The sequence below is a fragment of the Burkholderia sp. WTPI3 genome (genome assembly GCF_021483755.1).
In the GTDB taxonomy this organism is placed as follows: domain Bacteria; phylum Pseudomonadota; class Gammaproteobacteria; order Burkholderiales; family Burkholderiaceae; genus Burkholderia.
Window position 1 is genome coordinate 54497 of record NZ_JAGIXF010000018.1, and the last position, 53670, is coordinate 108166.

A 53670-nucleotide genomic window follows, 5' to 3' on the forward strand; every position below is an offset into this window, starting at 1 on the left:
CGAATGCTGGTTCCACCGGGCATCGTGCCTGTTCGCGATCAGCGCCGTCGAGGTCGCTGCGCCGGAGGGCGGCGTCAGCAAGGGCCCCGAGTATCACGTCAGCATCAGCCGTCAGACGCTTGCCGGCCCGGCGCGCTGCACGAGCGCTGATGCTGTCTTCGTTCTGGCCGCGTTCGATCTGCTCGATGCCGAAGAGGACAACCACGTGCCGAACGGCCTCGTGCGCAATTTCTGGCGGCCGGTGGCGGAACCGCTGATCGGACTCGAATGCGCATGCAAGGTTGACGAGCCAGCCATCGTCGAGGACAAGGGCGATTTCGTGTGGAGAGGCGTCACGCGATGAAGCTTTCGGAATTCCTCGAAAACGTCGGCCATCCGGTCGCCTATTACCCGGCGCTCGCCGGCCCGCTGGGAGGCGTGAACGCCGCGGTGCTCTTCTGCCAGCTGTACTACTGGTCGAAACGCTCGCCGGACGAGCGTGGTGTCCACAAGACCGTCGAGGAGCTGCGCGCCGAGACCGGCATGTCTCGCGCAGAGCAGGAGACCGCGCGCAAGGCCCTGAAGGCACGCGGCGTCCTGTCGGAGCTGCACATCCGCCTCGAGCACAAGATGTTCTACAAGCTCGATCTGGACGTCCTGGAACGCCTGATGGAGGCGCGTGCGAACAGCCCGGAACAGGGCGACGAGTCCGAACGCGAGAAAGTCTCTTTCCCGAAAGCGAGAAAGTCGCTTTCGGGAAAGCGGGAATCTGACGTTCGGGAACGCGAGAATCCAGCGTTCGCGAAAGCGGGAAACAGTGATTCGGGAACGCGGGAATCCAGCGTTCCCGAAGCGGCGATTCCCGCTTTCGTTAACGAAGGAAAGACTACTACAGAGACTACAGCAGAGAAGAACCCCCTTACCCCCTTGTCGCCGGCTGCGCCGACGACGAGTGTCGGCTTGAAAGGCGAAAGCAAGCTCACCCCGTTCGAGCGATGGTGGGACGCATGGCCGCGAACGCCACGACGCGTTGCGAAGGCTGAATGCGAGAAGCGCTGGCGGCGCGCGGGCCTCGACGAGCACGTCGAGGTGATCGTCGCCCATACGCTTGCCATGAAGCTGACGCAGCCGTGGCGCGACGGCTACGAGCCGGCGCCGCTCACGTACCTGAACCAGCGGCGCTGGCAGGACCCGCTTCCGCCGACCGAAGCCGAGGCCGCTGCGGAAGCTGCGGATGCCGAATGGTGGTCGTCGGCGGAAGCCGTCGAGCAGCACGCGGCGCGGATCGGCTTTCGTGCCCGTCACGCCGACGAGCCGACGCCGGCGTACCGCGTGCTTGTCGCGAAAGCGAGCGGCCGCGGCCCATGGATCGATTTCGTTCTCAAGCACGCCGAGAAATCCGGCTCCCAACGGTTCTACGAATGGGTGCGCGCGCAGCTCGGCGAAGAGCTGCTACCCACGGACGACTACGCATCATGAACGAACAAACCCGCTATCGCTCGGAAGACGGCGGTCCCGTCGTTTGCGCCGATTGCAAGTTCGGTCACTACGCTCATCCGTTCGGCGAGCCCCGCGCGTGCCGTCATCCGCTTGCGGCGAAATCGCGCGATCGCATCGACGGATTCCTTCCTACGTGCGCGTTCATGCGCGGCATGCGGGCCCCGTGTGGGCCGGATGGAGACCTTTTCGAACTCGCGCCATTCCTGCTGGAGCAAAAGGAGCAGCGGGACGGCAAGGGAGTTTTGCGCCGCATCTGGCGCGCTATCACCGCGAGGGTGACCGCATGAAAGTCAGCGACCTGATTTGTGATCCGCTCGATTACTGGGTCGGCCGCGCCGAACTGGAAGAGTTCAAGGGACGACGTCTCGATGCTGAAGTGATTGCAGCAGTAAAGGCAAAACTCGGCACGGATCTGCCGTATTGGCCATCGCGCGACGGGCGTATTGGCGGCCGGATCATTGAACGCGAGCGGATCGCGACTTACGCCGAAGGCGACGAATGGGTCGCGCTGTGGCGGCCGGAAAGCTGGCCCGACGGCGCGCTTACGACGGACGGTCCGACGGCTGTCGGCCCGACAGCCCTCATCGCAGCGATGCGCTGCTATGTCAAGTCGAGATACGGCGACGAGGTGCCGGCATGAAGGGCACCATTCTCGCCGGCGCGCGCTGCAGATCTCTCCGGAGTCCGATCTCGAAGCTTACGCGCTTGGCCAGTGGTCCCGGCCGCAGGACGCAGCCGTGAGCTTCATCATTGTCCCAATCTCACTCGAAGAGGCGAACGCCTTCGTCGCCGAGCACCACCGGCACCACGCGCCCGTGGTCGGCCATAAGTTCAGCATCGCGGTCGCCGAGGACATGATGATGGGCAGAGACGACTGCACCGGCATCTGCGGCGTCGCAATCGTCGGCCGCCCGGTTGCGCGCGGCAACGATGACGGCTGGACGCTCGAGGTAACGCGCTGTTGCACGGACGGCACGCGCAACGCGTGTTCCGCGCTGTATGGCGCGGCGTGGCGCGCTGCTCGCGCGCTCGGTTACGCGCGGCTCATCACCTACACGCTTCCGGCAGAGGGCGGCGCGAGCCTCCGTGGTGCAGGCTGGCGTCTCGTCGGCATCCGCGGAGGCGGCAACTGGAATACGCCCGCTCGGCCACGCGTCGATACGGCTGCTCATCTCCAGGGGCAGAAGTCGCTGTGGGAGGCGACGTGAGCAAGGGAACCATCCGCCTGCCCGAGAGCGCGATCTCCGACGGCCGAATCGGCACCGCTCGCGTTCTTGGCGCATCGGTCAGCGGCGCGCGCATTGCGCCGGTCGCGATTGCATCGGCCGCGCCGTCGCCGGTCGAGCGCATGCAGCAGCTCGGCCGCCTGCCGACTGGGCGCATGAACAAGACGGAAGCCGCCTATGCCGCCGTGCTGGCGGCGCGCCTTCATGCCGGCGAGATCCTCTGGTTCCGATTCGAGGCGCACAAGCTGCGTCTCGCCGACAACACGTTCTACACGCCCGATTTCACGGTGATCACCGCCGCCGGCCAGACCGAATACCACGAGGTCAAGGGCCGATGGACGGACAAGGCCCGCGCGAAAACGAAGATCGCCGCCGACCAATACCCATATCGATTCATCGCGATTCAACGTGACGGCCGTCATGGCTGGCGCGTCGAAGATCTCACCGGCCGCCGCTGGTGACAACCTCAACCAGGAGCAGGAAATGACAAAGGTACGAGCGAAGTTCAAGGTGACGCTGCTGAGCCAGCGCGAGCACTGGGACAAGCAGAAAGGGCCGATCCACGACATCCAACTGCAGCCGGTGACGTCGGGTTCGAGCGATAACGAGCGCTTCTATGCCGCGACCCCGGCTGGCCAGATCTCGCTCAGTACCGTGAACGACGACGCGGCGCGCCAGTTCCGCCTCGGCGAGGAGGTCTATGTCGACTTCTCGCCCGTGGATATCGACGCGGTCGCAGGCGACTGACGGGGGGCGCGCGCATGCGACTCTACCTCGCTGGCCCGATGACTGGCTATCCGGAGCTCAACTTTCCGTCGTTCCACGCCGAGGCTAAGCGCTTGCGCGCGCTCGGCTTCGAAGTGGTCAACCCGGCCGAGATCAATGCTGACATGTCGATGGCGTGGCGTGAATGCATGAAGGCCGACATCCGCGAGCTGCTGACGTGTGACGGCATCGCGATGCTCGCCGGCTGGGAGCAGTCGAAGGGTGCCCGGCTGGAGCATCACATCGCGCTGGCACTGTCCCTGCCGATCTTCAGGTCGACCGAGCTCGTCGAATTCATGGAGCGTAGGCAGCAATGCGCTTGACGTTCATCGTCCCGGACGAGTTCAAGGTGTACGGCATCGAGCAGCGCGAACGGCCGCCGTGCGTCGTCGAGCTGGAAGTCACGGAGCTGACCAGGATGCGCTCCAGCGGCCCATGGATGCGCCACCGCGCCCGGCGGCGAATCCGTTCCACGTCATATATCGCCTACGCGCGCCTGCCTGGCTGGATCGAGGCGCCGCCAGGGTGGCCGCGTCGGGACGGCGGCGCGGTCGAGTTGAGCGTGCCGGGGAATTTCAACCGCAAGGTGGCGTTTCCGGCCTTCCCGGATGGCGTCGACCACCTGCGCCTCACGGCCGAGGGCTGGACATGCTGAAGCGCTCGAAGCCGCTCGCTCGAAAGACGCCGCTCGCGCGCGCTGGATTTACGAAGAAATCGAAATCGCCGTTCAGCACGCTCGCGCGCGCATCGACTCTGAAGCACCGCACGGCGATCAAGAGCCGGATCCGCAAACCGACGGTCGAGGAAGGCTCGAAATACCTCGCTGCGTGCAAGGGCCAGCCCTGCTACCTGAACGTGATGTGCCCGTGGACGGACTGGGCCGACCCGACCGTCGTCCCGGCTCACTCGAACCAATCGAGACACGGGAAGGGCATCGGTCTCAAGGCGAAACACGAATTCACGCTGCCTGCGTGCCTCGCATGCCACACGTGGCTCGACCAGAGCGGTGCGCCGTTGGAAAGGAAAGCGGCCGCGTTCGACGCCGGATTTGCTCGATGGAAGCCCGTCCGCGATCGCCGGATGGGGAAGTCGGAACCACAGGAGAACCACGATGAGTAAGCGTCCGCCTCGCGACTGCGATTGGTCCGCTGCGGAGAAGGCGCGTCTGCGCTACTGGTGGAAGAAGCCCGATCCCATCAAGACCTGGGTGGACAAATTCCCCGGACGCACGCAGGGCGCCATAGAAGCGAAGGCGCACGAGATGCGCCTTCCGAATCGTCACACGACAGCGCGGCCGCTGTTCGCGGAAAACACGACCGGTGCTCGTATTCGCGACGCGATCATCGCATCGCCATCGACGCGCGCGCAGCTCGAGGCACTGAAGATCGCTTCGCCGTCGACGATATGCCGATTCATCCGCATGCATCGCGCGTCGATGCATATCCACGGCTACGCCGAGCGCTCCGGCTCTGACGGCTATGCCGCCGAGATATGGGCATGGGGTGAGGGCGTGGATGCACCCCGTCCGAAGACCGTCTCGAAAGCCGAGGCGGCGATGCGGTACTACCGGAAGAAATCGAGAAGCGTTCGCTGGAAGCGCGAAGAGGCGGCGCGCCAGCGCGAGCGGTATCACGCGAAGAAGGGAAATCTGCTGCGCGGCGAGCGCCCGATGCGGGATGAAGCCGCGATCGCGCTGTTCGGTGAAACCGGCACCGCGAGCGCGAGCGAATGAGCGAACTGCGGAAATGGGAATACGGCGACCCGTTGAAGGTTCTCGAACGCCGCGAGGGCTATCGGTGCACCGGCTGCGTGCACAGCGTCGAACGGCGCGATCCCTTCGGCGGCGCGCGGATGGTGTGCCGGAAGGGCAGGAAATATGGACAACGCTGCATGAAATTTGAGGAAAAGCGAAATGACTGAAACGACCGAGAAACTGTTCCGCACGCCCGAGGCCGCGCTGATCTTCGCGTTCAACTACAGCATGCAGCAGCAGGATCGGCCCGCGATGAACCGCCTCGCGATGCCGGCGGGGCGGCGCGGGATCGGCTTGGCTGGCCTGGACGGCGCCGGCCAAGGCGGCATGATCCTGCGCGAGCTGGATCCGCTCACGAACTCGGAACTGGCGGCGTTGCTCGGTCGATACGCGCCCCGTTCACGACCGTGCGCATGCGGCAGCCCCTGCTGTTCGAAGCACAAGCCGAATCCCGAGTGGGAGGCTGCAATTCGCCATCTCGAGCAAGAGGCGTTGTCGCTGTTCTCCGGGCACATCGTGCAGTATCGGTTGCGGCGGCGGCTGGTCGAGAAATCGCTCGGCACCAAGATCGAATTGAAGGCGCTCGCGAGGGAATGTGGTGTCAGCGAAAACACGGCGGCGGCGCATTGGAAGATCATCCGTGAGTGGATGGAAGGTGTATCCGGCCGCCGGAACGGCAAAGCGAAGCGAGAGCGCGCCGAGTATGCGGATGTTGACGTCAGCGATCCGCATATCGAAACGGTCGATGGGCTGCTGTCGCGCGCACGGAAGCGGGCAGACAGTATCCTCTCCGCACTTCCGTTCATCGGCGCTTGACACTTGCGGTTTTCGACCGCAGAATAGCGCTCAATCTGACACTGTGAGTCAGTGCGCCTAAAGCCCCGCCGGCATGCCGAGCGGGGCTTTTTCGTTTTCGACGTGTCTCCTCCATGCGGTGATGTTGGCCGCTTGCCCGCTATCTGGCGGGCTTCTTTATTCATGCGGTGCGGCGGGGCGACTCGTCGGCCGTGGCGGACCAGTCCACGATGAGCAAACCGAAATCCAAGAGCCATGCGGGCTCAGGCGGCCCGCGTCTCGGCGAGATTGTCATCGTGCGCACGCCGTACTTCGTGCGGCCGATCGTAGGCATTTGCATCTGCATCTACGAGGACGAGCCCGTCGAGATCGCCGTTCAGGTATTCCCGGTCGGCCGAGATCCGTTGCAGATCCCGTCAATCCCGTATTTCGATGCGGAGCCGGACAGCGCAATCCGGTCTGCGGCATGGCCGGCGTTCTGACGATTCGCGTTACGTCGAACGCTCGCGACGTCTATCGGGGCCTCAATGATCTGGTGCGGAAGCAACTGCCGTTTGCGATCGCGCAGGGCATCAACCGCACTGCACAGCGTGTCGCTGAAGCGGAAGTAAAGAACCTCGAGGACACGCTGGACAATCCGTCACCGTTCACGCGGCGGTCGGTCGGTATCAAGCGCGCGCGCAAGAACGACCCGACGGCAGTCGTGTTCATGAAGGACATCGCGGCCAGCTATCTCCAGCCGTACGAGGTCGGTGGCGTGCACAAGCTAAACAGCCGCGCGCTGCTGAATCCGAAGAACATCCGCCTCAATCAGTACGGGCAACTGCCCCGCGGCACGCTCGCGATGCTGAAAGGCAGACCCGACATTTTCATCGGCGCCGTTAAGACGGCTTCCGGGGAAACGATCAACGGCGTGTGGCAGCGGCCGACCAATACTGCGAGGGTGTCTTTGCTGAACGCTCGCGGAAAGCGGTTGGGCAAGCTGAACAAGCTGGATGCGAGCAAGAACAACGGTCGAGGTCAGCTGAAGTTGCTGATCCGGTTCGGTGACGCGCTGCCGGTGAAGAAACGATTGAACTGGGGCGCGCGGGCGCGGCAGATCGTGGACCGCTGGATCGACCGTGACATGCAGGACGCGCTCGCCGCGGCGATGAAAACGTCCCGGTAGGGAGACGGGAGGAAGGTCACCCGGTCACCCCGGACCCCACCCCCCCCTGGGGGCGGGTCCTTCCTGGAGGGGGCGATAACGCGGGCATTGCGCGCGCGCGTTTTTCCCGTTCCTTTGACCAAAAAAAACACGTTACACGTTACACGCTATGGCGGCATCGAATGCGGCTCAAAGGCGCGCCGCGCCTAGCGATGCGGGTGTAACGCGACGCGGTGCGAAACCGCAAGGGAAGGGCAAAAGCGTTACACCGGTCGGTACGGACGGCGCGATCGGAAAGGCAGCGCTCGCTGAAGCGCTCGGGTGGACCCGGCCGAAGCTGGACCGTCGCATCGACAGCGACGAGTCGTTTCCGATCCTGAAGCGAGGGACGCGCGCCGGCGGATGGGAATTCGACCTAGCCGCGGTGAAGGCGTACCTGGCCGGCGAGACGGGTGGCGCGGTGCGCGCGACAACACGCGGAACGGCGCGCGCTTCGACCGCGCAATCCACCGGAAACCCGTATCCGGATGCTCGATACGTTGTGCTTCCGCCGGCGAGCGCGGTGCCGCCGGCCGGTGTGGAACCGGTTGTGCACAGCGGCGAGCAATCGGCTCGGCAGCGGCGCGATGCCGTTCAGGCCGAGATCCTAGAGGACAAGCTGCGACGCGATCGCGGCGAGCTCGTGCAGGCCGAGGTGATGCGTCAGGTGCTCACGAAGATGCTCGTGCACCTCGGTAAAGGTATGGATCGACTTTCGGATCAGGTGGTGGAGAAGCTTGGCTTGCCGGAAGAGAACGCGGAGATCATCCGTGAGCTGACCGACGACCTCCGCACGACGATGGTCGACGAGCTGAAAGTGCTGTTGGGTCCCGATGCTTGAGCACGCATACGCTGATGCATATCAGATCGCGCGCGAGTCGCTGGCGGCGTTTATCCCGCCGGCGCGCGAGACCGTCGCTCAGTATGCGGCGCTGAACAGACGCCTGACGAATCAGGGCGGCGGTTACGTCGGGCGATGGCACCACGAGAAGGCGCCGTACCTCGTCGCGCCGATGGAAACGCTGACGCGGCTGGATTACCTGACCACGGTTGTGGTCGGGCCTGGGCAGTCCGGGAAAACCGAGATCGCCCAGAACTGGATGTTGAAGTCGGTCGCCAACGACCCGGGCGACATGCTCTGGTACATGCAGACCGATCCGGGCCTCGAGGCCTTCGTCAAGAGCCGGATCAACACCCAGATTGATGGTCACGCCGAGATGAAGATGAAGCTCGGCACGCGACCGGTAGACGACTCGCTGCACTTCAAGCGGTTCGATGGGATGCGCGTCGAGTTTTTGTCGGCGGCGCACAACAACCTCATCAACAAGTCCGCACCGCGGATCGTCGCCGACGAGGTGGATGCATACCCTGAATCGCTCGGCGACATCAAAGCGCTGCTCGATGTGCGCCGCCAGACCTTCGGCCGGCAGTCTATGTTGCTCGCGATGAGCCACCCGGACCGTGCACGTGGCCTGATCCCGGAGCGGGATTGGACCGCAGGGATCATGGCGATGTACGGGGACAGTGACCGTCGCGTCTGGTATTGGCCGTGTCCACATTGCGGGGCCTGGTCGAGTCCGGTGCCGATCGCTGCGCGCTACATGGCGCTCCATTACCCCGAGGACGGCACGCTTGATGAGGTGGAGCGCGAGGCGCGGCTGATGTGTCCGGTGAACGGCTGCCTGATCGAAGATCGCCATCGGCGCGCGATGAACCTCGCGGCGTATCGGTCCCCGTTCGGCGGTTGGGTAGGAGACGGTCAGGAGATCTCGCAGGACGGTGTCGTGACCGGCGAGCTGGTCGCTCGTAAGAGTGCAGGCTTCTGGATCGTCGGGGCGATGTCGCCGTTCGTCCTGGGCGGCATTGGCGGTCTGGCGCGCGCGAAGGTGAAGGCCGAGCGCGAGTACGAGGTCAGCGGCGACGACCTGACGCTGCGTCAGGTGACCGTGAAGCAGTTCGGGTTTCCATATGCGCCGAAGCGCGGTGTAGGTTCGATCGACGCCAACGTACTCGCTGAGCGTGCGGAGCGCGAGCTGAAGCTGGGTGTCGTGCCGGACGGTGTGCGCTTCATGACCGCCTTCATTGATATCCAGATCGCACACTTCGACTGGTTGGTGCGCGGATGGGGCGTCGGCGGCGAAAGCTGGATCATCGATCGCGGGCGTATCGCGGGGGATCCCGCCACGTCGGCTGCCGATTGGGATCAATTGCTCGAGCTGATCGCGCGTACGTATCCGCTCGCAGACGGCAGCGGCCGGCATATGCCGATTCGTGCCGTCGGATTCGACAGCGGCGGCTCCCCTGGGGTCACGCAGCAGGCATACGCCGCTTGGACGCGCTGGCGCAAGTCGGAAAAGCGCGTGCGGCTTATCGGCAAGATCTCGGGCCGCGATGCGTGGACAGTGCTGCCGACGAAGGGAGCGAAGACGCTCGAGGCACCGAAGCTGATCGTCAATTACCCGGACACCGGTCGGCAGGCGAACAAGGTGGCGGCGCGTGGTGCAGTTCCTGTCGCACAGTTCAACCCGAATAGCTTCAAAGACGACCTGATGGGGCAGCTGCAGGGGGCCGAGCCGGGCAACTGGTACGTGCACTTCCCGTACGATCTTCGATCGCCAGAGGAACCGCACGTATGGTTCGAGCAGCTGACGTCGGAAACGCGCCAGAAAAACGGACGCTGGGAAAAGCTGGTCTCCGGACGTCGGAACGAAGCTCTCGACCAACTTGTCGGGACGCACGTTGTCGCGCACCTGCATGGTCTGTCGAAGATCGACTGGGAGAAGCCGCCGTCGTGGGCTGCGCCCTGGGACACGAACACCTCGATTCTCAGCGGCCCAGTTTCGCCGCAACCGGTCGATCCTGCGCCAGTCGGCGCATCGCCGAAACAGAAGTCCTCTGCCGTTCTCAAGTACCGATAGCCAATGGCCACTACCGATCCCACATCGCCGCTGTATGGGCTGACCGACACGCAGCTGCAATCGATGCTGGCCGCCGCCCAAAAAGCCTATGCGGATCTGCGCAGTGGCAACAAGGTCGTTTCGGTGTCGTACGCGCAGGGCGGAGGGTCGCGAAGCGCGACCTTTCAGCAAGCTGATATGGCGGCCCTTCGCATGTGGATTCTCGACCTGCAGAAGGCGCTCAATCCCGCGCTGCAAATCAACCGCCGCCGCTACATCCGGCCGATATTCTGATGACGAAAAAGCCCGTACTCGTCGACTCGCGCGGTCAGCCTTTGCGACGCGCGAGCGCTGAGTACCCGAACGGCATGCCCATGCAAAGCGGCGTAGGTCGGTGGTATTTCCCCTACGAGGCCGCGGACTGGCAGACGCAGGAAATGGGCGCTTGGCTGCCGTGGATACGGTCGCCGGACGCCGAGATTACGCAGTTTCGCGACCGGATGGTCGCGCGTGCGCGCGATCAGATTCGCAACGACGGGCGCTCGTCCGGCGGCGTCACTCGGATCCTCGACAACACGGTCGGCGCTGCGCTGCGCTTGATGGCGAAGCCCGACTATCGAGCCCTGCGCTACATCAGCGGCGCGGCGTTCGATGTGAAGTGGGCCGCCGAATTTCGCAGTGAGGTTGAGGCGCGCTGGCGCCTGTACGCAAACGACCTCGGTCGGTACAACGACGTCACACGCATGCTCACGGTGTCGCAGCAGATGCGGCTGGCGTTGCGCCACAAGCTGATCGATGGCGAAAGCCTGATCGTCACGTACTGGATGCCCGAGCGCGTCGGCCGCGGGGCGGCGCGCTACGCGACGGCATTTCTCGTCGTGGACCCCGATCGGCTGTCGAATCCGATGCAGATGGTCGACACGAAGCACCTTCGTGGTGGTGTGGAGATCGACGACAACGGGGTGCCGCTCGCGTATCACATCCGGCGGGCGCACCAGAACGACTGGTACAACGCGGTCGAGAGCATGGAATGGGAGCGCGTCGAGCGTGAAGATGAGGACGGCTGGCGCCGCGTCATCCACGACTTCGAACAAGATCGCGCCGGCCAGCACCGGGGCGTGAGCGCGTTCGCCCCTGTTCTCGCGCACGCCAAGATGCTGGCGCGCTACTACGGCATCGAATTGCAGGCTGCAGCCATCGCGGCCGCCATCGGTACGTATGTCACCAGTCCCTATGACCCGAACGAGGTACAGGAAGCGCTTGGCGAGGACCGCGAGCTGGGCTTTTACCAGGCGCTTCGCGCACGGTGGAACGATGAGCGCCCCGCGATGTTCAACGGCTCGCGCATTCCTGCGCTCGCGCCAGGCGAGGACATCAAGACGGTCGCCGCGGCGCATCCGCACAGCGGATTCGTCGATTTCGCACACGAGATGCTGGGCGCGATCTCGACGCAACTCGGGATCTCGATCGAGCAGATGACCGGCGACTGGACGCGCACGACGTATTCGAGCGCTCGCGGGGCATTGCTCGAAAGCTGGAAAACCCTCGTGCGCCGGCGACTCGAGTTCTCGGCGAACACGGCCACGCCGATGTACTCGGTCTGGCTGCGAGAAGAGATGGAGCGTGGCGAGCTTCCGCTGCCGAACGGCGCGCCGGACTTCCTCGAGGCTGAAACGGCTTACGCCGCTTGCTCATGGCTCGGGCCCGCACGCGGATGGGTCGATCCGGTGAAGGAACCGCAGGGCGCGATCCTGAAGATGGACGGCGCCCTCACAACGCTTGAGCAGGAAGCTGCAGAACAGGGTTTCGACTACGAAGAACTGATCGAGCAGCGCGAGCACGAAATCAAGGAATTCCAGCGACGCGGCATTCCGCTCCCTGCATGGGGCGGGGCGGAGGTCGCGACGCGTTCCGACGAACCGCCCCCGGAGCCACAGGCAGCATGAACTTTCCGCATCTGGCTACGCGCCTATTCAACGTCCCCATCGCGATCACGCCGCATAAGGCAGAGATCGTCATGGCTGCGCTCGCCGACCGCCTGGGCATTACGCAGTTGTTCCGCCCGGATGGCCACGTGATCGCGCTGGCCGGCGGCGGCGCGCAGGCGTTTCTCTCCGACATGGGCGCGGAGGACGGGCCCGTCGACATGCGTCCTTATGACGTCTGGGAAGGCGTTGCGCGCATTCCGATCCAGGGGACGCTAGTGCACAAGCTCGGGACGCTTCATCCCTGGTCTGGCATGACGGGATATGACGGCATTCGGTCCCTGCTGAGCCTAGCAATGGAGGACCCGGAAGTCCGCGCGATCGTCCTGGATATCGATTCTCCCGGCGGCGAGGTGGCCGGCTGCTTCGACCTGACTGATGCGATTTACGAGGCGCGCGAGGAGAAACCGATCTGGTCGATTTTGAGCGAGAGCGCCTATTCCGCCGCCTATGCAATCGCCAGCGCGAGCGATCGGATCATCGTGCCGCGCACGGGCGGGACCGGCAGTGTCGGCGTGATCTGCATGCACGTCGATTTCTCGAAGGCGCTCTCGCAGGCGGGTATCGACGTCACGCTGATCCATTACGGCGACCGCAAGGCTGACGGGAACGAGTATTCCCCGCTGTCGAAGGATGCCCGCGCGCGCATCCAGGCCGATGTCGACGCAATGGGCGAACTGTTCGTCGAGACCGTGGCGCGAAATCGCGGTCTTACCGCCGCCCGCGTGCGCAGCACGCAGGCCGGCACGTTCCTTGGCGCCGCTGGCGTCGAGGTTGGCTTCGCCGATGCCGTCATGGCACCGGACGATGCACTTGCCAGCCTGCTCGCTGAGCTCGGCTGATTCAACCAACCATCAGGAAATTGTCATGAGCAATGTGCTTCGCAGCATGATGGGGCGCGCCGGGCTGTCGTTCGGCCACCTCGCAAAGGTCTCCACGCGTTCGGCGCGGGCGGAGGAAAACGACAGTGACGATCAGGACGATCGTGACGACCGCGACGACAGCGGCAAGGGTAAGAAGGGGCGGCGTGCGGAATCGGACGACGGCGACGATGACGGTCAAAACCGCGACGACGGCGACAGCAAGCGCGGGTCGCGTGCCGAGGGTGACGACGGTGACGATCAGGACGATCGTGACGACCGCGACGACAGCGGCAACGGCAAGAAGGGCCGGCGCGCTGAATCGGACGACGGCGACGACCGGGACGACGATGACGACGAACGCGCCGAAAACGACGACGACGACGAGGAAGAAATGCGCGGCAAGAGCGCGGTGGCCAAGGCTCGCCGTCGCGAGCGTGCACGTTGCGCCGCGATCTTCGGCTGCAAGGCCGCGGGGAAGAATCCCGTTCTGGCGGCGAACCTCGCGTTCAACACGTCCATGACGCGCCGGCAAGCGATTCGCGTGTTGAACGAAACGCCGGCGCCGCAAGCATCGTACGGTGCGCGACGCAACCCGAATCTCGGCACCGGCGCGGAGCACTCGCCGACCCGCGAGCAGGCAGTAGCTGCGAGCTGGGATCGCGCGTTCGCGCGCGCCCGCGGCGCACGGTAAGTCTCGAGCTCAACCCTTCTTCAAGGAACAGGAATCATGGGACAGACTCCTCTCATCGAGAACCGCCATGCTGGCGGGTTTCTCGTCAGCGAAGCACGCGGCCACCGCTCGCGCGATGCGGTCGTCCTGGGCGGCGGCGTGAAGATCCTTGCCGGCCAGGTCCTCGGCTTCAAATCGGGCGGCGTCGCAGTCGCCGCGGCGGCGCCGGCGAACACCGGCAATGGTGCGATCACGATGGACGCGTCGACCCCGGTGCTCGCCGGTGCGCAACTCGGCGTGTACAAGGCGGTTTGCACGGCGGCCGCCGCGAACGGCGGGACGTTCCAGGTGACGGACCCGGCCCACAACAACATCGGCAATGCGACGGTCGGAACGGCGTTCAGCAACCAGATCAAGTTCACGATCGCGGACGGGACGACCGATTTCGTCGTCGGCGACGAGTTCGACATCACGGTCGAAGCGGTCAACGGTGTCTACGTGCCGCTGAATTTTGCCGCGAGTGACGGCACGCAGACTGCTGCCGCGATCTCCTTTGACGTCGTCGATGCCACGGTCTCCGACAAGGTCGGCACTGTCGTGATCCGTGACGCTGAAGTGAACTCGGGCGAACTGATCTGGCCTGCCGGCGCAACGGCGTCGCAGATCGCTGGCGCGAGCGCGCAGCTCGTCGCGGTGGGCATCATCCCGCGCTGAGCCTCTTCCGCCGCAAATTTTCCCTTTCCGTATTGTCCTCTTGGCCGCGCAAGCGGCCATTATTTTTTTCTGGAGCCGATAATGGCCAGCTTGGACGTATTCCATCAGGACGCTTTCACCACCATCCAGCTCACGGCAGCGGTCGACAAGTACCCGTATCAGCCGCAGGGCCTCGGTGAGCTGAACATTTTCGACGATGAGCCGATCCGCACGACCGCGCTCGCCGTCGAGCAGCGCCAAGGGCAGCTCGTCATCATTCCGACCACGCCGCGTGGCGCCGAAGGCGTGCAGCGCGTGACGGAACAACGCCAGGCCCGGTACTTCGACGTGCCGCGGCTGATGCATTCGGACACGATTTACGCGAACGAAATCCAGAACATCCGCGCGTTCGGCACCGAGTCCGAACTGATGCAGGTCCAGGTCGAAGTGGCGCGCCGTATGTACGGTCCGACCGGTATTCTGCGAAACATCGAGTACACGTGGGAGTACCACCGACTCGCTGCCGTCCAAGGCATGCTGCTCGATAAGGATGGATCGGTGATCTACAACTGGTTCGACGAGTTCGGTATCACTCCGCCGGCCGAAATCCCGTTCCACCTGAATGCGCAGACGCAAAACACGCTGCGGCCGATCATCAACGGCATCCGGCGCTCCATGGCGCGGAAAGCGCAAGGCGCGTTCACGCCGAACACGCGCGTCTATGCGCTGTGCGGCGACGAGTTCTACGACGAGTTCACGAACCACGTCGACGTGATCCGCACGTTCGTCAACTGGTCGGCGGCCGCGGACCTGCGCGACGACAGCCAGGGTGCCGCGTTCGATGCGTTCCCGTTCGCTGGCGTGACGTGGCTCAACTATCGCGGTTCGGACGACAACTCGACGATCAAGATCCCGGACGACAAGGTGAAGTTCTTTCCGGTCGGTGCGCCGGGAATCTTCCAGCGCGCGCTTGCGCCGGGTGAATCGTTCGAATGGGTGAACACGCCGGGCAAGCCGACGTATGTGATTCCGATCTTCGATCGTGACCGGAACAGCTGGTGGAAGATGGAGGCGTACAGCTATCCGCTGCACATCTGCACGCGTCCGGAAGTGCTCTTCACCGGCCGCGCTGGCGACTGACCGTGATCGACTTCGACGGAACGCTCAACGCCGCGATCAGCGCGACATTGGGCGACGAGCGCGCTGTCACCTTTCGTCCGAAGGGCGGCGGCGCGTTCCCAGGACTGCTCGGGGTATTTACCCTCATCACCGACCATATCTTCGACGAGAACGGAGACGCGCAGGCCAACATCAACGTTGCGACGTTGGGCATGCAGGCGTCGCAGTTCGCTGCGAAGGGCATCGGTTCCCCAGTCCAGAGCGACGTTTTCGTGATCGACGGGATTTCCTATGTCGTGAAGGACGTCGCGATCGATGGTCTCGGGTGGCTGTACATGGATCTCGGGCTGAAATGACCACTTCGAGCGACCTTCGCGAATTGGCGGTGGACGGGTTGAAGGCGCCGAATGCGACCAGCGCCGGCGCAAACGTCTATTCGCCGCGCACATGGGCGACGTGGGACGGCACGTATCCGATGCTGCTTGTGCAGACCCCCGACGAGAGCGGCGCAGGGTGGGGGCCGCACGGGGCTCCCGCGTTTACCGTGACGACGACGGTTCGGATTACCGCACGCGCGCAGGCAGCTGCACTGGCGGATGACGCGGCGGCAGCAGCGGTCGAGGAGCAGCTGGAAGTGATGCGCGAGCAGATCAAAGCGGCAGTTATCAACTACCCGCCGATCATGAGCCTCCTGTCGCAGTTTCCGTCGTTTCGATCGTCTATCCACGTGCCGCGCGACGGCCAATCGCCGATCGGCGAGATGGTGCTCGAGATCGAGATGGAGCATGTGCAAGGGCCTGAGGACTTTTTCCAGCCGCCTGCGGTTCCGTTCGAAGAGCTCGATTTGACCATCAAGATGCCGGACGGTACGACCGAGCCCGGGATGATCATCGAAATGCCGCAAACCTGAGCGCGCGAGCGCATACGGAGAACCTCATGTACGTCAAACCCGCACCCGGCATCGTATTACGCGATCCGATCACGAAGCGACTGCTGTCCGCCGAGTCGGTGGACGGAATCGTCACCGAACTGGTGCCCGCGCAGGGCTTGAAGGTCGACGACAACGATATGTACTGGGTCCGTCGCGTTCGCGATGGGGATGCGGTACTTGTCCCGCAGACCGCCCCGAGCGCAGCGACGACGCAGACGGCTGCCTCGTCGTCCCAGAAGTCCGGCAGCTGAACCAATCTCCTCCCAGATGAAACCCCGCCTCGGCGGGGTTTTTCGTTTCTGGGCCCCGATTCGAACCGGAGCCAGTGAATGACTATCTCGTTCCCGAACATCCCGCAAAACCTGCGGGTTCCGCTCTTCTACGCGGATATCGATCCGAGCAAAGCGAACACCGGACAGCAAACGCAACGCGCCCTGATCATCGGCCAAATTCTGGCCAGCGGCACCGGCACGCCCGGCACGCCCCAGATCTCCCAAGGTGTCTCGGATGCGAAAGATGTGGGTGGCCAGGGCTCGATGCTCGCGCTGATGACGGCCGCCTATCGCAAGCGCGACTCGTTCGGTGAGGTGTGGTACCTGCCGCTCGCCGACGACGTGGCGTCCGTCGCAGCTACCGGCAGCATCAACTTCACATCCGCACCGACCGCGACCGGCGTGATCTCGCTGTACATCGGCGGTCAACTGGTGTCGGTTGTGGTGACCTCGACCATGACCGCCGTCCAGGTTGCCGCTGCTGTCGTCGCGCAAATCGGCACGCTTCCGGATCTGCCGGTTACCGCGGCGGTCGATGCGACGACGACGTCGAAAGTCAACCTCACCGCCAAGAACAAGGGTGCGGCCGGCAACGACATCGATATCCGCCTGAACTACGGTGGTGTGCTGAACGGCGAGGCTACGCCGGCCGGGCTGGCCGTCACGATCACGGCGATGGCCGGCGGCGCAACGAACCCGTCGTCGCTCGCAACCGCGCTCGCCAACCTGGGCGATCAGGAGTTCGACTTCATCGCATTTCCGTACACGGATGCGACGTCGCTCAATACGATGCAGTCGTTCCTCAGCACCCAGACCGGACGGTGGAGCTGGGCACAGCAGATTTACGGCCATGCATACGGGGCGTATCGCGGAACGCTCGGCGCGCTCACCACCTTCGGCGTGACGCGTAACGACGAGCACATGTCGCTGCTGGGCTTCAACGATTCTCCGACGCCGAACTGGGTCATCGCGGCCGACCTGACCGCGGCGGTCGCGGTATCCGCTCGCGCCGACCCGGCGCTCCCGCTTCAGACGGTAACGCTCGCGACGATGCAGGCGCCGCCGCTGAAATCGCGGTTCCAACTGACCGACCGCAACACGCTCCTGTACGACGGCATCTCGACGTTCACCGTCGCGGACGACGGGACGGTCGCGATCGAAAACTTGATCACGACTTACCAGAAGAACTCGTTCGGCGATCCGGACGACAGCTATCTGGAAGTCGAGGCCATGAACACGTTGACGGCCGTGCTGCGCCGCTTGAGGTCGATCGTGACGTCGAAGTACGCGCGAAAAAAACTCGCGGCGGACGGCACGCGGGTCCTGCCGGGTACGAACGTCGTAACGCCGTCGATGATCCGCGCGGACCTGATTGCCGAGTACCAATCGATGGAGGATCAGGACGGCTGGGTGCAGGGCAGTAGCGTGTTTGCTCAAGGCCTCATCGTGCAGCAGAACAAGAACAACCCGAACCGGGTGGATGTGCTGTATCCGGCAATCCTGATCGACCAGCTGCGCATCTTCGCGCTGCTGATGCAGTTCAGCAACATCGTGCCGCAGACCTGATTTGTCAGATGACTCACAGCCGCTGAACCCAGCGGCATTTTTTTGATTGGAGAAACGAATGCCTGCTCCGATTGGCCTTCTCGCCGGAACGGCGTCGCTGACGATCAACGGCACGACGTACATGCTCCGGGGCGACTTCAAATACAAGGTCGCCAGCAAAAAGCGCTCCTCCATCTCCGGCATGGATGCCGTGCACGGATACAAGGAAGAGGTTTCGCCGCCGTATATCGCTTTCAACTTGAGCGATTGGGGCGGTATGACCGTGGCCGATATCGCGAACATGACGGACGTGAGCTGCGTTGCGCAGCTGGCGAACGGCAAGACGATCATCGGCCGCGATATGTGGACCGTCGAAGAGCAGGAAGTGGATTCGACGGAAGCGAAATTCGACGTGCGCCTCGAGGGTCCGATGGGCAGCGTCACCGAAAGCCTCCCGAGCTGAACATGGACGACATCAAGATTCTCCGCCTCCGCAAGCCGATCACGCTGAAGGGCGACTCGGTCACCTACGACGCCCTCACGTTGCGCGAACCGACCGTCGACGAGCTCGATCGCAGCGCGAATACGGAGGGCTCGGCGTATGCCGTCAATGCGGCCCTCATCGCGATGGTCGCGGCCGTTCCTCTGCCGGTGGCCCGGCAGCTGCCGAAGACGGAATACGAGGAGGCGGTCGCGTTCCTGTCGGGTTTTACCTGGCAGCCCCCGCAGTCTGGCAGCAGCGCGGGGAACGGCTCGCCGACCTCACCTGGTTCTGGCGCTGGGGACCCCGCGACGCGGGCGGCCTGAAGCTGCGGGAATTCCAGTACTGGTGTGACCAAGCAACGCGCCTCAAAGAGGCCATAGGATCGTAATGGCGAACGTCTTTCGGTTGACGATCACTGCCGTCGACAACGCGACGGCAGTTGCGAAGAAGGTCAATTCGACCATCGCACAGATCACGAAGCCGATCGCCGATGTGCGCGCGTCTGTCGCCGCATTCTCGAAAGAGACGGGGATGGACCGACTCGGCCGCTCGATCCAGAAAGTCGGGATCGCGGCGACTGAGTCGGCGAGGCGCGTTGCATCGATTGCCCCTCCGATCGCAGCGCTCACCAGTATCGGCACGATCGCGGGTGTGGTCGCTCTGGCAACGAGCTGGGGGCGCAACGCGGTGCAGATCGCCAATACCGCATCCGTGATCGGGATCAGCACGACGCAATTGCAGCGGTATCAGGGTGCGGCGCGCATCGCAGGGCTCTCGAGCGATGCGATGACGAATGGCCTGAAGTCGGTCGGCAATGCCTTCGAGGACGCATCCGCCGGCCGTGACAACTTCGTGGCAGGTGTGCTCGCTGACAAGGGGATCGGCATCCATCGGCTCCGCGATGGATCGATCGATACAGCGCGGGCGCTTCGCGACGTCGCGGACGCGGCGGCGAAGATCCAGAACTCGCAAGCCCGCGGAAAATTTTTGGAGATTTTCGGTCTTGGCGATCTCAATCCGATGCTGTCGAAAGGCGGCGCGGCTCTTGATTCGTTCCTGGCGCGTTATGACCAGCTTAACGCGATCATGTCGCCGGAACAGATCGCGCAGGGGCAGCGGTACAACGAAGAAATGATCGCTCTCGACGCCAGCGTCGACCGGCTGAAGAATTCTGTCGGCGCTGCGCTCGCGCCAGCCTTGACACAGGTGGCAGATGCGATGATTCCGATCGCGAACGAGTACGGACCGAAGATCGCGCATTGGATTGAATCGATCGATTGGGGAAAGGTGGCGAACGATACGGAGCAGTTCGTCGACAAGCTCGGGGGCGTTAAAGCGGTCGCAGCAGCAGTTGCCGGAATCACGTTCGCTGCTCCTATCGCAGGCATCGTCAGCATCATTGCGAACCTCACGAGACTCACCACTTTCGTGATTCCGGCAGCGGTATCGGCATTGTCTAGCTTGGGCGCTGCTCCGGTCGCTGCGGCTGGTGCTGGCGCCGTCGCAGGATGGGGCATAGGGAAAGTTCTGCGACCGTTCTATGACGAATACGTCCGAAAGATAACCGGAGGTGACCGGTGGTCGCTCAACGACTACCTGACGGGCACGCATCGTCTGCAGTTGAGCGCGACCGGAGGATACACGCAGGAAGAGCTTGACAGCGTCAAGGATGGCGGCGGAGCGAAGTTGACCCCGAACAGACCGCGAACCACTGCGCCCGCAGTGCCAAGCAGCACGAGTGTGCCCGACGTGTCGACGAGTGTGGCGGACGCATCGGCGACTGGTCGGGGCGGCCGTATGCCGCTGGGCATCCGTACCAACAATCCGCTGAACCTTCTAACGAACGGGCGGCAGCGCGTATATGCGACGCCGGAAGAGGGGCTTGCCGCAGCAGCTTCGAACCTTGTCCGGAACTACAAAGGTCTGTCGATCGCCCAGATTCAGGATAAGTGGACGGGCGGCGCGCGCACCGGTAATACGCCGCAGCAGATCGCGAACTACCGCGCCATCATGACGGCGGCATCTGGCCTCAAGGCAAACGACGTACCGGACCTGTCCAACCCGAGCATGGTCGCGCGACTGATGGTCGGCATGATCCGAGCCGAGAACGGCATGCAACCGTACTCGCCACAGCAGATTGCCGATTCCGCGCTGAAGGGCATGGCCGGCCGGGTCACCGCGCCGGTATCTGCACCCGATTCGATGTTCGCGGCCACGCCGGCGGCGCAACAAACCGATACACCAGCCGTTCAGCCGGCAATCGGTGGAAAAGTGATCGTCGACGTGAACTTCAACGGTGCACCGAAGGGCACGTCCACGCGCGTACGCACGCAAGGGAATGTGGAAGCGTCCGCAAAAATCGGCCACTCGGGGCTGCTTGGAGCGCCAGTATGAGCCTCAGCAACCTGGTCAGTCTCGCCGGAAGCATTGGCGGCGTCGCGCGAGCAGCGAGCGATCTTGCGTCAATTCTCACCGGGCCGCTCGCGGGTTCGTGGTGGGGGGCACTGCGTCAGGCGTCGTACGGCGGTGTTCCGTTTGCAGTGGTTGCCACGAATACTCGCTTCGGCACGCGCAACGTTGTCCATGAATACCCATTCAGGGATGACGCGTGGGTAGAGGAAATCGGCAAGCTTCCGCGGCGGTTCGAAATCATCGGGTTCCTGGTCGAAGACAGCCATGTTTATGGCGGCGGTCCCGTGATCATGCAGCGTGACCGACTCGTGGAAGCGTGCGAGAACGGTGCTCAAACGCTCGTTCATCCGACGTTCGGCCGAATTGATAACGTGGCTTGCCTCGGATCCGAGATCAGCGAGAGCGTCGAGCATGGCCGCGTCATCATGGTGCGGTTCGTGTTTCAAATTCAAGGTGCGCGGATCTATCCGAACACCTTGACGGATACAACGTCGCTGCTCGATTCGGTCGCCGACTCGCTCGGCGTCGAATCGATCCTCGACTTCGCGAAGGATGTCGCTACGGCCGTCAAGACCGGCGCTGCCGCAGTCCAGGCGACGGTCAACACCGTCGTCGGCTGGTATCAGATCGCGCAGAACGACATCAACGATGTCCGGCGATTCTTCAACTCGGTGAGCACCCTTGCGGGGAATTTTGGCCGCTTCTTCGGCGGTGGAAATTCTGGCTTTACCGCCACGAATCGGTCCGCACCGATCGGAACAACGGCAGTGCAACTGCTGCAGAGCGACGCCAACGCACGTCAGGCGGTCCAGGCTGCGGCGAGCGCCCTTTCTGCTGCTGCGGCCCATCCGTCGGACTCGACATCATTCGGGGCTGCCGCACGGGCGTACGTCACGGCGCTACGCGCTACCGCTGCGGATCCTGCCGACGGCATTCGGATGCTGATGAACTTGGCGTCTTATATGCCGAGCCCAGTGTTTGGTACGTCGACGATCAGCCAGGCTATGCAGACGATGCAGTCGAGCACGGCGGCGCTACTCCGTCGCAGCGCACAGGCCGGGCTCGCACGCGCGGTAGCGTCGTGGCAGCCGACGTCGTTTGACGACGCCCAGACGATGATGAAAACCGTCACGCAGCAGTTCGATGCAGAAATCGAGATCGCGGCTGACGCCGGCGACGACAGTTCCTATGCTGCCTTGCGCCAGGTGAGAAATGCGATCGTGGAAGATCTTCAGGCCCGTGGCGGCGGCCTCGCTACGCTGTCGACATTCGAATTCAATGGCAACCTTCCTGCGCTGGTGATCGCGCATCGGATCTACGGCGACGCCTCGCGCGCGGATCAACTCGTGCAGCAAGTGCAACCCGTCAATCCGCTGTTCATGCCCGCGAGTTTCGACGCGCTCTCGAGCTGATTGATGGACGACGATCTGTACTTGAGCGTCGGGGACCAACTGGTCTCCGGGTGGACCGATATTCGGTTGACGCGCGGAATCGAGCGGTGTCCGTCAGATTTCGAGATTGGATTGACGGAGTCGTTTCCGGGCGAACTTGATACCGTAGTGGTTCAAGAGGGTGATCGCTGTCAGATCATGCTTGGCTCGGACCTGGTGCTCACCGGCTACGTGGACGAGTACATACCGTCGATCTCGCCGGAAGGGCACGAGATTCGCGTCACGGGGCGAGGCATGTGCCAGGACCTGGTCGACTGCTCAGCAGCTTGGCCGACGAGCCAGATCAGCGGCACATCGGCGGTCGATATCGCCAAGAAGCTTGCGGATCACTACGGCATCGCAGTGGAATGCGACGTCACGGATCTGATCACGATTCCGCAGTTCAACATTTTCATCGGCGAAACCTCATTTGAGGTGATCGAGCGCGTCAGTCGATACAGTCAGCTGCTCGTCTACGACCAACCCGACGGCAGCCTAAGGCTCGCGCGCGCCGAGGGACAGGTGCAGGCGGCCGGGGGTCTCGCAGAAGGCTTCAACGTCAAAGCAGCATCGATCCGATACTCGGCGCACGAGCGGTTCTCCGCCTACACCGTATTTGCTCAGTCGGTCGCCACGTTCGGCGATACCGGCATTGGTCCGTCAGCGATCGCACAGGCGGTCGACGTTGGGGTGAAACGGGTTCGAGAACGGTACGTTGTCGCCGAGGCAGTCCAGGGTTTTCAGGACCTTGCAAAGTTGCGTGCGAACTGGGAAATGAACCGGCGGATCGGCCGGTCGCGGGCTGTAACGATTTTGACCGACAGCTGGCGAGATGCAGACGGTGTCCTGTGGACGCCGAACACGCTTGTGGAAATCTCGCTGCCGCATTTGAAGCTGCCAAATGAGACATGGCTCATCGGCGAAGTGACGTACCGCCGCAACATTGAAGGTGGTACTACGGCTGAGCTCGCGATCATGGATCCGCGGGCATACAAGCCGGAGCCGATCGCGTTGCAGCCCATGTTTGTCGATGGCGCCACGATCGGTGGGAGGTGATCTTATGGACCGTGGTCTTCTAGATCGCGTTGCACGTCGCATATTGACGATGATCGGTGCGGCTCGTGTGACGACGTTCAACGACAGCGGACCTGTTCAAAAGCTGCAGGTGAGGGTCAACGACCTGGAGACGATCGATAACCTGATGCATCTGTTTCAGTTCGGGTTTTCCTCGGGGCCGCCGCTTGGAACCGACGTGGCGATCGTCTTCATCGGCGGCGATCGAAGCAACGGTGTTGTAGTCGGCAGCAACCATCAAGCCTCTCGGCCGAAGAATCTCGCCGCGGGCGAATCGATGATCTATTCGCAAGACGGAAAGCAGATCTATCTCACTGCGTCCGGGGGCATCGTTGTGAATGCACAGGGCCAGGACGTCGTCGTAAATGGAGCGACGAACGTCACGATCAATGCCTCGGACGAAGTGGTCATGAACACGCCGATTTTGAAGGTGAAGGGCGACATCCTCGACAACTACGAGACAAACGAGCGGACGATGGCCGGCATGCGCGAGGTGTCAAACCTCCATACGCACAAAGTGGTGGACGTTCAGCCCGGCGGCGCCACCATCGAGTCGAACGTCCCGGATCAGCAGCAATGAGCGATTTCAAAATCGTTTGGGACGTCATGAACAGCCGTGGCGACTGGAACATCCTGCCTGGCGATGTTCAGACCGGCGACGATCTTGAGACCGCGCTCCTGTTCAGTCTGTTCTCGGACGCAGAAGCGGCCGCCGACGACGCGATTCCGGATGGCACGACGGATCGACGAGGCTGGTGGGGCGACGATGGAGAGAACGATGGCCTCGGGCCGACGGGTTCGAAACTATGGCTCCTATCCCGAAGAACCTCACCGACTGACACAACGCTACAGGACGCGTACGACTACGTGACGTCGGCTATTCAGTGGTTGATTTCGACGGGCGTCGTAGCGCGCTTTGACGTGGTCGTGCGATGGCTCGACGCGAAGTCGCTGGGCACGACGATCATCGCGTGGCCGCCTGGCGCTGGCGAGCCTCAAACCTACAACTGGGCATGGCCCGGGATGAACTAATGCCGTACTCCAGACCGACGCTAACCGATCTGAAAAAGCAGATTTGGACGGACATCACGACCAGCCTCGGGCTGGTCGTTTCGCTTCTGCAGCGCGCAGTTGTGCGGATCCTCGGGAGCGCGCTGGCCGGCCTCGTCTATGGGCTCTACGGATACCTCGATTGGATTGCCCGCCAAGCCGTGCCATGGACGGCCGTCGACGAACACTTGGCGGCGTGGGGAGCATTGAAGGGCGTCTATCTGAAGGCTGCACAGCCGACGACGATGCAGGTGCAATTTCAGGGTGCTCCCAATACGCCGATCCCCGCCGACATCGGGGTTTCTCGGCAAGCGGATGGATTTGCCTACACGGTGACCGTCGGAGCGACCAGCAATTCGAGCGGGATTGCAGTCGTCACAGTTGCAGCAGTGACCGCGGGGAGCGCCGGGAATTGTGACAATGGGACCGCAATGGTGCTGTCGTCGGCCGTGGCCGGTATCCAATCGAACGGTACGGTTATCGAAACGCTCCAGCAGGGTACCGACGTCGAGTCTCAGTCGGAATTTCAGGGCCGCGTTATGCAGGCCTTTCAGAATCCGGCTCAGGGCGGCGATCAACAAGACTACGTCGAATGGGCTGAAGCGATTGCAGGCGTGACGCGTGCATGGTGCATGCCGAACGGCTTCGGCGCTGGAACGGTCGTCCTCTATTTCATGATGGACGACGCTGAATCGCAGCATGGCGGCTTTCCCCAGGGGACCGACGGCGTGTCCCAATACGACGAGGGGCCCGATGGGTTACCCCGAGGTGTCGTTGCGACGGGAGACCAGCTCACGGTTGCAGACGCGATCGTGACGCAGCAGCCCGTCACTGCGCTGGTGTACGCATGCTCTCCTATCAAGAACGCGCTCGGGTTCACGATATCGGGCATTGCCGACGCCACTGCTCAGGCCTCCGTTATCGATGAGCTTTCTGGGGTGCTGTTCCGCAATGGAAAGCCGAGAGGCACGATCGAATGGTCAGACCTCACAGGCGCAATCAACGCGGTGCCTGGCACGAGCGGATACCTGATCACGGGCGTATCCAGCACCGTGAATGGCGTGACTGTCGCGCTTCCCACCAACGCAAATATCACGATGAGCGCTGGCCAGCTTCCAGTCCTCGGCGCAGTCACCTTCGTTTGACGTATGCGAGCTCCCAACTACACGGCCGCGGACTTCCTGCGGGCGCTCCAGTCGTTGCTCCCGCGCGGCCGAGTCTGGCCACGTGATCCTGACGCGAACCAAACGAAGGTTCTTTCCGGTTTCACGCCGTGTTTTGAGCAGCTAGCCGGGCGTGCTGCGAATCTACTGACCGACGCGTTTCCGGGAACGACATACGAACTGCTGCCTGAATGGGAAGCAACGCTCGGTCTGCCGGATCCCTGTGCCGGTGAAGCGCCCACGACCGAACAGCGCGTCGCTCAAGTGGTTGAGCGGTTGGTCGCGACGGGCGGTCAGTCGATTCCCTATTTCAAGGCTGTCGCGAAGGCGCTCGGTTACGAAATCACAACCACGCAATACGTACCGGCTCAGTTCGGCATGCGGTTCGGTGCGCCGTTCGGAGGAAATGACTGGGCGTTCGCATGGCAGGTGAATGCCCCGACTTTTTCCGTGAGTCATTTGACCTTCGGCGGTTCATTCGGCACGCCGTTCGCGAACTGGGGAAACAACGTCTTGCAATGCGAGCTTCAGCGCATCGCGCCAGCTCACACGATTCTCAATTTCTCTTATTCGGACTGAGCGAACATGGATCGACTCATTGCTGCAAATTCGGTACCGATGGCGCAGGCGGACACCGCACCGCTCACGGGTACTCCGCAGGGTGCAACGGATGGGAATCCGGCTGCCAACATCCCGGCAACGCGTTGGCCATCCTATCAGTACAACGCCATCCAGGAAGAGCTGATCGGGGTTCTCACGGCAGCGGGAATCAGCCCGGATCGGACCAACAATTCGCAGATCGCCTCCGCGATCAAGCGACTCGTGCAGAAGACCGTCGTTCTCAACGACACGGGCGTTGCCAATAGCTATACGGCCACCAACACGCCACCTCTGACGGTGTCGACATGGGTGGACGGGACGGTGCAACAGATCAAGATCGCAAACGCCAATACTGGCGCATCGACCTATGCGCCGGACGGCCTGACTGCGCTACCGATCTATGGTCTCGGACTCCAACCGCTGCAAGGGGGCGAGCTGGCGGCCGGTGGCACGGCAGTGTTGATGCGCGCGACGATCGCTGGCGTGAACAGTGGCAATCCGATATGCGTGCTGATGGAATGCGCCGGCGGCGCGCAACAGGTCGCTCCCGGTGCGAAGAGCCAGCATGCTGTTCAGGTGGCACAGCTCTTCGGCGGTTTGAAGGGTATCGGCCGTTGGGCTGGCGCTGGCACGTACCAGTGGACTGTGCCGGCAAATGTGACAACGGTGTATGCCTCCGGAACGGCGCCGGGGGGCGGCGGTGGTGCGGGCGGTTCCGGTACGGTCGCCAGCTCCCCCGCGATTGCCGGCGGCGGCGGCGGTGGTGGCGCTGGTCAATCGATTGTTCGCCAGCCATATACGGTTGTCCCGGGCTCGACTGTAACGATCACAATCGGCACGCCGGGTAGCGGTGGGACAGCCGTTACGACGGGCAACGGCAGCCCGGGAGGGACAGCTGGGAACCTCGTGATCAGCGGCTCCGGGTTTAACGGTGGAACGCCTGTCACGCTGACTGGTGGTAGCGGCGGCGGCGGGGGAAGCGCGGTTCAAACTTCCAGCGGCGGCGCGGCGACTGGTGGCGGCGCCGGTAGTGGTTATCCGGCTGGCAGTTACGGCAATGACACGTCTGCGGGCTACGCGTCCGGCAGCGGCGGCACCGGTGCGTCTGGTCCGTTCGGAGGCGGTGGTGGTGCCGCACGCACTTCGACTGCCGGCAGTCTCGCCGGGGGTAACGCATACGGTTATGGCGCCGGAGGCGGTGGTGGTTCGGGTGTTTACAGCTCCAACGCCGGCAACGGCGGTGGCGGCGGAAGTGGCGCTCCCGGCTTTATGACCTTCGAATGGTGATCCCTCATGAAACAGGCTCTCTACGATACGGCAAGCGGTGCAGTGCTCCAGTGGCAGGACACGAGTGAATTCAGTTACGCAGATCCGACAACCGGACAAGCGTTACTCGAACTTCCGGACTCGTTCGATTTCCCCGATCTTCCGCAGTGGGTTGTCTCGGGAAAGCTGTCGCCTACCAATCCCGACCCGCAAGCCAGTGCACGGCAACTCGCGGCAGCCCAAGATTCGCAGACTGCGACGCTGCGGAGCGCTTGCGCAGCAGCGATCATGTCCGGATTTTCGTCGAATGCGCTCGGGGAGGTTCACGGTTATCCGAGCGCGCTGACCGATCAGATCAATCAAAACGCAATCGCGCAGTGCGCGGCTGGAGGCTTGCTCTGGTGCGCAACAGGCGCAACGTGGGCCCTTGTGCCGCACACGCAAGCGCAAGCGCAAGCGGTTATCGCGAGTTTCGTGACGTGGCTCAACGACTGTCAGCAACAGCTCGCATCGCTGATCGAACGGGTCAATGCCGCCGCTTCAGTCGACGCTGTCGGCGAGATCACCTGGACAGATCCGAGCCGGTAGAAGCGGGGGACCTTTTCGACAAGAATTGCTTGAACGATCGCAACGGCTGAGTAACACGCCAGCTAGTCGAATCTAGCAGAGCATGTTTTTCATTCTCCAGCTGCTTCGTACGAGCTAAGCAGTCTGAAAGAGCTTCTTTGAGTTTGTCGAGTTCGGTCTGTAACGAATCACGTTGCGATTTCAGAGAATCGAGTTCAGCTCGCTGTCGAGTTTCCTCAGCCTCGACTGCGATGCGCGCTTCCTCGGCTTGTTTTTGCGTCACCTCGGCTTCTTTCCGAATGGACCGTTCGAGTGTGGCGAGTCGTGTCAGCAAATCGTCGCGGTCAAATCCAGCGACGAGGTTCGGGAATCGGAACATGACGATGTGCTCGTAGCCGACACCATATGCTTCGCTTTCCGAAGTCAGATCGACGTAACGCGCTCCATCGATTGCAAATACGTACGGAAAGATTTTGAGCAGGCGATCGCGAAATTCGGGGTAAGTGACTCGCCGGAACATGTTCAGACAAAAGTGATTCATTTCCAGAATCACCCGTGGCTTGAATCGCTGCAATGTGTCTAGCGCGCCTTCAAATACATCTAGTTCAAATCCCTCGACGTCGATTTTTATGAAGTCGACTCGATCCAGTCCAAGCGACGGGAATGCATCGTCCAGTCTACGAACCGGCACGTCGACCTGGAAGTAGCCTGCATTGCCGATATGAAACTGGTTGGCTATGAAGGCTCCCGAAGAGTCGCCTTCGGCACCCTGCATCGGCAGAGTGCCGGGCACTTTACCGAGCGCGAAGTTATGAATTGCTACGTTGGGAACGGCACCGGCGTTTTTGGACAAATATGCGAAGGTGCGCGGCACCGGTTCGAAGGCAGCAACTCGTCCGTTCCCGACGATCTCTGAGAGCGCCAGGGCAGTGCAGCCGATATTCGCGCCGATATCGAGTGCCCGATTCCCCTGATCGCACATGGCCTCAAGCATCGACACAAGATGTGGCTCAAACCGATCGGTTAGCTTCGAAAAGTAATGGTCACTTTCGTTGCCTTCGATAGTCCACTGTCTATCGCCGATGCGAATGCTGCGCTCCATAGGTCTCTCCATTTAGAAATTAATTTGTGGAATGCTGCTGAAGCCAGTAGGGAAGTATAACCGCAACGCCAATAGCCGCCGCCTTCGGGCGGCTTTTTCGTTTACGGGGGACAAATGACCGACAACGCATCGGCGCGAGCGCGCGTCGAAGAGCGACTTCGCGCGGGGGATCGTCGCTTCTCGAAATTGGAACGCCGCATTGACGAGAGCGATCAGCAGGTGAAGGCCCACCTGCAGCAGCAGGATGAGCACCTCCAGCGTCAGGACGAAAAGATCGATTCGATCGTGGAAGCCGTATCGACGATCCAGATGAATACGCAATCGATGGTCGACACATGGGAGGGCGGCGCGCGAGTCGTGCGCGCCCTGTGTCGCCTGGCCGATGCGTGGAGATTCCTTGTCCGGCACGTCGCTATTCCGACCGTCGCGTTTGGCACGGTCGGGGTGATCGTTTTCCGCTACATGCGACACGAGCCCATTCCCGATTGGGCAAACGCGGTCGTAAAGCTGCTTCTCGGATGACCATGACCCCCCAAATCCTCTCTGCGGCACTGCAGATCCCGCTCGCACGGGCATCGTCGTGGGCGGATCCTCTGTCGGCGGCCATGGCGCTGTACGGGATCGATTCTCCAGCTCGGCAGGCTGCCTTTCTCGCCCAGTGCGGGCACGAATCGGGCCGCTTTCAGTGGCTACGCGAGATCTGGGGGCCGACGCAAACACAGCTCTCGTACGAGCCGCCGACCGCCAAGGCGAAAGCGCTGGGCAACACGCAACCCGGCGATGGCTTCCGGTACCGCGCCGGTGGCCTGATCGGCATCACCGGTCGTTACAACTTCCGCGTGATGGGGCAGAAGATCGGCGTCGATCTCGAAGGCAACCCGGATCTGATCACGCAGCCGAGCATTGCGGCACTAGCGTCGGCTCAATTCTGGACTGACAACGCCCTGAACGCCTTCGCTGACGCCGGCGATTTCCTGTCGATCAGCCGCGCGATCAACCTCGGCAATCCTCGATCGGCCGCAACGCCGAACGGGATGCTCGACCGCCAAGCGCTCTGGAAGACATGCAAGGCGGCGCTCGGCGTCCCCGCATAACGACCGGCGCAATCGCGCCGTTTCTCGCCGCATTGCGGCTCATCTTGGAGATTCCCTCATGACTCGTGCAACTTGGATGAAGTTCGCCGCCGGCGTCTTGCTGTTCGGTGCTTGGCTCGGCCTCGTGCTCGCGCAGATCGCCCCGCCTGCGCCCTTGATCGATGCCATTGGCTACGCTCTGGTTGGCCTCGGCATCTATCACGCCGCAGCGGCAGACGGGCAGTTGGGGCTGAAGTTCGTTTCGGGGCTGATGCTGTTCGGAGCGTGGCTCGCACTGGTTGTCGTGCACCTGGCGCCGGCCGCGGGATTGATCGATGCCATCGGGTACACCCTCGCGGGCCTCGGCATTTACCAGGCCAAGGGGATCGTGCCTCTGCCGGTGCGCACGTTCACTCCCATCAGTTCGGCGGTCAATGTTGCGCTCGGCTCGGATCCGAGTGGCGGCCGCGCCGGCGCATCGGCTGATGCGCGGGTACCGGACGATGCGAGCTCCGACGCCAGCTCCGCAGCGAGTGCGGTCGGACAAACACCTGCCGATCCGATCGCTGGATACCAGCCGGTCAAAGGCGATTTGCCGCCACCTCCGGCGCCCGTCGCTCAGGCACCTGCGCAGGGCGCGCTGTGATGCGCGCCCTAGTGCTCGGTGCGATATGCCTCGCGCTGGCCGGTTGCGATTCGCTCCGCTACGCCGGCATCGCGCGCTACGAAGTGTCGCCGCTTACCGATTCGTCCGGCATTCCCACCGGCTGTTGCGTGCTGCGCGTCTGGAACGGCAAGCAGATGGCCACCGTCGAGGCGACGTTCACGCACGAATCGGACAACAGCTATTCCATCTCGCTCCGCGAAACCGATGTTGAAGCGTTCGCAGGGCAAGCCACCGCCGCATCTGCGGCGTCCGATGTCGTCGGCGCGGCAACTTCCGCCGCGGTGACGGCGCTCAAGACCCTCAAGTAAGGAACTTCCATGAAGCGTTTTTCGATGCTGCTTGCGGCAGGCATTGCCGCGTCCATCGCGCTGCTCGGCGCGTGCTCGTCGCTTTCCGTGCAGACGCCGGCGCAGGTTGCGGCGAAGGTCTGCCCGCTGCTTCAGTCCGAAATCGGGACGCTCTCGCAGGCCGGCATATTCACCGGCGGCGCTGGGGTCACACTGAATGAAAAGATCGCGCCGGACGTCGATGCCGCGTGCGCTGCCGGCGCCACGGTCACGCAGGTGAACGTTCAATCGATCTCGTCGGCTGTCGCGCCGTTGCTTCTCTCGATCGTCAAGACGTCCAACCTGTCGCAAGCCGATCAGGTCAAGGCGGTGCTGGCGATCGGCACGATCAAAGGCATGATCGACGTGGCCTTCCCGCCGGCCGTCACGACGGTGCCGGCCGCCTCGTCGCCGCTCGCGGGGAGCGCGATTCAGTGAAGCCGATCCGCGTCGCACTGAGCGGCAGCGGCTTTCGCCTCGGCGCGCATCTCGGCGCGCTGCAGGCGATCGTCGATGCCGGTTACACGATCGTGGAGCTCGCTGGCACATCCGGAGGTTCGATCGTCGCGAGCCTGTACGCGAGCGGTATGCAGCTGGACGTTATGCGACAGATGCTGATGGAACTGGACTGGTCGCGCATGATGCGCTTTTCGCCGTGGGCGCTGCTCCGCCATCAGGCGCTATGCAGTGGCGACGCGCTGCTGGATTACCTCGGGACCATGACGAAGGGCAAGACGTTCGCAGAAATCGATGTAGACCTGAAGGTCATCGCGGCTGATCTGCTGACGGAGCAGGAGTTTCAGTTCTCGAAGGCTGCAACCCCCGATGTCCCGGTCGCGCTCGCGGCGCGCGCGAGCGCTTCGATACCGATCGTATTTGCACCTGTGGCCGTCGCCGGCGGTTTGATGGTGGATGGCGGGACCTGCGACAACATGCCCGTGAGCGATCTGACTGTCGACGCGGTGCCGCGGGTCGGCATCTATCTCGCGTCAGACGACGATCCGCTGCCGCCTGCATCCTATGGGCTCGCGACGCTTGCACCGCGCATCATCGACCTCATGCTCGCGGCATCGCTTCGCTCGAGGCTCGAGCTCGACGTGGTCAACGGTGCCACTATCGTCCGCGTGCCGACTGGATATGCCAGTTCGTTCGATCGGCACATGGCGCTCTCGACGCGGCAACGGCTATACGACGACGGCTACGACGTGACCACGGCAGCACTTCAATCCCTTCAGTCGTCCGCAGCCTTCAGCCAGGCCACCTCGCGAGGCGTCACGGCCTAGCCGCGACGACTGCGCCGCACCGGACCGGAGCCGAAAAGCGGTCGGTCGTGATCCTGCACCTTAATGACCGGGAGAAATGGCTCATGACGTCGAACGTCGAGGCTGCGCGCGCGATGCAGCGTCAGATCGATAAGTCGGGTCATGCAGACGGCGCGCCGACGGCAAATTTTTGGAGAAGGGGGATTTTTAAATTTGGAGACGGTTTGCGGCGGTTTTGCGAACCGGCCGCAAACCGTTATGCGGCGGGGGTGTTCGTGGTCGGAGCGATAGGATTCGAACCTACGACCCTCTGATCCCAAATCAGATGCGCTACCAGGCTGCGCTACGCTCCGACGAGCCAAAGATCATATCGTCTAATCGGTGACGGAGTCAATCACGTTATGCATATGATGCGATGTGCGTGACCCCGAACCGGCCGCGATTGGCGACAATTTGCATGGCGATCGCGGGGCACGTACGTGTGGCCGGATCGTCGCCAACGCATGGAGGAAATCATGATGAACCTGATCCTGTGGCGTCACGCCGAAGCCGAAGACTACGCGGCAAGCGACGTCGCGCGCCAGTTGACCGCCCGCGGGCGCAAGGAAGCGCAGGCCATGGCCAAATGGCTGCGCAGCCGGCTCGAATCGAGCAGCATGATCCTCGCGAGCCCGGCGGCACGCACGGTGCAGACGGTCGAGGCGCTGACCGACCAGTACCGCACGATCGATTCGCTCGCGCCGGGCGGCAGCGTCGACGACGTGCTCACGGCGGCCGGCTGGCCGGACGGCATCGCGCCGACGGTCGTGATCGTCGGCCATCAGCCGACGCTCGGCAGCGTCGCCGCGCAGCTGATCGCGGGTAGCGACGACAGCTGGAGCGTCAAAAAGGGCGGCATCGTATGGCTCGCGAGCCGCACGCGCGACGGCAGCCGTCAGGCTGTACTGCGCGCGGTGTTGACTCCGGACCTCGTGTAAAGGGGTTGAAGGCATTCGTCATACGGTTTCGCAAGCTTTCTGCTAAAGTCAGTTCGGCGACACGTCATTGAAAGGACACGGTCGTGCCACAGAACGGTAACGGCTGATTACTACATTGCTGGCATGTCGTCCTCTTCCTTACGACCAGGAAAGCCTAATGCGAGAACTGCCGACGCCTACGCTCCCTTTTGCCTCGCTTCCCCTCGACACGACGCGGCGCCACCTGCCGCGCGCTGCTGAAACCGTCACATCCGAATACCGTCTGCGCGCCGCCTGGGCGCGCACCGAAGATGAATTGCGCGAAGCCCAGCGTCTGCGTTACAGCGTGTTCGCCGAAGAGATGGGCGCGCAGGTCAGCGGACCGTCCGGTCTCGACGTGGATCCGTTCGATGCCTATTGCGACCACCTGCTGGTGCGCGATCTCGATACGCTGAAGGTCGTCGGCACGTACCGCGTGCTGCCGCCGCACCAGGCCGCGCGTGTCGGCCGTCTGTACGCGGAAGGCGAATTCGATCTGTCGCGCCTCACGCACCTGCGCGGCAAGATGGTCGAGGTCGGTCGCTCGTGCGTGCACAGCGACTACCGCAGCGGCGCCGTGATCATGGCGCTGTGGGGCGGTCTCGGCGCCTACATGATGCAGAACGGCTACGAGACGATGCTCGGCTGCGCGAGCGTGTCGATGGCCGATGGCGGCCACTATGCGGCGAACCTGTATCAGTCGTTGTCGGCCGGTTCGCTGACGGCGCCGGAATACCGCGCGTTCCCGCATACGGCGTTGCCGGTCGACGAACTGCAGACGGGCACGGTCGTCGCGCCGCCGCCGCTGATCAAGGGCTATCTGCGCCTCGGCGCGAAGATTTGTGGCGCTCCGGCCTGGGATCCCGACTTCAATTGCGCCGATTTCCTCACGCTGTTCCGTCTGTCGGACATCAACGCACGCTACGCCCGGCACTTCCTGGGCTGAGCATCCTCCGGATCGCGGGGCGCCCGCCATGGGCGCGCGCAAGCGAACGCCGCCGCCCGGCCGTCTGCCACGCGACGGCGTTCGGCCATTCGGACGATGCCACGGTATCGAACCCCGTTAATTCGGGCGGTACGCCGCTCTCCAGCGCGCCCGGGCGGGTGCGTCAGCAGGCGGGCCGCACGTGCGGCGGCCCGTACGACGGCGCGGCTTGCTAGTGCTTGCGCCGCCAGTCGAGCAGATGGTGTTCCGCCATCCAGTGATGGATCATCCCTTCGCCCCCATGGCTGCGCTTGTATTCGCGCGACTCGAAGTAGGACAGGGCGACGAGCACCATCAGGCCGATGAACAGGCCGATCAGGCCAGCGATTTCTTCAGACGTCATGGCAGCCTCCTTTCAACGGCACAGCGCCATGCGTACATGGTAGAACATGTGCGGGACGACCTCTAACCCGGAATTCCGCTAGACTCGGCCCGGTTCTGGCGCGCGATGGGCGCGCCGTTTTCCGGAGCGTTTTCGATGACCCGTTTCATGCTCGCCGTGCTGGCCGCATCCATTCTTGCCGGCTGCAGCAGCGATCCCCGTGACGCCCGTCGCGGCCATCCGCCGCAAGACCCGGCCGACTATCACGGCGTGCCGACCGACATGACGCCGCCGTCGATGCTTGGCGAGCCGGGTTCGGCGCCCCCCGCGAAATAACGGTCGGCGGCGCGGCGCGTCACGCGCCGGCAGCAGGTGCGTCGGCGCCGATCCGGCGCATCAGCGCGGGCAGGTAGCGTGCGAGCGTCGCGCCGCGCGCGACCATGAAGAGCAGCAGTGCGAACCACAGCCCGTGATTGCCGAACGGGCCGACGGCGGCCAGCGTGGCGGCAATGAAGATCGCGAACGACGCGATCATCGCGCGCATCAGCGATTGCGTCTGCGTCGCGCCGATGAACACGCCGTCGAGCAGGAATCCCCACACGGATACGATCGGCGAGATCGCTGCCCACGGCAGGTATTGCAGCGCGACCGCGCGGATCCCGGCCTGATCGGTCAGCTGCGCGACGATCCAGCCGCCGGCCGCCCAATAGACCAGTGCGAACAGCAGCGCGCCGAGCACGGACCACAGCAGCGTGACACGCACGGCCTGCCGGAATGCGGTGCGATCGCGCGCACCCGCAGCCGCGCCGACGAGCGCTTCGGCCGCGTGCGCGAAGCCGTCGAGCCCGTACGCCATGAAGGTCTGGAAATTCAACAGCAGTGCGTTGGCGGCGAGCGTCGCATCGCCCTGTTTCGCGCCGAGGTGGGCGAACCAGCCGAACGCGCCGAGCAGGCACAGCGTGCGCAGGAAGATATCGCGATTGAGCACGATCAGTCGCGTGAGCGCCGCGCGGTCGACCAGTTCACGCGCGGCGAGCGGCGCCAGCCCGCGCGGCCGCAGCCGCCACAACATCCAGGCACCGAGCGCGAAGCCGCAGGCGTCCGCGGTGGCGGTCGCCGCGCCGATTCCGCTGATACCCCAGTCGAAGCCGTACACGTACAGCAGCACCGCGCCGATGTTTACCGCGTTGATGAAGACCTGTGCGACGAGCGCGAGCCGCACGCGCTGCACGCCGAGCAGATAACCGAGCACGACGTAGTTCGCGAGCGCGAACGGGGCGCTCCAGATGCGGGCGTGACCGTACGCGAGGGCCGTCGCGCGAACCGCGTCGCTGCCGCCCAGTGCGGTCAACGCGAACGACAGCAGCGGCACTTGCAGCGCGAGCACGGCCGCGCCGAGCGCGAACGCGACGATCAGCGCGCGCAGCACGTTCAGGCGGATGCCGGCGGCGTCGCCGGCGCCGTGCGCCTGCGCGACGAGGCCCGTCGTGCCCATGCGCAGGAAGCCGAAGCCCCAGAACACGAAGTTGAAGAACAGCCCGCCGAGCGCGACGCCGCCGAGATATTGCGCACCGTCGAGATGGCCGGCGACTGCCGTGTCGACCGCGCCGAGAATCGGCTGGGTCAGGTTCGCCAGGACGATCGGGAAGGCGAGCGCGAGGACGCGACGGTGCGAGACGGCAACAGACCCGGCAACCGGCCCGGTGCCGGCCCCGTGCGGTAATGCGGATTCGGACATGGCGGACGCGTCAGGCGCGTTCCTGCACGCATACCCATGGCGACACGACGACCGCCCACAACTCCGGATTGCGCGCCGCGTAGTCGGCGGCGGTTTCCGCCGGCATGCGTGCGACGAGGCCGGCGGACAGCCAGCGCGTGACCTGTTCCGAAGCGTCGTCGGCAATCGCTTCCGCGACGCTGACGAGATCGAGGTCGCCCGCGACCGACAGCAGCTTGCCCTGTGCGAAGAAGCGTTCGAGATCGCACCAGTCGATCTTGGCGGTTTCGCCGAGGAGTTTGGCGTAGAGCGGGCTGTGCGACGCACCCGCGGCGGAATCGTGTTGGTGGGAGGACATCGGTTGTTCGTTGGAAAGACTGCGTGGCGCCACTATAAACCATCCGGGCGGCCGGCCGGATGCCCGGCCGCCCGCGGGCCGCTCATGCGTCGCGCAGCGCGCGGCGCACGATCTTGCCGGTCGCGGTCATCGGCAGGCCGTCGACGAACGCGATGGCGCGCGGGTACTCGTGCGCGGCCAGGCGCGTACGCACGTGTGCCTGCAGCGCCTGGACCAGCGCGTCGTCGCCGACATGGCCGGGGTTCAGCACGACGAACGCCTTGACGATCTCGGTGCGCGTCGCATCGGGCACGCCGACCACGGCCGCCATTCGAACCGCCGGATGCGTGAGCAGGCAGTCCTCGATCGGCCCCGGGCCGATCCGGTAACCGGCGCTCGTGATCACGTCGTCGTCGCGGCCGACGAAGCGTATGAACCCGTCGGCGTCGATCGTGCCGGTGTCGCCCGTGAGCAGGTAGTCGCCCGCGAACTTGTCGCGCGTCGCGTCCGGATTGCGCCAGTACTCGAGGAACATCACCGGATCGGGGCGGCGTACCGCGATGCGCCCCTCGACGCCCGGCGGCAGCGGCGTGCCGTGTTCGTCGACGATCGCGACCATGTGGCCGGGCACGGCCTTGCCGATCGCACCGGGCTGCGCGTCGAACAGCGCTGCGCATGACGACAGGACCATGTTGCATTCGGTTTGCCCGTAGAACTCGTTGATCGTGACGCCCAGCGCCTCGCGTCCCCACGCCGTCAGCTCGGTGCCGAGCGATTCCCCGCCGCTCGCGACGGATTTCAGCGATAGCGCGTAGCGCTCGCGCGGCGCCGGCACCGCGCGCATCAGCTTCAGTGCGGTGGGCGGCAGGAATGCGTGGGTCACGCCGTGCCGCGCCATCAGAGCGAACGCGGCCTCGCCGTCGAATTTCTCGAAGCGGCGCGCAAGTACGGGCACGCCGTGATGCCATGACGGCAGCAGCACGTCGAGCAGGCCGCCGATCCATGCCCAGTCGGCGGGCGTCCAGAACAGGCGCGCGTCGCGCGGAAAACATTGCTGCGACATCTCGACGCCGGGCAGGTGGCCGAGCAGTACACGATGCGCGTGCAGCGCGCCTTTCGGCTTGCCGGTTGTTCCGGACGTGTAGATGATCACCGCCGGATCGTCGGCGGCGGTGTCCGCCGGCACGAAATCGGGCGATTCGGCTGCGAGTGCTGCGTCGTAGCGCAGCACGCCCGGCGCGTCGGGCGCATCGTCGCCGATGCAGTAGCATGTGTGCAGTGCCGGCAGTTGTGCGCGCAGCGGCGCGATCTTCGCGTAGCCGGCCGCGTCGGTGACGAGCGCGGCGGCTTCGCTGTTCGCCAGCCGGTATTCGAGTGCATCGACGCCGAACAGCGTGAACAGCGGCACCGCGATCGCGCCGAGCTTGTAGGCGGCGAGGTGGGCGACGGCCGTCTCGAGACCCTGCGCGAGGAAGATGCCGATCCGGTCGCCGCGTCGCAGGCCCGCGCGCGCGAAGCTGTTCGCGAGCCGGTTAGAAGCATTCCTCAGGTCGTCGAACGTGATGCGCGACACGTTGCCTTGCGCCGTTTCGTGGATCAGCGCGAGCCGTCCGCTGCCGTCGGCCCACTTGTCGCAGACTTCCACGCCGATGTTGTAGCGGGCCGGAACGTCCCACGCGAAGCGGGACAGCAGGTCTTCGTAGCGGTCGGCGGCGGGCAGCATCACATGTCTCCTCTGCATCGATCGTCGGATTGCGTCGATGAGTTACATCGGCATTTCACGCGATCGAAGCCACAATGGCGTCTGATAGATAGGGAATGTTCGGACTCGTGCGACGGGGGCTGTTCAGTGCACGATTCCACAATGACGCATAAGATCACGACAAAACAGTAATGTGACCATGGATTTGCTTCTGATAGCTGCGGGGTTCAGCCTGTTCGGAATCGGTGCGCTGGTGGTGTTCGCCAGCCGCGTCGATCCGCTGTCCGGCCGTTTCACCGGCCGTTTGCGCCGGCGCTGACACGACCTTTCCGATCTGTTGCGACGACACGCGATGCGAGCCGGCACCGCATGTCGTCTGTCGCGTGCTCAGCGAGACGGCAGGTAGCGTGCCGGATCGATCGAGCGGCCGCCGTAGCGCAGCTCGAAGTGCAGCGCGACGCGATCGCTGTCGCTGTTGCCCATCTCCGCGATCGTCTGCCCCTGCGTGACCGACTGTCCTTCCTTCACGAGCAGCGCGCGGTTGTGCGCGTAAGCCGTCAGGTAGTCCGAGTTGTGCTTGAGGATGATCAGGTTGCCGTAGCCGCGCAAGCCGTTGCCCGCGTAGACGACCACGCCGGGTGCCGCGGCCATCACCGGCGTGCCCGCCGAGTTCGCGATATCGATGCCCTTGGAGTTCGCGCCGTCGAAGCTGCGCACCACGTTGCCGGCGGCCGGCCAGATCAGCGCGATGCTCGTGGCCGGCTTGACCGCCGATTCGACCGGCGCGGAAGGCGCGGGGCGGCTGCGGCCCGCGCTGCCCGTGCCGGTGGTCGACGCGGTCGTCGTGCCGGGTGGCGGTGCGACGCGCAGCACCTGACCGACCTCGATCGCGTCCGGGTTCGTGATCTGGTTCCAGCGCACGATGTTCTGCATCGACGTGCGGTTCTCGCGCGCGATCTTGTACAGCGTGTCGCCGCGTTCGACGCGATAGAACCCCGGGCCGACGGGGGCGGAGCCGCACGCGACGAGCAGTGCGGCGCAGGCGGCCGCGCAGAGCCGCTTCGTTGTTGTTCCGAACATTGAACCTCGCAAAAACCCTGCCGCGCGCGACGCGGCAGGCAACACAAAACGTCCGATTTTAACGGGTTCGACCCGCGCACCGCAGTTTCGGGCCGGGGCGGTGGCGTCGCGCACCACCGGTCAGGCGCGCGATGTCAGTCGGCGAGCGGCAGCACGCGAATGCGCAACGCGGCCGTTTCGGACGCGCCCGGGGCGAGCATGCGCAGCCCGAGGCCGTTGTGAATCGCGTCCGGCAGGCCGAGCCACGGCTCGACGCAGTAGAAGTCCGATTCCGGCTTTTCCGTCCAGCTCGTGACCGCGTACCACGGGATCGAGCCCGGCACGTCGAGCGCGATCTCGATCGTGCGGCGGCGGCCCGGCATCACGATGCGTACCGGCGTGGACGACGCGCCGTCGAGGCAATGGAAGCGATCGAGGATGTCCGGATCGCCGAGGCTGTACGAGGCTGCGCCGGGCTCGGGGGCGCTGATCGAGCCGTCTGCTTGCTGCAGGCAGCGGCGCGTCGGCGGCAGCTCGAGCGTGGTTTCGTCGCGTTCGCCGTGCGGCAGCGCGAAATAGAAGTGGTGGCCGGCGTAGTACGGCAGCGGCGTGTCGCCGCGATTGGTCGTCGTGAGCGCGACGTCGAGCGTGTGTGCGTCGGCGAGCCGGTAGGTCGCTTCGAAGCGGAAATCGAACGGATAGCTTGCATGCAGCGCGTCGTTCGCATCGAGTGTCATCGATAGCGCGGCGCCGTCGGCCGACGGTTGTGCTGCGAACGGCAGGTCGCGCGCGAAGCCGTGCATCGGCAGGTCGCGGACCACGCCGGCGGCATCGCGCCAGCGGCCGAGTTCGCCGTCGACGCGGTGACGGCCGAGGAACGGGAACAGCAGCGGGTTGCCGCCGCGCACCCGTGCGAGGTTGCGCCAGTCGGCGGTTTCCGGCCAGAAGATGACCGGTTCGCCGTCGACGTGCCACGACAGCAGGCGGCCGCCGAATTGCGGGGCGACCCGAACGAGCGACGGGCCGGCGTGAAGTTCATGAATGTCGTGCTGCTGGAAGATCGGCATGGCGAATCGGAATGAACGGGTGGGCGGGGTGCGCAACGGCGCGCTCCATTATCGGCCGCGAGGCGGTCGGGGAAAACCCTTCTCGGGAAATCGCGAGTTTTTCAGATTGCCGACGGTCTGGATAATGCCTGTAAACCGGTGATGTTGCCGGGTCATGACACTTCTGGAGGCGCCATGGATCTGGCAATGGCAATGGGAATCGCACTGTTCGGCATGTTCACCGGCAGCACGGTACTATTTTTCTACCAGCTCGGCCGCTGACGGCAAGTTGTTCCGGATTCGCAAGGCCCGCCATGCAAATGGCGGGCCTTTTGCTTTCCATGTGCTTACAAATTGCAAGCGTTTGTGTGCATTGCCGCAATATCCAGCCAAATGCCTTGGCGCGGTAATCCTGGCTCGGCATAATCGGGGCGCATTTTTTCGGACGCGCACTGCGTCGTCCGCTTTTCTTCCCGATTGATCACTACTAAGAGGACCGACGCGTGAGTCTCTGGTTTCTGGTATTCCTGAGCGTCCTGCAGGGCGTCACCGAACTGTTCCCCGTCAGCAGCCTCGGCCACACGCTGCTCGTGCCGGCGCTGTTCGGCATGCACATCGACAAGCACGCGCCGCAGTTGCTGCCGTTCCTGGTTGCGCTGCACCTGGGCACCGCGCTCGCGCTGCTGTGGTATTTCCGTGCGCGCTGGATCGCGCTGATCAGCGGTTTCTTCGCGCAACTCGGTGGCCGCAAGAACGACGACGGGCACCTGATGTGGGCGCTGATCGTCGGCACGATTCCGACCGGGATTGTCGGTCTGCTGCTGGAGAAGCGCCTCGAGCGTGTGTTCCACGACCTGCGCATCGTCGCGATCGCGCTGATCGTGAACGGCGTGCTGCTGTGGATCGGCGACCGCATCCAGCGCAGCCGCGCGCATCAGCCGCCCGAGAAGATGACGTTCAAGCAGGCGTTCTTCGTGGGTCTCGCGCAGGTGGGCGCGCTGATTCCGGGGTTCTCGCGCAGCGGGCTGACGATGATCGCCGGCAATGCGGCGGGGCTGACGGCCGAGAAAGCCGCGGAGTTTTCGTTCCTGCTCGGCACGCCGATCATTTTCGCGGCGGGCGTGCTCGAACTGCCGAAGCTGTTCCATGCGCATGGCCAGCTCGCGGACGCGCTGCTCGGCGGCGTGCTGACGGCGATCGCCGCTTATCTGAGCGTGCGGTTCCTGATGCGCTATTTCGAAGGTCGCGGGCGACTGGCGTCGTTCGGCGTGTATTGCGTGATCGCCGGGGTGTTCTGTCTCGGGTGGTTCATGCTGCACGCGCAGCCGGTTTGACGGTTGCAGCGCCGCTCGCGCGTGATATGGCGCGATGATCGGGTATAATTTCGGGCTCGGCTTCATGCCGGGCCCGTTTTGTTTCGGGGCTTCGCACCGGTAGTGGTTGTGGTGGCGTTCGAAGCCTTGTGCGGCAAATGCGGCCCGGGTCCGTGTGCCGTGTCTTTTTCCTTGACCGCCCTTAGCTCAGTTGGATAGAGCAACGGCCTTCTAAGCCGTAGGTCACACGTTCGAATCGTGTAGGGCGGGCCAGTCAGATCAATGCGTTAGCTTGTGTTTCGAAGCCCATCCCCGATCCTCAAGAATTTCATGTAGGTATCGTGTAGGTGTTCGCGGTCAAAGCAGATCCAAATTAATCCATGTCAGCGGCATGCTCGAGAGCGATGTTTGAGCAAGCCGGATCTGCCGTCGGCGGTAAACAGAGCGGGGTGAGGGGCGACGCAACAGAAGACGCCACAGGCATCATCGAATTCAGTGCGAAGGGGGTGCGGATTGACGTCAGAGCGTCATCAGCAATTGCAACTGGTGCTCGGTCTCAGTGCCTTTGACTAGTGCATAGAATCGCGTCTCCCGACGCTCGATCGCTGAAAGACCTTCGGCGGTGGAGAAGACATTCCATACGACGCCTTCAATACTTGCAAAATTTCCGTGCGTCCGCGCAAAAGCACGCAGCAGCGGACTGGCGTCACGACGAAGAACTAGACGTTCCACATTCAACACATAGGGTGACCAGCCGCCGCGAAGGACCAGGTAATACGGTATCGAGCTGCGATTGATTTTCATGAGCGGTGCTGTTTCGTCCGTGATCGTCGCCATGCGGTCAATTTTTCGATGCCAGCGTGCCGGGTGTCAGCCAGGCTGGCGACAGCCGGACAGTGAGGCTCAAATGCGCTTCAATACGATACGGTTCCGAATCGATCCAACACCACGCAGGGCTGATGGAGAGTACATCGCTCATGCGAGGATCATCACGTTTCTTGTGGGCGAACGTGAGAGTTACGCGCCAGCGACGATCTCGCCGGTTTCGATGCGCGTGACGACGCGGTTGCATATGCGACCAGATGGCCCGAAGTGTGGCTGACTGCTCAGTTCGGCTGATGGAAAAAGATCGGTAGCGCAGCCTTCGGCATGAACCCGGAACATCGCGCAGCGTTACCGTCTCAGGTGCTTCATCTCCTGGGCCTCCATCGCCGCATGTCGCTCTTCACTTGCGGATACGGATTCCATCGCTTCGTCGACCGAGGCCAATGCGTACTCGCAGGCCAGTTTTGCTTCTTCGACGTCAGCCTCCGGCTCTTCATCGTCGTTGGGAGGAGGGTCGAGCATGTCCCGGAGCATCGTCGTGAGCTCCACGGTGTCCCATAGTTCGCCTTTTTGCATTTTCCTCTTTATGTAGTGACGGATTTCCGAATCCTGTTCGAGCGTGAGCGGAAGGTGCCGAAAGGTGCTGTTCGGGTTAGCGTCGATCATGATGTTGCTCCCAAGTCATGCGAGGTTAGTGCCGCCAGCGCAGATCCTGATCGCTGCACTGACGCGCAATCGAATGCCCGGACGTGCGCAACAAATTTCTAGCTGCGGAAGCTCGAATCTCGGATTCGCTCCAGGCGAGTCAAAAGTTCATTCATTTGGAGTTCGAGCACCCGATTTCGCTCGAATTGTGTACGCAGTTTCTTGAGCCTGGCCCGCCAATACGCCGGATCGTTCACTGACGATCTGTTGACGAAGGCATGTTGCGTTTGCTCAAGCAGTCCAATCGCTCTCCTGATATGGGCCAGCTCGAGCTCGACGTTGCAGTACCAGCTCATGATTACCACCTTCCATTTATGATTTGAAATCCCGGTTCTCTGTGCTGCGAGAGCGCGTGGCGAATTCCTGACTCGCGTGGCGACGAATCGTAAGGCGGCCTCATCCCTTCCAATCGCAGATGCGGGGCAAGTGACGTGAAAGGGGCGGCGATACGTGCGGGAGCGGGGGGGCGGAGGTAAGGCGAGCAATCAAACGGCTAACATGCGCTCGGACGAACCCATCATACGCGCATCCACCATTGCGTAGCGACCTAATTTAGCCGCGACTGTGAAGCGCTGCGCAGCGTGGGATCCGCATCGTCTGACCGTCGTCTGTCGCTTTCGGGGCGCAGACGGTCGGGGTCCTGAGAAGAGGGTCGACGCGTTCGTTGTCGCGCGTGGTTCGAGTTCCTGATCGTGGGCTGTCCAGGTACGGCGCGAAGCACGAGCGATGATAAGGACCGCTCATGCTGCGCGGACGTATGCCGCTTGCGCGAGCGCGGTCAGACATGCTCCCGAAGGTAGCGGATGCACGTCATCCGGAGACTGGCCCGATTAGCGAGTGCGTCTCGTGGCGCGCGTGCTTTCGACATGCCAACGAGTGGTTCTGAACACGCAGCGGCGCCGACCGGACGGACTGATTTCGCGATCTGAAGCGAGGCCTCACCTATCCATATCCGGTCGCGCCACTCGCATTTCGCGCGATGGATGGCAAGCCATGCTTGAAGCGATTCGACGAGCTGAAACGGTGACAGCCACTCGAGAGTCTGCCTTTTCTTGACGAGTTGCAGGACAACGAGGAAATAGAGCAAGTCCACGTACTTTGTCTGGATGCGCATGTCTCTTCCGCTCGTCGATGTCCAGGTATGTCTGCCTTCGGATCAATCCCGGATGCTGAGCGCTTTTTCGATCGCGGCGATCAGCTTGAAGGCATCGTCCCGTCCGATCAGAAGACCGCGGCTGGTGTACTCGCATCCGAAAGCATAAAAGCTCGGCCGCAGCGTCACCATATTCTTTTGCTGATCGAAATCGACTTCGCATTTCGTCAGCGGGAAAAACGGAGATTCCTCGGTCTGCATGGCGTACACGGCATCCTCCTAGTACATCTTGCGGGGCGGCATCAGGCGTTTCGTCCGCAGGCGTTGGCGGGCAACGGCACTGGCTTTCTTTCGCTTTCGCTCCGTCGTGGGTTTTTCATAGCTGGTACGACTGCGCAACTCCCGGATCAGGCCGGTTTTTTCGATGTCTCGCCGGAATCGACGGAGTGCGACATCGATCGGTTCGTTGGCCTTGAGCGTGACAGTTGTCATGTAGATCCTGTTTGGGAACGTGTGGGTAGAAAGTTAGCCGAGCCGTGTCATGACGGCGCTCGCTATCTCATCGGACTCGAACTCCGAATATCCGGCCCGGATCGAAAGCGCGCGAACCGCCGCGAACATCTGCAACTCGTGTTGATGGCTTAGCGCCGAATCGGCCATTCCAGCGGGCAGGATGGTGTCGTCCGGGGTGACCTTGCATCGTCTGACCAGATCGAGAATCTCGTCGATGATCATTTTGCCCTCCAAATTTCCGATACGTCGCACAGCCAGGGCGAGTCGCGTCAGAGTGCGTTCGAAAAGAATCCGTGTGTTTCGCGATTGTCGTCGATGATGGCCTCGGCATAGCGCAGCGATGCGCGACGTGCGTCTCCGGAGGTATCGAACGGCGTGCCATCGTGAAGCCGGAAAGTCTTGCTCTGCGTCAGCGTGTCATCGGTTCCGCGACGACAAATCTTGACTGCTGCGTCGAAGCCTCCATCGTAGTTATGCGCGCTGCCGTTCGGCACCGCCACGTGAGGGTAAATCAGTGGATAGATTTCGAATCCACGGTAGGTACATAGGCTCATGATGAGCTCCTGGTATTCGGCTGCCACGAATCGCGTGGACGAGTGCATTCCGTCTGTATCGCCGTTGCGTGGCGCGACGAGGGGTGAGGGGAACAACCGCGCGCGGGAGAAGGGGGGCGCAGCGAGTGGGGCAGATGGAGGGCGAGGAGGCGGAAGATCGATACCTGCCCGGACAAGACGATCATACGCCAATCGCTCATCGGATGCCCATCTCAATTCCGGCTGTGTAGCGATGTGTCGAGATCGCGTTACCCGATAGGGGTGCCGTTGCCGGCGCGCGTGACGGCCATCCGGTTCGCTATTGCGGCACGGGTGAGCGTCGCTTCTCGCGAGACTCCGCGAGAAGCGGCGCCTTGGGCGGCACCCAGTTCAATGCGGTGCCGAGCTTCGGCAGCACCAGGGCGCTTTTTTTGGAGGGCGCCTTGGGTTGGTTGCCGCGGAGTTGAATTCGGGTCATGCAGGTTCTCCTGCTGTAGAGCGATGCTGCGAATGGGCCTCGTGCAATTCAAACGATGATCGCGAGCGATTGCATGCGCGCGTCGTATCGGACGCACGCATAGCCAACGTCCGGATGCCAAACGGACGGGACCGCCTCAGATTGAAACGACAACCTGGTGCGGTGGTTCGAAGCGCTGCGGCTGCCAGTCGTCGACGGATGCCGACGGCTGGCGACGCTCAAAGCGAGGTGATGTTCGAAGCCTGCAGACCCTTGGGGCCGCTCTTGGTTTCGTAGCTGACCTTCTGACCCTCGGCGAGCGTCTTGAAGCCGTCGCCGCGAATCTCCGAGAAATGAGCGAACAGGTCGTCGCCACCCTTGTCGGGTGTGATAAAGCCGAAGCCTTTGCTGTCGTTGAACCATTTGACGGTACCGGTATCCATGTTAAATCTCCTGAAAATGAACGTGCATATGCGCCGCAACGGACGCGGGGAAAGGAATCAAGGAGGGGAGAGGACAACGAATACCGCGGGTCGCGGTCGATGATGAGCAGCAATCGCGCTTCTTGAATACTTCTTCGACCCAAGTTACGCGCTGTCAAGGAGTACGTCAAGCGATTTCGACCGAGGGCTTCGATCCATGCTGCAATAGCAATCTACGGAGCAGCCCGGTGCATTGCCGAACTGCCGGAAAATACTAAGATTTCCGAAGGAAATGTCACATAGAGGCATGCTGACATTCGGGCTGGCGAAAGAAGGACTTCACCAGTGTCGGCAGCTTCTGGACTTGCAAGACGTCAACACGGCCACCGATATGCTATCTGTTAGGCGATACCGCTCATCGAATGGCCGTTCAAGGCGGGAAGTTGCTGTAGCATTCGGGCGAGCCGAAGGTCGGCAAAGGGCGCGTCCCGCCGTTCGTGGCGAGGCGGTTGAACCGAACCGCGCCGGGAATCGTGGAGGCTGGTTGGTTTAAGTTAATGCAGGCTCGTCAGCGGTATTTCCGAGTTGCCTGTAGTGGTTTGCCTCAGCCCCGGCGGCCGGGATATAGCCGAGCGGCTCCATCAGCCGATGATCTTTCTACAATTTCGTGCGCAACAGTTCGCCGGACTCGACGGCACGCCCGACACCGATGCAATTCACACAGTCTCTCGCCGCATTCAACGAAGTGATATGCGAAGTCAGGCCGCACGTCGTGCTTGTTCTCGGTCTTGGACTATGAGACGAGCTGCCCGGAGAACGAGGCGGATGGGCGCGAGGCAGAGGGCTGGAAGTCACGATGCCCGCCAATCGGCGGAAACTCTGCATCTGGACGGGATACGCCGAACGCTCGCCGGAGCGTCACCCCTTTGCATGCTTTCCCGTCGCGCATCCATCGAGTCGAGGTTTTGCCGCCAGCGCTGGCGAGACAGGATGGCTAGTGCAAAGGACGTCATTGCGGCCGGGACATAGGCACACATGCGCCGAAAAGGTTGCCTGCCCGTCGACCTGGGCGGAGCATCCCTGCGTCGCCCGGCTTCAAACAGGTTCGAGCGAACCGGTGCACTGATCGTCCAAACCACGAATCCTCCCGACCGGACGACAAACCGGAATTCGTCTGATAATGCGATCGGCGATCCACGCGAACGAGCCGTGCAATCTGCGGGCATTGCGCCGAACCGTTGCACCGGTAACCGGATGGCGGAATCCGTTCACGCCATCGCCCCGATCGTATCGTGAGCCTTCACGATCGGGCAACGAAACGGCGTCAGGCCCCCCTAGTCGTTCGGAATGTGCCCAGCGCCGTTCAAATCCCCACCGGACGCCCGCGCAACGCGGCGCCGCAAACAGGAGATGAACGATGATCACGCTGACCGTCAACGGTAGCGAACAGCATTTCGACGGCAATCCCGACATGCCGTTGCTCTGGTATCTGCGCGACGTGCTCGGCAACACGGGCACCAAGTTCGGCTGCGGGATGGCGCTGTGCGGCGCGTGCACGGTGCACCTCGACGGCGTGGCGATCCGCTCGTGCATCACGCCGGTCGCGGTCGCATCCGGCAAGCGCGTGACGACGATCGAAGGGTTGTCGACCGATCTCACCCATCCGCTGCAGCAAGCGTGGCAGGAGCTGAACGTCGCGCAATGCGGCTACTGTCAGTCCGGCCAGATCATGCAGGCCGCGTCGCTGCTGAAAACGAATCCTCATCCGAGCGACGCCGACATCGACGACGCGATGTCCGGCAACATCTGCCGCTGCGGCACCTATACGCGGATCCGCGCGGCGATCCGGCTGGCGGTGCGCCGTGGAGGTGCCGCATGAACGCGCCGGAACTCTCGGTTCACAACGAAAGCCGCCGCGCGTTGCTGCTCGGCTTCGCATCCGGCGGGCTGTTGCTAGCCTTCGGCCTGCCGTCGCTCGCGCACGCGGCCGCACCGGTTCAGCCGCCGGTCAGCCCGAATCCGCAGTACGGCGGCACGGGCATGCCGCACGGATTGCGCGACGATCCGCACCTGTTCGTTGCGATCGCACCGGACGGCACTGTGACGGTGACCTGCATCCGCTCCGAGATGGGGCAGGGCGTGCGCACGAGCGTCGCGCTCGTGGTCGCCGATGAACTGGGCGCGGACTGGGCGCGCGTGAGGGTCGCGCAGGCAGTCGGCGACGAGCCGCGCTACGGCAATCAGAACACCGACGGTTCGCGCAGCCTGCGTCAGAGTTTCGCCGCGCTGCGCCGCGCGGGCGCGGCGGCGCGCACGATGCTCGAGCAGGCTGCCGCGGCGACGTGGGGCGTCGACGCGCGTCAGGTGAAGGCGACGGTGCACGAGGTCGTCGATACGCAGAGCGGGCGCACACTGGGTTTCGGCGAACTGGCCGCGAAAGCCGCCGCACTGCCGGTGCCCGATCCGAAAACCGTGCCATTGAAAGCGCCGGCCGAATTCCGCTACATCGGCAAGGGCGAGACGGCATTGATCGACGGCCGCGACATCGTCGGCGGCCGCGCGCACTACGGCATCGACACGCGGCTCGACGGCATGCTGTACGCGGTCGTCGCGCGCCCGCCCGCGTATGGCGATACGGTTGCGTCGTTCGATGCGTCGGCCGCCGAGAAGCTGCCGGGTGTCGTCAAGGTCGTGCAGCTCGCGTCGACGCCGCTGCCGTCCGGTTTCCAGCCGCTCGGCGGCGTGGCCGTGGTCGCGCGCGACACGTGGACGGCCATTCAGGCGCGCGCGCAACTGAAGATCGACTGGAAGCGCGGGCCGAACGCGGGCTACGACTCGGTCGCATACCGCAAGACGCTCGAGGCGGCCGCCGCGCAGCCGGGCGACGTAATCCGCAACGATGGCAATGCCGCTACGGCGCTCGCGAGCGCCACAAAACGGGTGCGCGCGACGTACTACATTCCACATCTCGCCCACGCGACGATGGAGCCGCCGGCCGCCGTCGCGCGCGTGGCCGGCGGGCGCTGCGAAGTATGGACCTGCACGCAGGCGCCGCAGACCACACGCGACGAGATCGCGAAGGCGCTTGGCCTGTCGACCGAGTGCGTGACGGTCAACGTGACGCTGCTCGGCGGCGGCTTCGGTCGCAAGTCGAAGCCGGACTACGTGGTGGAAGCGGCGTTGTTGTCGAAGGCGGCGGGTGCGCCGGTCAAGCTGACGTTCACGCGCGAGGACGACATCGCGCACGACTATTTCCATGCTGTGTCGCTGGAGGTGTTCGACGGCGGCCTCGATGCGGCGGGGAAGGTGGTCGCGTGGCAGCATCGCACGGTCGCGCCGTCGATCCAGTCGACGTTCAGGGCCGGCGTCGTGCACGAGCAGCCGGGCGAACTCGCGCAAGGCGTCGCGGACCTGCCGTTTGCCATCCCGAACGTACGGATCGAGAACCCGGCCGCGGAAGCGCACACACGGATCGGCTGGTTTCGTTCGGTGTACAACATTCCGCACGCGTTCGGGATTCAGAGCTTCGTGTCGGAACTCGCGCACGCGGCCGGTCGCGACCCGAAGGATTTTCTGCTCGAACTGATCGGCCCCGCGCGACGTTTCGAGCCGCACATCACGGTGAAGAACGTGAACTATGGCGAGGACCCGGCGCTGTATCCGGTCGATACCGGGCGGTTGCGACGCGTGATTGAAACGGTCGCGCGCGAAGCCGGCTGGGGACGCAAGTTGCCCGAAGGGCACGGGCTCGGGCTCGCCGCGCACCGCAGCTTCGCGTCGTACACGGCGGCCGTGTGCGAAGTGCAGGTCGGCGCGGCCGGCGCGATTTTCGTGCCGCGCGTCGACATTGCGATCGACTGCGGGCCGCAGGTCAACCCGGAGCGCGTGTGCTCGCAGCTCGAAGGTGCGGTGGTGATGGGGCTCGGCCTCGCGCTGCACGGCGAGATCACGTTCAAGGACGGACAGCCGGAGCAGAGCAACTTCAACGGCTTCCAGGTGCTCCGAATGAACGAGGCGCCGCGTGAAATCCGCGTGCACCTGGTCGCGCCGGACGACTACGCAACGCCGCTCGGCGGCGTGGGCGAGCCGGGCCTGCCGCCGATCGCGCCGGCGCTGACCAACGCCATCTTCGCGGCCACCGGCACGCGCATCCGCAGCCTGCCGGTCGCGGACCAGCTTTCGAAGTCGAAAGCCGGTTGAGGCGCGATCGTGCGCCGGACTGCAACGGTCCGGCGCACGCAACGGATTCCGGCGCTCGCGCGCCGCGCGTCGATCGATGCGAAGGTTCACGCATTGTCGTTTTAGAACGACCGTGCTAAATTTCCGCCAGCACTTGCAGTCACCGACCCAATCATCCGGTTCCGGCAACCGTAGCCAACGGGTGCGCCGGCGCACCGCCCGACAGGAGACAGACGTGATGGAGCATGCATCGATCAAGCGCACGCGGATCGACCGGACGGAGCATGGGCGGCCGTCGGCAATGCGGGCCACGCGGAGGGCGTCACGATGAGCCTGTTGATGTCGCGTCGGGATCTCGCGTTTCTGCTGTACGACTGGCTCGATGCCGGAGCGCTCGCCGCGCTGCCGCGCTATGCGGAGCACAGCCGCGAGACGTTCGATGCAGTGCTCGACACGAGCGAGCGAATCGCTGCCGACCTGTTCGCGCCGCATGCGGCGCGCGGCGATCGCGAGGAGCCGCGGTTCGACGGCGAGCGCGTGACACTGATTCCCGAAGTCGCGCCGGCCGTGCGGGCTTTCGCGGATGCCGGCCTGATCGCGGCCGGCCAGGACGAAGCCTTCGGCGGGATGCGGTTGCCGAAGCTCGTCGAAGCCGCGTCGTTCCTGTTCTTTCAGGCCGCTAACATCGCGACCGCCGCGTATCCGTTCCTCACCGTCGCGAATGCGAACCTGCTGCTCGCGCACGGCAGCCCCGAGCAGATCGACGCGTTCGCGCGTCCCGAGCTGGAAGGGCGCTTCTTCGGCACGATGTGCCTGTCCGAACCGCAAGCTGGCTCGTCGTTGTCCGACATCGTCACGCGTGCGGATTTCGAATGCGACGCTCCGCTCGGCCCACGCTACCGGATCACCGGCAACAAGATGTGGATTTCCGGCGGCGAGCACGAACTGGCGGAGAACATCGTTCACCTCGTGCTCGCGAAGATTCCCGACGAACACGGCAAACTCCAGCCTGGCACGCGCGGCATTTCGCTGTTCATCGTCCCCAAGTATTTGCCGGGCGACGACGGCGCCGCTCGCGGCGAGCACAACGACGTGGTGCTCGCCGGGTTGAACCACAAGATGGGTTATCGCGGCACGACCAACTGTCTGCTGAACTTCGGCGAAGGCACGCGCCATCGTCCGCAGGGGCGCGCCGGTGCGATCGGCTATCTGGTCGGCAAGCCGAATCACGGTCTCGCCTGCATGTTCCACATGATGAACGAGGCGCGCATCGGCGTCGGCGCGGGCGCGGTGGCGCTCGGCTACACCGGTTACCTGCACGCGCTCGACTATGCGCGCAACCGGCCGCAGGGCCGTCCGCTCGGACCGTCCGGCAAGGACGCGGCCGCGCCGCAGGCGCCGATCGTCGCGCATCCGGACGTGCGGCGCATGCTGCTCGCGCAGAAGGCATACGTCGAGGGCGGGCTCGCGCTGATCCTGTACTGCGCGCGGCTGGTCGACGAAGCGCGTGCACATGCCGACGCGGCAGTGCGCGCCGATGCCGCGCGGCTGCTCGACATCCTGACGCCGATCGCGAAAAGCTGGCCGTCGCAGTGGTGCGTCGCGGCCAACGATCTTGCGATCCAGGTGCACGGCGGCTATGGCTACACGCGCGACTATCCGGTCGAGCGGTTCTATCGCGACAATCGTCTCAACCCGATCCACGAAGGCACGCACGGCATCCAGGCGCTCGACCTGCTGGGCCGCAAGGTCGTGCAGGACGACGGGGCGCTGCTGCAGGCGCTCGACGAGCGCATCGGCATGACCGTCGAACGCGCGCGGGCAACGGGCGGCGAGATGCGCACACAGGCCGATGCGCTCGCGCAGCGCTGGGCGCGGCTCGTCGACGTCACGCGTGCATTGGCTGCGCTCGGCGATCCGCAGGTACGGCTGGCGAACGCGAGCGTCTATCTCGAGGCGTTCGGTCATCTCGTCGTTGCGTGGCTGTGGCTCGACGTGACGCTTGCCGCGCACGGGCGCGACGACGATTTCCACGATGGCAAGCGTGCGGCCGCGCGCTATTTCTTTCGCTGGGAGCTGCCGAAGGTGGATGCGCAGCTCGATCTGCTGGCGAGCGTCGATACGACGACGCTCGACATGCGCGACGCGTGGTTCTGAGCGTCGCGATGCACGGATGACGGTGCCGCGATGCAGGCCGCGGTGCCGGCGTTGCGAACCGATCGCGCGGGTGCGTCCCGCAGCCATATCGATACGCGGCCACGCCGCGCGAGGAGAGACGAGAACATGAAAGCCCTTTTGTGTACCGCATTCGGCCCGATCGACCGCCTGCGTATCGACGATGTCGCGATTCCCGAGCCGGCTGCGGGCCAGGTGCGGATTCGCGTGAAGGCGGCGTCGCTGAATTTTCCCGATGCGCTGATCGTGCAGGGGCTGTACCAGGTGAAGCCGGCGCTGCCATTCTCGCCCGGTGCGGAATTCGCGGGCGTGATCGACGCGGTCGGCGACGGCGTGGGCCAGTGGCGACCCGGAGACGAAGTGGTTGCATTCACGGGCCACGGCGGCTTCGCCGAGCAATGCGTGGCCGACGTGCACCAGATCGCGGCGCTGCCGCCAGGGATGACCTTCGAGCAGGGTGCGGCACTCGTGCTGGCCTACGGCACGTCGCTGCATGCGCTGCAGCAGCGTGCGCGCCTGCAGCAGGGCGAGACGCTGCTCGTGCTGGGTGCGGCGGGCGGCGTCGGGCTGGCCGCGATCGAGATCGCGAAGGCGCTGGGTGCGCGCGTGATCGCGGCCGCATCGAGCGCGGAGAAAC

Annotated in this window: 69 protein-coding genes, 2 tRNA genes and 1 pseudogene (2 of these 72 only partly in view); 55 read left to right on the top strand and 17 right to left on the bottom strand. The window is 63.8% G+C overall.

Annotated features, from left to right (window positions below):
* From J7024_RS12440 to J7024_RS12625, 38 genes are all read left to right on the top strand, one after another.
* Positions 1 to 343, top strand: the 3' portion of a protein-coding gene (locus J7024_RS12440) for a hypothetical protein (RefSeq protein WP_234745100.1). 41 nt of this gene lie to the left of the window's left edge; only the last 343 of its 384 coding nucleotides appear in the window; the start codon falls outside the window, past its left edge; the stop codon is at positions 341 to 343.
* Positions 340 to 1458, top strand: a complete 1119-nt coding sequence (locus J7024_RS12445) for a hypothetical protein (protein WP_217255503.1) — start codon at positions 340 to 342, stop codon at positions 1456 to 1458. Before J7024_RS12440 ends, J7024_RS12445 begins: the two co-directional genes overlap by 4 nt.
* Complete coding sequence (locus J7024_RS12450; protein WP_217255526.1) at positions 1455 to 1766, top strand: hypothetical protein; 312 nt, start codon at positions 1455 to 1457, stop codon at positions 1764 to 1766. Before J7024_RS12445 ends, J7024_RS12450 begins: the two co-directional genes overlap by 4 nt.
* Complete coding sequence (locus tag J7024_RS12455; protein WP_217255527.1) at positions 1763 to 2119, top strand: phage protein NinX family protein; 357 nt, start codon at positions 1763 to 1765, stop codon at positions 2117 to 2119. The genes J7024_RS12450 and J7024_RS12455 overlap by 4 nt, the downstream gene beginning before the upstream one ends.
* 97 nt (positions 2120 to 2216) lie before the next feature.
* A complete protein-coding gene (locus J7024_RS12460) occupies positions 2217 to 2687 on the top strand; it encodes an XF1762 family protein (RefSeq protein WP_222203717.1) in 471 nt (156 codons plus the stop codon).
* A 173-nt stretch (positions 2688 to 2860) separates the two neighbouring features.
* Positions 2861 to 3166 carry a DUF1064 domain-containing protein gene (locus tag J7024_RS12465; protein ID WP_234745101.1) on the top strand — a complete coding sequence of 102 codons (306 nt, stop codon included), beginning with the start codon at positions 2861 to 2863 and terminating at the stop codon, positions 3164 to 3166.
* Between the two features lie 22 nt (positions 3167 to 3188).
* Positions 3189 to 3452, top strand: a complete 264-nt coding sequence (locus tag J7024_RS12470) for a hypothetical protein (protein WP_217255508.1) — start codon at positions 3189 to 3191, stop codon at positions 3450 to 3452.
* A 14-nt stretch (positions 3453 to 3466) separates the two neighbouring features.
* Positions 3467 to 3793, top strand: coding sequence for a DUF4406 domain-containing protein (locus tag J7024_RS12475; protein WP_105840557.1), 327 nt, complete (start codon positions 3467 to 3469; stop codon positions 3791 to 3793).
* Entirely contained in the window at positions 3790 to 4125 is a 336-nt protein-coding gene (locus J7024_RS12480) for a hypothetical protein (protein ID WP_217255509.1), read from the top strand. The genes J7024_RS12475 and J7024_RS12480 overlap by 4 nt, the downstream gene beginning before the upstream one ends.
* Complete coding sequence (locus J7024_RS12485) at positions 4122 to 4589, top strand: hypothetical protein (RefSeq protein WP_105840647.1); 468 nt, start codon at positions 4122 to 4124, stop codon at positions 4587 to 4589. Before J7024_RS12480 ends, J7024_RS12485 begins: the two co-directional genes overlap by 4 nt.
* Entirely contained in the window at positions 4519 to 5202 is a 684-nt protein-coding gene (locus J7024_RS12490) for a hypothetical protein (protein WP_234745102.1), read from the top strand. Before J7024_RS12485 ends, J7024_RS12490 begins: the two co-directional genes overlap by 71 nt.
* On the top strand, positions 5199 to 5390 hold the full coding sequence (locus tag J7024_RS12495; RefSeq protein WP_207996963.1) for a hypothetical protein: 192 nt from the start codon (positions 5199 to 5201) through the stop codon (positions 5388 to 5390). Before J7024_RS12490 ends, J7024_RS12495 begins: the two co-directional genes overlap by 4 nt.
* The gene (locus tag J7024_RS12500) at positions 5383 to 6039 is read left to right on the top strand and encodes a DNA-binding protein (protein ID WP_105763297.1); all 657 of its coding nucleotides are present in this window, start codon (positions 5383 to 5385) and stop codon (positions 6037 to 6039) included. The genes J7024_RS12495 and J7024_RS12500 overlap by 8 nt, the downstream gene beginning before the upstream one ends.
* 209 nt (positions 6040 to 6248) lie before the next feature.
* Positions 6249 to 6500, top strand: a complete 252-nt coding sequence (locus J7024_RS12505; RefSeq protein WP_146126151.1) for a hypothetical protein — start codon at positions 6249 to 6251, stop codon at positions 6498 to 6500.
* Positions 6485 to 7186, top strand: a complete 702-nt coding sequence (locus J7024_RS12510; protein WP_105840552.1) for a hypothetical protein — start codon at positions 6485 to 6487, stop codon at positions 7184 to 7186. The genes J7024_RS12505 and J7024_RS12510 overlap by 16 nt, the downstream gene beginning before the upstream one ends.
* A gap of 148 nt (positions 7187 to 7334) precedes the next feature.
* Complete coding sequence (locus J7024_RS12515; protein WP_207996961.1) at positions 7335 to 8045, top strand: hypothetical protein; 711 nt, start codon at positions 7335 to 7337, stop codon at positions 8043 to 8045.
* Entirely contained in the window at positions 8038 to 10122 is a 2085-nt protein-coding gene (locus J7024_RS12520; protein ID WP_207996960.1) for a phage terminase large subunit family protein, read from the top strand. Before J7024_RS12515 ends, J7024_RS12520 begins: the two co-directional genes overlap by 8 nt.
* A 3-nt stretch (positions 10123 to 10125) precedes the next feature.
* Positions 10126 to 10395 carry a gpW family head-tail joining protein gene (gene gpW / locus J7024_RS12525; protein WP_207996959.1) on the top strand — a complete coding sequence of 90 codons (270 nt, stop codon included), beginning with the start codon at positions 10126 to 10128 and terminating at the stop codon, positions 10393 to 10395.
* Positions 10395 to 12047, top strand: a complete 1653-nt coding sequence (locus J7024_RS12530; protein ID WP_105837884.1) for a phage portal protein — start codon at positions 10395 to 10397, stop codon at positions 12045 to 12047. Before gpW ends, J7024_RS12530 begins: the two co-directional genes overlap by 1 nt.
* A complete protein-coding gene (locus J7024_RS12535) occupies positions 12044 to 12928 on the top strand; it encodes a S49 family peptidase (RefSeq protein WP_207996958.1) in 885 nt (294 codons plus the stop codon). The genes J7024_RS12530 and J7024_RS12535 overlap by 4 nt, the downstream gene beginning before the upstream one ends.
* Entirely contained in the window at positions 12840 to 13640 is an 801-nt protein-coding gene (locus J7024_RS12540) for a hypothetical protein (protein ID WP_207996957.1), read from the top strand. Before J7024_RS12535 ends, J7024_RS12540 begins: the two co-directional genes overlap by 89 nt.
* A gap of 36 nt (positions 13641 to 13676) precedes the next feature.
* Complete coding sequence (locus tag J7024_RS12545; RefSeq protein ID WP_207996956.1) at positions 13677 to 14333, top strand: head decoration protein; 657 nt, start codon at positions 13677 to 13679, stop codon at positions 14331 to 14333.
* Between the two features lie 81 nt (positions 14334 to 14414).
* Positions 14415 to 15452 (top strand): major capsid protein, encoded by a 1038-nt coding sequence (locus J7024_RS12550; RefSeq protein ID WP_105837888.1) that lies wholly within the window; start codon positions 14415 to 14417, stop codon positions 15450 to 15452.
* Positions 15453 to 15454: 2 nt separating this feature from the next.
* Entirely contained in the window at positions 15455 to 15787 is a 333-nt protein-coding gene (locus tag J7024_RS12555) for a head-tail joining protein (RefSeq protein ID WP_105837889.1), read from the top strand.
* A complete protein-coding gene (locus J7024_RS12560) occupies positions 15784 to 16341 on the top strand; it encodes an ABC transporter permease (RefSeq protein WP_207996955.1) in 558 nt (185 codons plus the stop codon). Before J7024_RS12555 ends, J7024_RS12560 begins: the two co-directional genes overlap by 4 nt.
* A gap of 26 nt (positions 16342 to 16367) precedes the next feature.
* Entirely contained in the window at positions 16368 to 16613 is a 246-nt protein-coding gene (locus tag J7024_RS12565) for a DUF2635 domain-containing protein (protein ID WP_105837891.1), read from the top strand.
* 78 nt (positions 16614 to 16691) lie between these two features.
* A complete protein-coding gene (locus J7024_RS12570; protein ID WP_207996954.1) occupies positions 16692 to 18200 on the top strand; it encodes a phage tail sheath subtilisin-like domain-containing protein in 1509 nt (502 codons plus the stop codon).
* 58 nt (positions 18201 to 18258) lie between these two features.
* The gene (locus J7024_RS12575) at positions 18259 to 18642 is read left to right on the top strand and encodes a phage tail tube protein (RefSeq protein ID WP_105763311.1); all 384 of its coding nucleotides are present in this window, start codon (positions 18259 to 18261) and stop codon (positions 18640 to 18642) included.
* Between the two features lie 2 nt (positions 18643 to 18644).
* Positions 18645 to 18986, top strand: coding sequence for a phage tail assembly protein (locus J7024_RS12580; RefSeq protein ID WP_105840546.1), 342 nt, complete (start codon positions 18645 to 18647; stop codon positions 18984 to 18986).
* Positions 18987 to 19050: 64 nt separating this feature from the next.
* Positions 19051 to 21057: a hypothetical protein gene (locus tag J7024_RS12585; protein ID WP_207996953.1), complete on the top strand. Its 2007-nt coding sequence runs from the start codon at positions 19051 to 19053 to the stop codon at positions 21055 to 21057.
* Positions 21054 to 22487 (top strand): DNA circularization protein, encoded by a 1434-nt coding sequence (locus J7024_RS12590; protein ID WP_207996952.1) that lies wholly within the window; start codon positions 21054 to 21056, stop codon positions 22485 to 22487. Before J7024_RS12585 ends, J7024_RS12590 begins: the two co-directional genes overlap by 4 nt.
* 3 nt (positions 22488 to 22490) lie before the next feature.
* Positions 22491 to 23561, top strand: a complete 1071-nt coding sequence (locus J7024_RS12595) for a phage baseplate assembly protein (RefSeq protein WP_234745103.1) — start codon at positions 22491 to 22493, stop codon at positions 23559 to 23561.
* Between the two features lie 4 nt (positions 23562 to 23565).
* The gene (locus tag J7024_RS12600) at positions 23566 to 24159 is read left to right on the top strand and encodes a phage baseplate assembly protein V (RefSeq protein WP_234745104.1); all 594 of its coding nucleotides are present in this window, start codon (positions 23566 to 23568) and stop codon (positions 24157 to 24159) included.
* Positions 24156 to 24611, top strand: a complete 456-nt coding sequence (locus tag J7024_RS12605) for a phage GP46 family protein (protein ID WP_105763317.1) — start codon at positions 24156 to 24158, stop codon at positions 24609 to 24611. Before J7024_RS12600 ends, J7024_RS12605 begins: the two co-directional genes overlap by 4 nt.
* Positions 24611 to 25774 (top strand): baseplate J/gp47 family protein, encoded by a 1164-nt coding sequence (locus J7024_RS12610; protein ID WP_207996950.1) that lies wholly within the window; start codon positions 24611 to 24613, stop codon positions 25772 to 25774. Before J7024_RS12605 ends, J7024_RS12610 begins: the two co-directional genes overlap by 1 nt.
* A 3-nt stretch (positions 25775 to 25777) precedes the next feature.
* On the top strand, positions 25778 to 26371 hold the full coding sequence (locus tag J7024_RS12615) for a YmfQ family protein (RefSeq protein WP_105763319.1): 594 nt from the start codon (positions 25778 to 25780) through the stop codon (positions 26369 to 26371).
* A 6-nt stretch (positions 26372 to 26377) separates the two neighbouring features.
* A complete protein-coding gene (locus J7024_RS12620) occupies positions 26378 to 27679 on the top strand; it encodes a hypothetical protein (protein ID WP_207996949.1) in 1302 nt (433 codons plus the stop codon).
* A gap of 6 nt (positions 27680 to 27685) precedes the next feature.
* Entirely contained in the window at positions 27686 to 28246 is a 561-nt protein-coding gene (locus J7024_RS12625) for a hypothetical protein (RefSeq protein ID WP_207996948.1), read from the top strand.
* Here J7024_RS12625 and J7024_RS12630 read toward each other — a convergent pair.
* Positions 28221 to 29327 (bottom strand): FkbM family methyltransferase, encoded by a 1107-nt coding sequence (locus J7024_RS12630; RefSeq protein ID WP_206382700.1) that lies wholly within the window; start codon positions 29325 to 29327, stop codon positions 28221 to 28223. The genes J7024_RS12625 and J7024_RS12630 overlap by 26 nt on opposite strands.
* A gap of 114 nt (positions 29328 to 29441) precedes the next feature.
* Here J7024_RS12630 and J7024_RS12635 point away from each other — a divergent pair, with 114 nt between their 5' ends.
* The 7 genes from J7024_RS12635 (at position 29442) to J7024_RS37495 (ending at position 32969) form a co-directional block, all read left to right on the top strand.
* Entirely contained in the window at positions 29442 to 29849 is a 408-nt protein-coding gene (locus J7024_RS12635) for a hypothetical protein (protein WP_105855650.1), read from the top strand.
* A 2-nt stretch (positions 29850 to 29851) separates the two neighbouring features.
* Positions 29852 to 30421 (top strand): glycoside hydrolase family 19 protein, encoded by a 570-nt coding sequence (locus J7024_RS12640; protein ID WP_105763371.1) that lies wholly within the window; start codon positions 29852 to 29854, stop codon positions 30419 to 30421.
* Between the two features lie 58 nt (positions 30422 to 30479).
* Positions 30480 to 31046 carry a hypothetical protein gene (locus J7024_RS12645; protein WP_207996947.1) on the top strand — a complete coding sequence of 189 codons (567 nt, stop codon included), beginning with the start codon at positions 30480 to 30482 and terminating at the stop codon, positions 31044 to 31046.
* Between the two features lie 83 nt (positions 31047 to 31129).
* Positions 31130 to 31375 carry a hypothetical protein gene (locus J7024_RS12650; protein WP_234745105.1) on the top strand — a complete coding sequence of 82 codons (246 nt, stop codon included), beginning with the start codon at positions 31130 to 31132 and terminating at the stop codon, positions 31373 to 31375.
* Between the two features lie 24 nt (positions 31376 to 31399).
* Positions 31400 to 31831: a hypothetical protein gene (locus J7024_RS12655; protein ID WP_234745106.1), complete on the top strand. Its 432-nt coding sequence runs from the start codon at positions 31400 to 31402 to the stop codon at positions 31829 to 31831.
* Positions 31828 to 32676 (top strand): patatin-like phospholipase family protein, encoded by an 849-nt coding sequence (locus tag J7024_RS37320; RefSeq protein WP_207996945.1) that lies wholly within the window; start codon positions 31828 to 31830, stop codon positions 32674 to 32676. The genes J7024_RS12655 and J7024_RS37320 overlap by 4 nt, the downstream gene beginning before the upstream one ends.
* An 83-nt stretch (positions 32677 to 32759) precedes the next feature.
* A complete protein-coding gene (locus J7024_RS37495) occupies positions 32760 to 32969 on the top strand; it encodes a hypothetical protein (protein ID WP_394853761.1) in 210 nt (69 codons plus the stop codon).
* Here J7024_RS37495 and J7024_RS12670 read toward each other — a convergent pair.
* Positions 32932 to 33008 (bottom strand) — tRNA-Pro (locus J7024_RS12670). The genes J7024_RS37495 and J7024_RS12670 overlap by 38 nt on opposite strands.
* Before the next feature lie 162 nt (positions 33009 to 33170).
* Between J7024_RS12670 and sixA the strand changes: the two genes are divergently transcribed.
* Together sixA and J7024_RS12680 are read left to right on the top strand one after the other, a co-directional pair.
* Positions 33171 to 33632, top strand: a complete 462-nt coding sequence (gene sixA, locus J7024_RS12675; RefSeq protein ID WP_124830991.1) for a phosphohistidine phosphatase SixA — start codon at positions 33171 to 33173, stop codon at positions 33630 to 33632.
* 157 nt (positions 33633 to 33789) lie between these two features.
* Complete coding sequence (locus J7024_RS12680) at positions 33790 to 34596, top strand: GNAT family N-acetyltransferase (protein ID WP_096502706.1); 807 nt, start codon at positions 33790 to 33792, stop codon at positions 34594 to 34596.
* Between the two features lie 211 nt (positions 34597 to 34807).
* On the opposite strand, the gene J7024_RS12685 is transcribed toward J7024_RS12680, so the two are convergent.
* The gene (locus J7024_RS12685; protein ID WP_167357983.1) at positions 34808 to 34978 is read right to left on the bottom strand and encodes a hypothetical protein; all 171 of its coding nucleotides are present in this window, start codon (positions 34976 to 34978) and stop codon (positions 34808 to 34810) included.
* 135 nt (positions 34979 to 35113) lie between these two features.
* Between J7024_RS12685 and J7024_RS12690 the strand changes: the two genes are divergently transcribed.
* Complete coding sequence (locus tag J7024_RS12690) at positions 35114 to 35293, top strand: hypothetical protein (RefSeq protein WP_124830990.1); 180 nt, start codon at positions 35114 to 35116, stop codon at positions 35291 to 35293.
* A gap of 19 nt (positions 35294 to 35312) precedes the next feature.
* On the opposite strand, the gene J7024_RS12695 is transcribed toward J7024_RS12690, so the two are convergent.
* From J7024_RS12695 to J7024_RS12715, 5 genes are all read right to left on the bottom strand, one after another.
* The gene (locus J7024_RS12695) at positions 35313 to 36695 is read right to left on the bottom strand and encodes an MATE family efflux transporter (RefSeq protein WP_175751201.1); all 1383 of its coding nucleotides are present in this window, start codon (positions 36693 to 36695) and stop codon (positions 35313 to 35315) included.
* A 10-nt stretch (positions 36696 to 36705) separates the two neighbouring features.
* Positions 36706 to 37032: a DUF2288 domain-containing protein gene (locus J7024_RS12700; RefSeq protein ID WP_124830988.1), complete on the bottom strand. Its 327-nt coding sequence runs from the start codon at positions 37030 to 37032 to the stop codon at positions 36706 to 36708.
* 82 nt (positions 37033 to 37114) lie between these two features.
* Positions 37115 to 38734 (bottom strand): acyl-CoA synthetase, encoded by a 1620-nt coding sequence (locus tag J7024_RS12705; protein WP_124830987.1) that lies wholly within the window; start codon positions 38732 to 38734, stop codon positions 37115 to 37117.
* A 366-nt stretch (positions 38735 to 39100) separates the two neighbouring features.
* Positions 39101 to 39793, bottom strand: coding sequence for a peptidoglycan DD-metalloendopeptidase family protein (locus tag J7024_RS12710; protein ID WP_175751199.1), 693 nt, complete (start codon positions 39791 to 39793; stop codon positions 39101 to 39103).
* A 134-nt stretch (positions 39794 to 39927) separates the two neighbouring features.
* A complete protein-coding gene (locus J7024_RS12715; protein WP_124830985.1) occupies positions 39928 to 40839 on the bottom strand; it encodes an aldose epimerase family protein in 912 nt (303 codons plus the stop codon).
* A 482-nt stretch (positions 40840 to 41321) separates the two neighbouring features.
* Between J7024_RS12715 and J7024_RS12720 the strand changes: the two genes are divergently transcribed.
* Positions 41322 to 42152, top strand: coding sequence for an undecaprenyl-diphosphate phosphatase (locus J7024_RS12720; protein WP_124830984.1), 831 nt, complete (start codon positions 41322 to 41324; stop codon positions 42150 to 42152).
* A 175-nt stretch (positions 42153 to 42327) separates the two neighbouring features.
* Positions 42328 to 42404 (top strand) — tRNA-Arg (locus J7024_RS12725).
* 246 nt (positions 42405 to 42650) lie between these two features.
* Here J7024_RS12725 and J7024_RS12730 read toward each other — a convergent pair.
* Entirely contained in the window at positions 42651 to 42935 is a 285-nt protein-coding gene (locus J7024_RS12730) for a hypothetical protein (protein ID WP_124830881.1), read from the bottom strand.
* Between the two features lie 37 nt (positions 42936 to 42972).
* Positions 42973 to 43110 (bottom strand): hypothetical protein, encoded by a 138-nt coding sequence (locus tag J7024_RS37325; RefSeq protein ID WP_175751198.1) that lies wholly within the window; start codon positions 43108 to 43110, stop codon positions 42973 to 42975.
* Between J7024_RS37325 and J7024_RS12740 the strand changes: the two are divergent.
* Positions 43066 to 43250: pseudogene (locus J7024_RS12740) on the top strand (hypothetical protein). The gene J7024_RS37325 and the pseudogene J7024_RS12740 overlap by 45 nt on opposite strands.
* 54 nt (positions 43251 to 43304) lie before the next feature.
* Here J7024_RS12740 and J7024_RS12745 read toward each other — a convergent pair.
* The 7 genes from J7024_RS12745 to J7024_RS12775 form a co-directional block, all read right to left on the bottom strand.
* The gene (locus tag J7024_RS12745; protein WP_124830877.1) at positions 43305 to 43622 is read right to left on the bottom strand and encodes a hypothetical protein; all 318 of its coding nucleotides are present in this window, start codon (positions 43620 to 43622) and stop codon (positions 43305 to 43307) included.
* A 1195-nt stretch (positions 43623 to 44817) separates the two neighbouring features.
* Positions 44818 to 45015 carry a hypothetical protein gene (locus J7024_RS12750; protein WP_124830880.1) on the bottom strand — a complete coding sequence of 66 codons (198 nt, stop codon included), beginning with the start codon at positions 45013 to 45015 and terminating at the stop codon, positions 44818 to 44820.
* Between the two features lie 18 nt (positions 45016 to 45033).
* Complete coding sequence (rpsU, locus tag J7024_RS12755; RefSeq protein ID WP_124830875.1) at positions 45034 to 45246, bottom strand: 30S ribosomal protein S21; 213 nt, start codon at positions 45244 to 45246, stop codon at positions 45034 to 45036.
* 33 nt (positions 45247 to 45279) lie between these two features.
* Positions 45280 to 45489, bottom strand: coding sequence for a hypothetical protein (locus tag J7024_RS12760; protein ID WP_124830874.1), 210 nt, complete (start codon positions 45487 to 45489; stop codon positions 45280 to 45282).
* 47 nt (positions 45490 to 45536) lie between these two features.
* Positions 45537 to 45821 (bottom strand): hypothetical protein, encoded by a 285-nt coding sequence (locus J7024_RS12765; protein WP_234745107.1) that lies wholly within the window; start codon positions 45819 to 45821, stop codon positions 45537 to 45539.
* Positions 45822 to 46119: 298 nt separating this feature from the next.
* Positions 46120 to 46278: a hypothetical protein gene (locus J7024_RS12770; protein WP_175751197.1), complete on the bottom strand. Its 159-nt coding sequence runs from the start codon at positions 46276 to 46278 to the stop codon at positions 46120 to 46122.
* A 218-nt stretch (positions 46279 to 46496) separates the two neighbouring features.
* A complete protein-coding gene (locus J7024_RS12775) occupies positions 46497 to 46700 on the bottom strand; it encodes a cold-shock protein (RefSeq protein ID WP_124830873.1) in 204 nt (67 codons plus the stop codon).
* Between the two features lie 1396 nt (positions 46701 to 48096).
* Between J7024_RS12775 and J7024_RS12780 the strand changes: the two genes are divergently transcribed.
* From J7024_RS12780 to J7024_RS12795, 4 genes are all read left to right on the top strand, one after another.
* Positions 48097 to 48558, top strand: a complete 462-nt coding sequence (locus J7024_RS12780; protein ID WP_124830872.1) for a (2Fe-2S)-binding protein — start codon at positions 48097 to 48099, stop codon at positions 48556 to 48558.
* Positions 48555 to 50879, top strand: a complete 2325-nt coding sequence (locus J7024_RS12785; RefSeq protein WP_175858598.1) for a xanthine dehydrogenase family protein molybdopterin-binding subunit — start codon at positions 48555 to 48557, stop codon at positions 50877 to 50879. Before J7024_RS12780 ends, J7024_RS12785 begins: the two co-directional genes overlap by 4 nt.
* A gap of 306 nt (positions 50880 to 51185) precedes the next feature.
* Positions 51186 to 53015, top strand: coding sequence for an acyl-CoA dehydrogenase (locus tag J7024_RS12790; protein WP_234745108.1), 1830 nt, complete (start codon positions 51186 to 51188; stop codon positions 53013 to 53015).
* Between the two features lie 126 nt (positions 53016 to 53141).
* A protein-coding gene (locus J7024_RS12795; RefSeq protein ID WP_124830869.1) for an NADPH:quinone oxidoreductase family protein crosses the window boundary here: on the top strand, positions 53142 to 53670 show its 5' portion. 452 nt of this gene lie beyond the right edge of the window; only the first 529 of its 981 coding nucleotides appear in the window; its start codon is at positions 53142 to 53144; its stop codon lies beyond the right edge, outside the window.

What these genes read in the sequence shown, in the direction of transcription:
- J7024_RS12575 (WP_105763311.1), top strand. Translation starts at nt 18,259, where the DNA reads ATGCCTGCTCCGATTGGCCTTCTCGCCGGAACGGCGTCGCTGACGATC.
- J7024_RS12765 (WP_234745107.1), bottom strand. Translation starts at nt 45,821, where the DNA reads ATGAGCCTATGTACCTACCGTGGATTCGAAATCTATCCACTGATTTAC.
- J7024_RS12615 (WP_105763319.1), top strand. Translation starts at nt 25,778, where the DNA reads ATGCGAGCTCCCAACTACACGGCCGCGGACTTCCTGCGGGCGCTCCAG.
- J7024_RS12790 (WP_234745108.1), top strand. Translation starts at nt 51,186, where the DNA reads ATGAGCCTGTTGATGTCGCGTCGGGATCTCGCGTTTCTGCTGTACGAC.
- J7024_RS12775 (WP_124830873.1), bottom strand. Translation starts at nt 46,700, where the DNA reads ATGGATACCGGTACCGTCAAATGGTTCAACGACAGCAAAGGCTTCGGC.
- J7024_RS12500 (WP_105763297.1), top strand. Translation starts at nt 5,383, where the DNA reads ATGACTGAAACGACCGAGAAACTGTTCCGCACGCCCGAGGCCGCGCTG.
- J7024_RS12595 (WP_234745103.1), top strand. Translation starts at nt 22,491, where the DNA reads ATGGACGACGATCTGTACTTGAGCGTCGGGGACCAACTGGTCTCCGGG.
- J7024_RS12510 (WP_105840552.1), top strand. Translation starts at nt 6,485, where the DNA reads ATGGCCGGCGTTCTGACGATTCGCGTTACGTCGAACGCTCGCGACGTC.
- J7024_RS12705 (WP_124830987.1), bottom strand. Translation starts at nt 38,734, where the DNA reads ATGCTGCCCGCCGCCGACCGCTACGAAGACCTGCTGTCCCGCTTCGCG.
- J7024_RS37325 (WP_175751198.1), bottom strand. Translation starts at nt 43,110, where the DNA reads ATGAGCGATGTACTCTCCATCAGCCCTGCGTGGTGTTGGATCGATTCG.
- J7024_RS12475 (WP_105840557.1), top strand. Translation starts at nt 3,467, where the DNA reads ATGCGACTCTACCTCGCTGGCCCGATGACTGGCTATCCGGAGCTCAAC.
- J7024_RS12710 (WP_175751199.1), bottom strand. Translation starts at nt 39,793, where the DNA reads ATGTTCGGAACAACAACGAAGCGGCTCTGCGCGGCCGCCTGCGCCGCA.
- J7024_RS12645 (WP_207996947.1), top strand. Translation starts at nt 30,480, where the DNA reads ATGACTCGTGCAACTTGGATGAAGTTCGCCGCCGGCGTCTTGCTGTTC.
- J7024_RS12565 (WP_105837891.1), top strand. Translation starts at nt 16,368, where the DNA reads ATGTACGTCAAACCCGCACCCGGCATCGTATTACGCGATCCGATCACG.
- J7024_RS12655 (WP_234745106.1), top strand. Translation starts at nt 31,400, where the DNA reads ATGCTGCTTGCGGCAGGCATTGCCGCGTCCATCGCGCTGCTCGGCGCG.
- J7024_RS12535 (WP_207996958.1), top strand. Translation starts at nt 12,044, where the DNA reads ATGAACTTTCCGCATCTGGCTACGCGCCTATTCAACGTCCCCATCGCG.
- sixA (WP_124830991.1), top strand. Translation starts at nt 33,171, where the DNA reads ATGATGAACCTGATCCTGTGGCGTCACGCCGAAGCCGAAGACTACGCG.
- J7024_RS12635 (WP_105855650.1), top strand. Translation starts at nt 29,442, where the DNA reads ATGACCGACAACGCATCGGCGCGAGCGCGCGTCGAAGAGCGACTTCGC.
- J7024_RS12590 (WP_207996952.1), top strand. Translation starts at nt 21,054, where the DNA reads ATGAGCCTCAGCAACCTGGTCAGTCTCGCCGGAAGCATTGGCGGCGTC.
- J7024_RS12450 (WP_217255526.1), top strand. Translation starts at nt 1,455, where the DNA reads ATGAACGAACAAACCCGCTATCGCTCGGAAGACGGCGGTCCCGTCGTT.
- J7024_RS12760 (WP_124830874.1), bottom strand. Translation starts at nt 45,489, where the DNA reads ATGATCATCGACGAGATTCTCGATCTGGTCAGACGATGCAAGGTCACC.
- J7024_RS12730 (WP_124830881.1), bottom strand. Translation starts at nt 42,935, where the DNA reads ATGAAAATCAATCGCAGCTCGATACCGTATTACCTGGTCCTTCGCGGC.
- J7024_RS12600 (WP_234745104.1), top strand. Translation starts at nt 23,566, where the DNA reads ATGGACCGTGGTCTTCTAGATCGCGTTGCACGTCGCATATTGACGATG.
- J7024_RS12580 (WP_105840546.1), top strand. Translation starts at nt 18,645, where the DNA reads ATGGACGACATCAAGATTCTCCGCCTCCGCAAGCCGATCACGCTGAAG.
- J7024_RS12470 (WP_217255508.1), top strand. Translation starts at nt 3,189, where the DNA reads ATGACAAAGGTACGAGCGAAGTTCAAGGTGACGCTGCTGAGCCAGCGC.
- J7024_RS12455 (WP_217255527.1), top strand. Translation starts at nt 1,763, where the DNA reads ATGAAAGTCAGCGACCTGATTTGTGATCCGCTCGATTACTGGGTCGGC.
- J7024_RS12785 (WP_175858598.1), top strand. Translation starts at nt 48,555, where the DNA reads ATGAACGCGCCGGAACTCTCGGTTCACAACGAAAGCCGCCGCGCGTTG.
- J7024_RS37495 (WP_394853761.1), top strand. Translation starts at nt 32,760, where the DNA reads ATGACGTCGAACGTCGAGGCTGCGCGCGCGATGCAGCGTCAGATCGAT.
- J7024_RS12680 (WP_096502706.1), top strand. Translation starts at nt 33,790, where the DNA reads ATGCGAGAACTGCCGACGCCTACGCTCCCTTTTGCCTCGCTTCCCCTC.
- J7024_RS12640 (WP_105763371.1), top strand. Translation starts at nt 29,852, where the DNA reads ATGACCCCCCAAATCCTCTCTGCGGCACTGCAGATCCCGCTCGCACGG.
- J7024_RS12560 (WP_207996955.1), top strand. Translation starts at nt 15,784, where the DNA reads ATGACCACTTCGAGCGACCTTCGCGAATTGGCGGTGGACGGGTTGAAG.
- J7024_RS12495 (WP_207996963.1), top strand. Translation starts at nt 5,199, where the DNA reads ATGAGCGAACTGCGGAAATGGGAATACGGCGACCCGTTGAAGGTTCTC.
- J7024_RS12700 (WP_124830988.1), bottom strand. Translation starts at nt 37,032, where the DNA reads ATGTCCTCCCACCAACACGATTCCGCCGCGGGTGCGTCGCACAGCCCG.
- J7024_RS12610 (WP_207996950.1), top strand. Translation starts at nt 24,611, where the DNA reads ATGCCGTACTCCAGACCGACGCTAACCGATCTGAAAAAGCAGATTTGG.
- J7024_RS12715 (WP_124830985.1), bottom strand. Translation starts at nt 40,839, where the DNA reads ATGCCGATCTTCCAGCAGCACGACATTCATGAACTTCACGCCGGCCCG.
- J7024_RS12445 (WP_217255503.1), top strand. Translation starts at nt 340, where the DNA reads ATGAAGCTTTCGGAATTCCTCGAAAACGTCGGCCATCCGGTCGCCTAT.
- J7024_RS12770 (WP_175751197.1), bottom strand. Translation starts at nt 46,278, where the DNA reads ATGACCCGAATTCAACTCCGCGGCAACCAACCCAAGGCGCCCTCCAAA.
- rpsU (WP_124830875.1), bottom strand. Translation starts at nt 45,246, where the DNA reads ATGACAACTGTCACGCTCAAGGCCAACGAACCGATCGATGTCGCACTC.
- J7024_RS12465 (WP_234745101.1), top strand. Translation starts at nt 2,861, where the DNA reads ATGAACAAGACGGAAGCCGCCTATGCCGCCGTGCTGGCGGCGCGCCTT.
- J7024_RS12690 (WP_124830990.1), top strand. Translation starts at nt 35,114, where the DNA reads ATGACCCGTTTCATGCTCGCCGTGCTGGCCGCATCCATTCTTGCCGGC.
- J7024_RS12605 (WP_105763317.1), top strand. Translation starts at nt 24,156, where the DNA reads ATGAGCGATTTCAAAATCGTTTGGGACGTCATGAACAGCCGTGGCGAC.
- J7024_RS12625 (WP_207996948.1), top strand. Translation starts at nt 27,686, where the DNA reads ATGAAACAGGCTCTCTACGATACGGCAAGCGGTGCAGTGCTCCAGTGG.
- J7024_RS12750 (WP_124830880.1), bottom strand. Translation starts at nt 45,015, where the DNA reads ATGCAGACCGAGGAATCTCCGTTTTTCCCGCTGACGAAATGCGAAGTC.
- J7024_RS12745 (WP_124830877.1), bottom strand. Translation starts at nt 43,622, where the DNA reads ATGATCGACGCTAACCCGAACAGCACCTTTCGGCACCTTCCGCTCACG.
- gpW (WP_207996959.1), top strand. Translation starts at nt 10,126, where the DNA reads ATGGCCACTACCGATCCCACATCGCCGCTGTATGGGCTGACCGACACG.
- J7024_RS12515 (WP_207996961.1), top strand. Translation starts at nt 7,335, where the DNA reads ATGGCGGCATCGAATGCGGCTCAAAGGCGCGCCGCGCCTAGCGATGCG.
- J7024_RS12780 (WP_124830872.1), top strand. Translation starts at nt 48,097, where the DNA reads ATGATCACGCTGACCGTCAACGGTAGCGAACAGCATTTCGACGGCAAT.
- J7024_RS12685 (WP_167357983.1), bottom strand. Translation starts at nt 34,978, where the DNA reads ATGACGTCTGAAGAAATCGCTGGCCTGATCGGCCTGTTCATCGGCCTG.
- J7024_RS12530 (WP_105837884.1), top strand. Translation starts at nt 10,395, where the DNA reads ATGACGAAAAAGCCCGTACTCGTCGACTCGCGCGGTCAGCCTTTGCGA.
- J7024_RS12630 (WP_206382700.1), bottom strand. Translation starts at nt 29,327, where the DNA reads ATGGAGCGCAGCATTCGCATCGGCGATAGACAGTGGACTATCGAAGGC.
- J7024_RS12520 (WP_207996960.1), top strand. Translation starts at nt 8,038, where the DNA reads ATGCTTGAGCACGCATACGCTGATGCATATCAGATCGCGCGCGAGTCG.
- J7024_RS12695 (WP_175751201.1), bottom strand. Translation starts at nt 36,695, where the DNA reads ATGTCCGAATCCGCATTACCGCACGGGGCCGGCACCGGGCCGGTTGCC.
- J7024_RS12545 (WP_207996956.1), top strand. Translation starts at nt 13,677, where the DNA reads ATGGGACAGACTCCTCTCATCGAGAACCGCCATGCTGGCGGGTTTCTC.
- J7024_RS12505 (WP_146126151.1), top strand. Translation starts at nt 6,249, where the DNA reads ATGAGCAAACCGAAATCCAAGAGCCATGCGGGCTCAGGCGGCCCGCGT.
- J7024_RS12550 (WP_105837888.1), top strand. Translation starts at nt 14,415, where the DNA reads ATGGCCAGCTTGGACGTATTCCATCAGGACGCTTTCACCACCATCCAG.
- J7024_RS12570 (WP_207996954.1), top strand. Translation starts at nt 16,692, where the DNA reads ATGACTATCTCGTTCCCGAACATCCCGCAAAACCTGCGGGTTCCGCTC.
- J7024_RS12620 (WP_207996949.1), top strand. Translation starts at nt 26,378, where the DNA reads ATGGATCGACTCATTGCTGCAAATTCGGTACCGATGGCGCAGGCGGAC.
- J7024_RS12585 (WP_207996953.1), top strand. Translation starts at nt 19,051, where the DNA reads ATGGCGAACGTCTTTCGGTTGACGATCACTGCCGTCGACAACGCGACG.